The organism is Fontibacillus panacisegetis, assembly GCF_900102215.1.
Classification (GTDB): domain Bacteria; phylum Bacillota; class Bacilli; order Paenibacillales; family Paenibacillaceae; genus Fontibacillus; species Fontibacillus panacisegetis.
In genome coordinates, this window is the sequence record NZ_FNBG01000002.1 from 189,084 (window position 1) to 246,754 (window position 57,671).

The 57,671-nt window shown below is 44.2% G+C and carries 49 protein-coding genes and 1 other annotated feature (1 of these 50 only partly in view); of the genes, 8 read left to right on the top strand and 41 right to left on the bottom strand.

What is annotated here, in order from left to right; genetic code table 11:
• The 7 genes from BLS49_RS24705 to BLS49_RS03420 form a co-directional block, all read right to left on the bottom strand.
• A partial coding sequence (locus BLS49_RS24705) for a glycosyl hydrolase (RefSeq protein ID WP_091226726.1) occupies positions 1-4,832 on the bottom strand: 4,832 nt, incomplete at its 3' end.
• Between the two features lie 107 nt (positions 4,833-4,939).
• Positions 4,940-7,018 (bottom strand): methyl-accepting chemotaxis protein, encoded by a 2,079-nt coding sequence (locus BLS49_RS03395; RefSeq protein ID WP_245742264.1) that lies wholly within the window; start codon positions 7,016-7,018, stop codon positions 4,940-4,942.
• A 48-nt stretch (positions 7,019-7,066) separates the two neighbouring features.
• Positions 7,067-8,026 carry an acetylxylan esterase gene (locus BLS49_RS03400; protein WP_091226729.1) on the bottom strand — a complete coding sequence of 320 codons (960 nt, stop codon included), beginning with the start codon at positions 8,024-8,026 and terminating at the stop codon, positions 7,067-7,069.
• A gap of 86 nt (positions 8,027-8,112) precedes the next feature.
• A complete protein-coding gene (locus BLS49_RS03405; RefSeq protein WP_091226731.1) occupies positions 8,113-9,135 on the bottom strand; it encodes a glycoside hydrolase family 130 protein in 1,023 nt (340 codons plus the stop codon).
• Between the two features lie 33 nt (positions 9,136-9,168).
• The gene (locus BLS49_RS03410; RefSeq protein ID WP_091226732.1) at positions 9,169-10,002 is read right to left on the bottom strand and encodes a carbohydrate ABC transporter permease; all 834 of its coding nucleotides are present in this window, start codon (positions 10,000-10,002) and stop codon (positions 9,169-9,171) included.
• Positions 10,003-10,005: 3 nt separating this feature from the next.
• Positions 10,006-10,881, bottom strand: coding sequence for a carbohydrate ABC transporter permease (locus tag BLS49_RS03415; RefSeq protein ID WP_091226733.1), 876 nt, complete (start codon positions 10,879-10,881; stop codon positions 10,006-10,008).
• A 135-nt stretch (positions 10,882-11,016) separates the two neighbouring features.
• On the bottom strand, positions 11,017-12,363 hold the full coding sequence (locus BLS49_RS03420; RefSeq protein WP_091226735.1) for an ABC transporter substrate-binding protein: 1,347 nt from the start codon (positions 12,361-12,363) through the stop codon (positions 11,017-11,019).
• Between the two features lie 256 nt (positions 12,364-12,619).
• Between BLS49_RS03420 and BLS49_RS03425 the strand changes: the two genes are divergently transcribed.
• From BLS49_RS03425 to BLS49_RS03440, 4 genes are all read left to right on the top strand, one after another.
• Entirely contained in the window at positions 12,620-13,627 is a 1,008-nt protein-coding gene (locus BLS49_RS03425; protein ID WP_091226736.1) for a LacI family DNA-binding transcriptional regulator, read from the top strand.
• Positions 13,628-13,957: 330 nt separating this feature from the next.
• Positions 13,958-14,923: a glycoside hydrolase family 113 gene (locus BLS49_RS03430; RefSeq protein ID WP_091226737.1), complete on the top strand. Its 966-nt coding sequence runs from the start codon at positions 13,958-13,960 to the stop codon at positions 14,921-14,923.
• A gap of 17 nt (positions 14,924-14,940) precedes the next feature.
• On the top strand, positions 14,941-16,140 hold the full coding sequence (locus BLS49_RS03435; protein WP_091226738.1) for an AGE family epimerase/isomerase: 1,200 nt from the start codon (positions 14,941-14,943) through the stop codon (positions 16,138-16,140).
• Positions 16,141-16,165: 25 nt separating this feature from the next.
• Positions 16,166-17,344 (top strand): glycoside hydrolase family 130 protein, encoded by a 1,179-nt coding sequence (locus BLS49_RS03440; RefSeq protein WP_091226740.1) that lies wholly within the window; start codon positions 16,166-16,168, stop codon positions 17,342-17,344.
• A 96-nt stretch (positions 17,345-17,440) separates the two neighbouring features.
• Here the strand turns inward: BLS49_RS03440 and BLS49_RS03445 are convergent, their stop codons facing one another.
• The 4 genes from BLS49_RS03445 to gpr all read right to left on the bottom strand — a co-directional run bounded on the left by BLS49_RS03445 (position 17,441) and on the right by gpr (position 21,494).
• Entirely contained in the window at positions 17,441-18,505 is a 1,065-nt protein-coding gene (locus BLS49_RS03445) for a LacI family DNA-binding transcriptional regulator (RefSeq protein ID WP_245742252.1), read from the bottom strand.
• Between the two features lie 109 nt (positions 18,506-18,614).
• Positions 18,615-18,992 carry a hypothetical protein gene (locus BLS49_RS03450; RefSeq protein WP_091226742.1) on the bottom strand — a complete coding sequence of 126 codons (378 nt, stop codon included), beginning with the start codon at positions 18,990-18,992 and terminating at the stop codon, positions 18,615-18,617.
• A 22-nt stretch (positions 18,993-19,014) separates the two neighbouring features.
• Positions 19,015-20,334, bottom strand: a complete 1,320-nt coding sequence (locus BLS49_RS03455) for a stage II sporulation protein P (protein ID WP_091226743.1) — start codon at positions 20,332-20,334, stop codon at positions 19,015-19,017.
• 143 nt (positions 20,335-20,477) lie between these two features.
• A complete protein-coding gene (gpr, locus tag BLS49_RS03460; RefSeq protein WP_091226745.1) occupies positions 20,478-21,494 on the bottom strand; it encodes a GPR endopeptidase in 1,017 nt (338 codons plus the stop codon).
• Positions 21,495-21,665: 171 nt separating this feature from the next.
• On the opposite strand from gpr, the gene rpsT reads away from it, so the two are divergent.
• Entirely contained in the window at positions 21,666-21,938 is a 273-nt protein-coding gene (gene rpsT / locus BLS49_RS03465) for a 30S ribosomal protein S20 (protein WP_091226746.1), read from the top strand.
• A 179-nt stretch (positions 21,939-22,117) separates the two neighbouring features.
• Here the strand turns inward: rpsT and holA are convergent, their stop codons facing one another.
• From holA to BLS49_RS03495, 6 genes are all read right to left on the bottom strand, one after another.
• Positions 22,118-23,137, bottom strand: a complete 1,020-nt coding sequence (holA, locus tag BLS49_RS03470; RefSeq protein ID WP_091226748.1) for a DNA polymerase III subunit delta — start codon at positions 23,135-23,137, stop codon at positions 22,118-22,120.
• Positions 23,138-23,379: 242 nt separating this feature from the next.
• Positions 23,380-24,624, bottom strand: coding sequence for an anti-sigma factor family protein (locus tag BLS49_RS03475; protein ID WP_091226749.1), 1,245 nt, complete (start codon positions 24,622-24,624; stop codon positions 23,380-23,382).
• A complete protein-coding gene (locus BLS49_RS03480) occupies positions 24,621-25,169 on the bottom strand; it encodes an RNA polymerase sigma factor (protein ID WP_091226750.1) in 549 nt (182 codons plus the stop codon). Before BLS49_RS03480 ends, BLS49_RS03475 begins: the two co-directional genes overlap by 4 nt.
• Before the next feature lie 199 nt (positions 25,170-25,368).
• A complete protein-coding gene (locus BLS49_RS03485) occupies positions 25,369-27,897 on the bottom strand; it encodes a DNA internalization-related competence protein ComEC/Rec2 (RefSeq protein ID WP_091226751.1) in 2,529 nt (842 codons plus the stop codon).
• A 102-nt stretch (positions 27,898-27,999) separates the two neighbouring features.
• On the bottom strand, positions 28,000-28,518 hold the full coding sequence (locus BLS49_RS03490; protein ID WP_091226753.1) for a deoxycytidylate deaminase: 519 nt from the start codon (positions 28,516-28,518) through the stop codon (positions 28,000-28,002).
• A gap of 20 nt (positions 28,519-28,538) precedes the next feature.
• Positions 28,539-29,042 (bottom strand): ComEA family DNA-binding protein, encoded by a 504-nt coding sequence (locus BLS49_RS03495; RefSeq protein WP_245742253.1) that lies wholly within the window; start codon positions 29,040-29,042, stop codon positions 28,539-28,541.
• 560 nt (positions 29,043-29,602) lie between these two features.
• Here BLS49_RS03495 and comER point away from each other — a divergent pair.
• Positions 29,603-30,436, top strand: coding sequence for a late competence protein ComER (gene comER / locus BLS49_RS03500; RefSeq protein WP_091226755.1), 834 nt, complete (start codon positions 29,603-29,605; stop codon positions 30,434-30,436).
• On the opposite strand, the gene leuS is transcribed toward comER, so the two are convergent.
• From leuS to BLS49_RS03510, 3 genes are all read right to left on the bottom strand, one after another.
• Positions 30,433-32,877, bottom strand: a complete 2,445-nt coding sequence (gene leuS, locus BLS49_RS03505) for a leucine--tRNA ligase (protein WP_091226757.1) — start codon at positions 32,875-32,877, stop codon at positions 30,433-30,435. The genes comER and leuS overlap by 4 nt on opposite strands.
• A 77-nt stretch (positions 32,878-32,954) precedes the next feature.
• Positions 32,955-33,215: a binding site (T-box leader), on the bottom strand.
• Between the two features lie 264 nt (positions 33,216-33,479).
• Positions 33,480-33,563: a putative holin-like toxin gene (locus BLS49_RS25705; RefSeq protein ID WP_220482666.1), complete on the bottom strand. Its 84-nt coding sequence runs from the start codon at positions 33,561-33,563 to the stop codon at positions 33,480-33,482.
• Positions 33,564-33,693: 130 nt separating this feature from the next.
• Positions 33,694-34,608, bottom strand: a complete 915-nt coding sequence (locus tag BLS49_RS03510) for an aminoglycoside phosphotransferase family protein (protein ID WP_091226758.1) — start codon at positions 34,606-34,608, stop codon at positions 33,694-33,696.
• A gap of 125 nt (positions 34,609-34,733) precedes the next feature.
• On the opposite strand from BLS49_RS03510, the gene BLS49_RS03515 reads away from it, so the two are divergent.
• Positions 34,734-35,633, top strand: a complete 900-nt coding sequence (locus BLS49_RS03515; RefSeq protein WP_091226759.1) for an SDR family oxidoreductase — start codon at positions 34,734-34,736, stop codon at positions 35,631-35,633.
• Between the two features lie 44 nt (positions 35,634-35,677).
• Here the strand turns inward: BLS49_RS03515 and ahbB are convergent, their stop codons facing one another.
• From ahbB to spoVAC, 21 genes are all read right to left on the bottom strand, one after another.
• The gene (gene ahbB / locus BLS49_RS03520; RefSeq protein WP_139173093.1) at positions 35,678-36,139 is read right to left on the bottom strand and encodes a siroheme decarboxylase subunit beta; all 462 of its coding nucleotides are present in this window, start codon (positions 36,137-36,139) and stop codon (positions 35,678-35,680) included.
• Entirely contained in the window at positions 36,105-36,614 is a 510-nt protein-coding gene (ahbA, locus tag BLS49_RS03525; RefSeq protein ID WP_175471286.1) for a siroheme decarboxylase subunit alpha, read from the bottom strand. Before ahbA ends, ahbB begins: the two co-directional genes overlap by 35 nt.
• Positions 36,615-36,616: 2 nt before the next feature.
• Positions 36,617-37,636, bottom strand: a complete 1,020-nt coding sequence (locus BLS49_RS03530) for a radical SAM/SPASM domain-containing protein (RefSeq protein ID WP_217640025.1) — start codon at positions 37,634-37,636, stop codon at positions 36,617-36,619.
• 19 nt (positions 37,637-37,655) lie between these two features.
• Complete coding sequence (locus BLS49_RS03535; protein ID WP_091226765.1) at positions 37,656-38,831, bottom strand: radical SAM/SPASM domain-containing protein; 1,176 nt, start codon at positions 38,829-38,831, stop codon at positions 37,656-37,658.
• A 130-nt stretch (positions 38,832-38,961) separates the two neighbouring features.
• A complete protein-coding gene (locus tag BLS49_RS03540) occupies positions 38,962-40,314 on the bottom strand; it encodes a sodium-dependent transporter (RefSeq protein ID WP_245742254.1) in 1,353 nt (450 codons plus the stop codon).
• 224 nt (positions 40,315-40,538) lie between these two features.
• A complete protein-coding gene (locus BLS49_RS03545) occupies positions 40,539-41,939 on the bottom strand; it encodes a helix-turn-helix domain-containing protein (protein ID WP_245742255.1) in 1,401 nt (466 codons plus the stop codon).
• 134 nt (positions 41,940-42,073) lie between these two features.
• On the bottom strand, positions 42,074-43,780 hold the full coding sequence (locus BLS49_RS03550) for a ribonuclease J (protein WP_175471287.1): 1,707 nt from the start codon (positions 43,778-43,780) through the stop codon (positions 42,074-42,076).
• Positions 43,781-43,967: 187 nt separating this feature from the next.
• Positions 43,968-44,741 carry a class I SAM-dependent DNA methyltransferase gene (locus BLS49_RS03555; RefSeq protein WP_091226767.1) on the bottom strand — a complete coding sequence of 258 codons (774 nt, stop codon included), beginning with the start codon at positions 44,739-44,741 and terminating at the stop codon, positions 43,968-43,970.
• Between the two features lie 16 nt (positions 44,742-44,757).
• Complete coding sequence (locus BLS49_RS03560; protein ID WP_091226768.1) at positions 44,758-45,657, bottom strand: CvfB family protein; 900 nt, start codon at positions 45,655-45,657, stop codon at positions 44,758-44,760.
• Complete coding sequence (rsfS, locus tag BLS49_RS03565) at positions 45,654-46,001, bottom strand: ribosome silencing factor (protein ID WP_091226770.1); 348 nt, start codon at positions 45,999-46,001, stop codon at positions 45,654-45,656. Before rsfS ends, BLS49_RS03560 begins: the two co-directional genes overlap by 4 nt.
• A 15-nt stretch (positions 46,002-46,016) precedes the next feature.
• On the bottom strand, positions 46,017-46,616 hold the full coding sequence (gene yqeK / locus BLS49_RS03570; protein ID WP_091226771.1) for a bis(5'-nucleosyl)-tetraphosphatase (symmetrical) YqeK: 600 nt from the start codon (positions 46,614-46,616) through the stop codon (positions 46,017-46,019).
• Complete coding sequence (locus BLS49_RS03575; RefSeq protein WP_091226773.1) at positions 46,600-47,193, bottom strand: nicotinate-nucleotide adenylyltransferase; 594 nt, start codon at positions 47,191-47,193, stop codon at positions 46,600-46,602. Before BLS49_RS03575 ends, yqeK begins: the two co-directional genes overlap by 17 nt.
• Positions 47,194-47,213: 20 nt before the next feature.
• Complete coding sequence (gene yhbY / locus BLS49_RS03580) at positions 47,214-47,504, bottom strand: ribosome assembly RNA-binding protein YhbY (RefSeq protein WP_091226774.1); 291 nt, start codon at positions 47,502-47,504, stop codon at positions 47,214-47,216.
• Positions 47,505-47,540: 36 nt separating this feature from the next.
• On the bottom strand, positions 47,541-48,392 hold the full coding sequence (aroE, locus tag BLS49_RS03585; RefSeq protein ID WP_091226923.1) for a shikimate dehydrogenase: 852 nt from the start codon (positions 48,390-48,392) through the stop codon (positions 47,541-47,543).
• Positions 48,393-48,432: 40 nt separating this feature from the next.
• Complete coding sequence (gene yqeH / locus BLS49_RS03590) at positions 48,433-49,566, bottom strand: ribosome biogenesis GTPase YqeH (RefSeq protein ID WP_091226776.1); 1,134 nt, start codon at positions 49,564-49,566, stop codon at positions 48,433-48,435.
• Positions 49,563-50,090, bottom strand: coding sequence for a YqeG family HAD IIIA-type phosphatase (locus BLS49_RS03595; RefSeq protein ID WP_091226778.1), 528 nt, complete (start codon positions 50,088-50,090; stop codon positions 49,563-49,565). The genes yqeH and BLS49_RS03595 overlap by 4 nt, the downstream gene beginning before the upstream one ends.
• A 110-nt stretch (positions 50,091-50,200) precedes the next feature.
• Complete coding sequence (locus BLS49_RS03600) at positions 50,201-52,459, bottom strand: transglutaminase TgpA family protein (protein WP_091226779.1); 2,259 nt, start codon at positions 52,457-52,459, stop codon at positions 50,201-50,203.
• Positions 52,459-53,718, bottom strand: coding sequence for a DUF58 domain-containing protein (locus BLS49_RS03605; protein WP_091226781.1), 1,260 nt, complete (start codon positions 53,716-53,718; stop codon positions 52,459-52,461). Before BLS49_RS03605 ends, BLS49_RS03600 begins: the two co-directional genes overlap by 1 nt.
• Positions 53,719-53,720: 2 nt before the next feature.
• Complete coding sequence (locus BLS49_RS03610; protein ID WP_091226782.1) at positions 53,721-54,677, bottom strand: AAA family ATPase; 957 nt, start codon at positions 54,675-54,677, stop codon at positions 53,721-53,723.
• Positions 54,678-54,867: 190 nt separating this feature from the next.
• On the bottom strand, positions 54,868-55,218 hold the full coding sequence (gene spoVAE / locus BLS49_RS03615; protein WP_091226783.1) for a stage V sporulation protein AE: 351 nt from the start codon (positions 55,216-55,218) through the stop codon (positions 54,868-54,870).
• 63 nt (positions 55,219-55,281) lie between these two features.
• A complete protein-coding gene (gene spoVAC, locus BLS49_RS03620; protein WP_091226785.1) occupies positions 55,282-55,782 on the bottom strand; it encodes a stage V sporulation protein AC in 501 nt (166 codons plus the stop codon).
• Positions 55,783-57,078: 1,296 nt separating this feature from the next.
• On the opposite strand from spoVAC, the gene BLS49_RS03625 reads away from it, so the two are divergent.
• Positions 57,079-57,671 carry the 5' portion of a M42 family metallopeptidase gene (locus BLS49_RS03625; protein WP_091226786.1) on the top strand. Its footprint extends 481 nt past the window's final position, so only the first 593 of its 1,074 coding nucleotides appear in the window; its start codon is at positions 57,079-57,081; its stop codon lies beyond the right edge, outside the window.

Consider the following 57,671-nt stretch of genomic DNA (forward strand, 5'->3'; position numbering starts at 1 on the left):
TAACCCACTGCTGTAAGCCCAGGTACTGTTTCCGGCGAAGCCACCTGCCATTGCTTCTGGCTTGTAACCATGGAAACCGGGTACCTGCTGGTCAACTGCGGAACCGTAAAGAAACGGATGTTCGGGTTATTCGCATTGCTGATTTCCGTTGCCGCGTTGGTAACCTGGGACATCGGAAATGCCATATTCGACTGCCCGGATGTCAGATACACATCGCCGAAGAGAATATCAGTGAATGTAACGGTCTGCCCCGCACCCTTCACAGTTATCGTATGAGATTCACCTGTTTGATTGACTCCTATCGGTACTTTCCAATTCCCGTTAGAATCGGTAGTTCCTGTGAAGGTAGTTTCATCAAGCTTGACACTTATCTCGGTTCCAGGCTCCGCCCATCCCCAGATCGCCACTTCCTTGTCCCGCTGCAAAACCATGTGGCTGCTGAACATAGGATTCACTAGTGGCTTGCCAGTATAATCAGGCAGTGCGGTGTAATTCAGAATCGCACTCTCGGCATCGAATTCAGCGTTGGAGCCAATTTGCCGCGCATATGCTTTCAATTCGTATTCGCCTGAACCAGGGGCCGTCCATACATAGGAATAGGTTTTGCTGTAGTTGTTCACATACTCCCATTCGCCGCCTGCCTTTCTTGCCAGGAAGCGATATTCCGCCGAATTGTCTGCGAGCGCATAAAGCGTTACCGGGATGTCAACCGCACCCGAAGCTCCTGATGACTTCAGATTCACGGAGGTCACTGGTCCTTCCCCGCCAGTCAGTTGAATATAGTCGATATCCATCCAGCCCCAGCTAGTCGCAATCTCGATCGTATTGGCGCCCGCCTTAAAGTCATATTGCCCCAGTACAGCATCTTTCCAGACACCCGCTTCCGCGAAGGTGTAATTGGCAAGGGTTGTACCGTTCAGTTTGACCGTATTTACTTTACTTCCACCTATTGTTTTATAACGGATGGCAAGCATATACGTCCCGGCACGCTCCAGATTCACCGGAATCTGCAAAGTGTCCCCGGAAGTCTTAAAGCCTGTTACATAGCCTGAACCGGAAAACCCGCCACTTTCTGTGGACACAGCTACTCCACCGTTTAAAGTGCCGCTCTCCGCCTCAAATTTGATCGTATTCGGATTCTCGGGAATGACGCTATCACTCGAAATTCGCACCTCATCGAGATAAGCCGCAGCATTGCCCGATCCGCTAAAGCTGTCAAACTTCACGCCTATGACCCTAACCTGACTTAAATCGGAAATTCCAGCAAGAGGCAGCGACAAGGTCGTAAATGCAGTGGAATCCACATCGAACGGCCCGCTGTCTGTCCATGTCCAATTGGAAGTCTTGATATACAGACGAGCCTTCCCTGTTCCATTCGAGAGCTTTACCTTCGCGCTTAGCGTATCAACGGCGCTCAAATCCAAAGACACATTCTTCATCAATTCGAACTCAGTTCCAGCAAGAGAAAAGGCAACGCGAAGCGCCTGAGAGCCTTCTGTGGAGGCCTCGGAGGTTACAGTTACCGCCTCTGCACTTGCAGTGTTCGAATCAATGGTCCATCCCTGAGTATCCGTTTCAAATCCGTACAGAAGCTGAGGTCCGGCAGCCGTACTGCCACCTGGAACTCCGCCTGTTCCGTCATTGAACGCCTGAATGTCATCGAAGTACAGGGTGCCAGTTGTAGCATCCACCGATGAATTCTTGTTCACAAATATGGAGAACGTTTGGATATCCTTCAGGTACTGCTTTGTAATCACCTGACCCGCATTGGCGGTATCCCAAGGAGCAGGCTTGAACTCACTGAACGGAATCGCAATCTCACCTGCCGTCTTTCCGGCCAAGGATGGATAGGCTTCAAAGGAAATGCCGCTCATCTTGATTTGAATAACCATCTTTTGGTTACTTCCGTCCGGCTCATACCAGAATTTCAGCTGGTTTGCTTCGGACCAATCGACATTGTCCATATTTTTCGTTTGCCCGGTATATCCTTGAACTCCCACATTGTAAGCGAACTTCAGGCCGTACTGACCGCTGTTCTTGTGTTCCGAGTCGAGAGAAATTGTGCTCAAGTCACCTCCTGGACTGTATGCATTGTCAAGCAGTTCATTGTTGCCATTGTAATCCTCAAACGTATCCACTACCAAGGTATTTGAATTTGGCAGCGTATCATTAACATATACTTGAATCGTTTGCTTAATGACGCTGCCGTCCTTTGCATACGATTTGACTGTAATGGTCGTGCTCAGCCCTGAAAGTGCAGCTCCTGGCGTCCAGGAAGCCGTATAATAGAATCCACTGTTGTCAATCGTCATCGGATGTTCAACAGAATCACTGCCGATCAGGTAGACCACTTTCTCAGTATTCTGATGCAACACGCGAGTCCGAATGAGTGAAGCGCTTTCAGTAAGTACCGTTTCATTATTGGTTGGCGTTGCGATATGCAGGTAAGGCCTCTTATTGGATGCCTCCACATCCTTCGTGTAAATGTTGTCAGTCTTCACTTCTTTGTTAAAGGAAGTATACGGATCATTGTAGTAATCCACCAAATCCGGCAGCAGCTCATGATCCCCGAGTCCGTTCAGCCCGTTCTTGTAAGGAACGAAGAAGTTATTTGTACTGAAATTGGCCCAGGTCATCATATAAGCCATTTTCTTGGCATCCGGATCGGACTTTAAAGCATCCAGCAGTTTGGTAAAAAAGTGAAGATCGTTAGTACCGGACGGCCGCAGATTGGAGTAACCGAATTCCGTCAAGGCCGCTACCTTGCCTTTGGAATCAGCCAGTCTGGAGACCAGCTTGGCATCCTGTAAAGCGCCTTCGAACCAGCCTTCCGAACTACCGTTATAGTAAGAGTCAAAGCCCAGAACATCCACATATTCATCTCCTGGATAAGTCTCCATATAGGTGGCTTCTGAATTGTTGAACGAACTGTTCGGCGAGAAGGCGTACAGGAAGTTGTTGACGCCCTTGACATCACGCAGATACTCTACGGTGTATCGATATAGCTCAATGTACTGCTCCTTGGTTCTGTATGGGGCTCCCCACCAAAACCAGCCTCCGTTTTGCTCGTGGAACGGGCGGAAGATGACTGGAATCGGTTTGTTGTCATCATCCTTCAGGTTGTTGGCAAAATCAGCTATCATATCTAAAAACTGGTTATACTCCTCATTCTTTTCTCCACCTGGGAGAATGCTGGATACAACCTTGCCCTTAGTGTCATTGAAGTCGCCTCCGGTGACGAAATTCGGCATATGTGCGCTTAAGGTCAGCACGCCGCCTTCCTCATACGCCTTCTTCATCACAGCAATTAAATTATCCCTATTCTGCTGCTTGTTGTTCAGCCCTACACCCGGCTTTTCTTTCCCCTCCAGGCTCAGCGTGTCCCAGCCGAATACTCCTGGTAAATCGCCGACCGCATTCAGCACATCGGACTGGGTGCCGTCCTTCGCCGTAATAGATAGTCCCTCTGTCGTATCATGCTGATGACCAAACAATACCTGTGTTCCCCGAGCTTCATTCAGGTATTGGAACAACGATCTGGTCTCCGCTGTAGCATTCATATCTACCAGATCAATCGTTTTATCTACTGGATCTACTGGATCGACTGGGCTGCCAGAACCACCTGAACTGCCAGAACCACTTGAGCCGCTTGTTCCGGTTCCCGTCGTTCCTGTCGTATTTGTTGTAGTGCCTACAACCTCAAGTTTGCCTTGTTTAAGAACATAGCTGGTGTTTTTGGCGAGCAATTGTCCGTTAACCGTCACACCATCAGCTAAAACGGTAATTTCAGAAATCGTGCTTGTTCCCTCAATGATCGTTCCAGCGCCATCGCTGTTAATCGTCAAATGATTCAACACGGAATCACCATCGAAGACTAGAATCGCCGGAGAATTCACTGTAATATTCCCAGCGTTCGATTTCTTTGAGAACACGATACGTACCTTGCCGTCAGGACGCTGAACCACAAGATCCCCTACAGTGGTCTGATTTACATGAATGGAGTTCTCACCACCGCCAGCTACATAAGTCGTGCCCTTGATTTGCGAATTCTCCAGTGTTGCATCACCGTTTCCGATCCCGGCAGACAGATACAGATTGCCTGAGATATCTGAATCCTTAAGCGTTACTCCATCTGCATTGATAACGGCATGATTATTGATTTTCCCACCAATATAAGTACCTGCAGAAGTGTATAACTCGGAAACTAAAGAGTCAAAAACCTTAACTACCTCTGCTCTGGAAATGGATTTATCCGGTTTAAATGAACCGTCGGGATACCCCTTCACAACATCGCTAAGAGCAGCGATGGCTTCACGTGCATATGGGCGAATAGCATCATAGTCAGAATAAGCTTTGGATGCTCCGTCTCCCTGGGACTTCAGATAAAACGCTTTCACAATTAGCGTTACTGCATCCTGTCTGGACACAGATGTAGTTGCCTTGGCCAGATTGCCAGGGTAACCTTCATAGTATCCAGCTTCTTTGGCTATGGATAGCGCGTTGCTGTACCAGGCATCCTTGGGCACATCGGCAAATGATTGCCCGGAAGCCTGAGTATACCCGAAAATCCGATTGATCATCGTAGCGAGCTCTGCTCTTGTTACCTGCTGATTGGGATGAAAGGAGCCGTCCTCGTACCCCTTCACCACGCCAAGACGAGTCCACTTGTCGATGCTGGACTGTGCCCAATGCTGTGATTGCGACGTCTGATTAACAGAAACCGCGGAAGAAGTTCCCGTCAAGGAATCAGCACTCACTGTGCCTTGAACGATTGTTGTGAATAACAGAATCATGATCAAAAAAATAATTATACCCTTTCTTGCCGATCTCATTTTACCCCTCCGTAATCAAGATGTAAGTCATCCGGTTACCATCATGATGTATAATAATGACTGCCTGAACATCACCTCCCTTCAAGTGAAAAGCGGAACTCCTCACATTAGGTCGTGAACATACCTAGCTTCTCTTGCAATTTGGATGACGCGTTTTCCAGTTCGATAGACAGCTCAACAAGCTTGTTCGCGACTTCCTTCTGGTACTCACACACGGAGGCCACTTCCTGTGAGGTTGCGGATGACTGTTCAGCCACCGCACTGACTTGCCCCATCGCATCCGACATCGTAAATTGCGATTTGTTCAAGTTCTCGATCGAAGTTGTAACAGAAATCAACTGATCATTAAAATCACCCATCTGATCCTGCACAGACTGGAAAATTTGATTCGTGTCCTGCACAACCTTAATCTGATGCGCATACAAGGGACTCACTTCAGATAATGTATTGACCGTGTCGTTCATTTCATTTGTAATGCTATCTACGATTTGACCAACGACATCAATCGATTGTCTGGTTTCCTCGGCTAATCTGCGAATCTCTTCGGCTATTACCATAAAGCCTTTACCGGCTGAACCAGCTCTGGCCGCCTCTACCGATGCATTGAGAGACAAAATATTCGTCTGTCTCGTTACGTTCTGCATCACGTCCAACACCTTAATTACCGAAAAGGCTGTCTGCTGAAGACGGATCACCATATCTGTCAGCATATTCGTTTTCTGTTCAGTTAACAGCGTTGTATCCTTAAGCTCCTGTAAAGAAAGTATTCCTTTATGGCTGGATTCACTTACCTTAATGGATGACTCCCCCAGCGCCTGATTGGTGCCTACAACGTGCTCCATTTCCACAATAATGTCTTCCATAAGTGAATTTCCACGTTCAGCTTCCTGGGCCAGATCAACTGCACCCGAAGCAATTTGTTCTGTTGCATCAACAATCTCTGTAGCCGAATCAGCTGTTAGTCGAGAAGCGCGCCCAAGCTCTCCTGCTGTCTCAAGCACTGCACGTGCCGTATCGGTCGTCTGTTCAACCAATGAAGTAATTTGAGTCATCATTTCATTAAATGATGACGAGAGCTCTCCGATTTCATCCCGGCCCTTTTCCTTCATTCTTACTTGCAAATTACCTTGTGCCGCCTGTCGCATTAGATGCTTCATCAATTTCAAAGGAGAAGCTATGGTTTTGGCCATCCACAAACCGATGACAAGTGCCAGCACTGCCACAATGATACTGATGATAAAGGTAGATAACAGGATCACACGAGTATCCTTCACAAGATACGAAACTGGAACAGTGCTCATCAAAGTCCATCCGGAATCACCAAATGCACTATATGTATTTAGTACAGATTCACCATTTGCTCTCCGTCCGTTCTGACTTCCAGATTCGGCTCGATCCTCTTCACTCAGCACAGAAACGTCAAATTCAACAACTTTTCCGTCGCTGGATACTGCAACAGGAGTAAGCTGCTTGGAAATAATTCCGACTACTGCATTCTCACCAAGATCAATTTCTTTTAGTTGATCACCCAAAACAGAGGTTTTGATATCCGCTGCTACGACATAGGCTCTGCCTCCAGTAGAATGAAAACCCTTGGCGATACGAAATACGTAAGGGATTTCATCCTTATGATCCGTCGGCACGGACATCCACATCGTACCGCCGGATTTAACAAGGCTCGTGTACCATTCCTGCTCCTTGGCAGTCTCCAATAAACCGTAGGAGTCCATACCAGAAATCATATTCGGCATGACATCACTTTCAGGTATCAGGTACACAGCAACCACGCCTGAATTGGCATTAGCCCAATTCCCCAATGCAGCTACTACCTTTTGTTTGATAATGATTTGCTGCCTGCTGTCTGTATTTTTAAGCGATGCCTGCCTAACCATGTCCTGAATATCGCGATTGAACAATGACTGCTGGAGTGAATCCTCATAACGCTTCAGAACTAATTCAAGTTTGTCAGCTGTTTGATTGATAGTCTGTTGATTCGTGAGTCTAGCATTATTCTGAATAGTTGTTTTTGATATTTGATAGGAAAACAACCCTAGCGACAGCGTAAATAATAGAGTCCCTGCAAAAAAAACAATAAATAGACGCGCCCCTACAGAAGTTGCAGGATTCAGGTTCATGCTGCGAATCCAGTTCCTTTTCCCCTCAGTATCGTATTGCTCCCGATTCATAAATCTCACGTGTATCAACTCCTTTCCGACCCCTTAGCATTGTTGCTGCTATAGCTTCATAAACTCCTGAAGCGTTCTGTCGCTTAAATAAGGCAAATATTCATGCCCGTACTCGTGGTACACGAGAAGATCCTTCTCCGAGGTTATTTTGTTGTATACTGCAAACTGTGTTGAAGGTGGACATACGACATCACTCAGCCCTGTTACAAATACAACTCTCGCACGAATTCTATCCGCCAAATTCTGAACATCGATATAGCCCAGCCTGTTAAAAATCTCGTCCTCCCGCTGATGATGCGGATCAAAGAAACGGAAATAATACACCAGTTCCTCGTAAGCGGAGGAATTGATATCCAGCTCCCATGCACGCTTGTAATCACTCAGGAACGGATACACGGGTACAGCCAATTTCACTCTCGGCTCTAGTCCTGCACATGCGACAGCTAGTGCTCCACCTTGAGATAAGCCATGCACACCGACTCGCTCCGGATCGATATGGTCTAAAGACATCAAGATTCTAACCGTTTGAACGGTATCCAAAAAAACGTTGCGATAATAAAGCTTATCTTCATTGGGATCATCAATACCGCGGATAATATGTCCGCGGATCGTTGTTCCTTGAACAGTTAAATTATCCTCCGACCAACCGCCTTGTCCCCGGCAGTCGAGAGCGAGCACGGTAATACCATGCGCCGCATAGTTCACTTTATCCATCCAGTCTCCGCTATCACATGAATAGCCATGGAAATAAGCCATTCCTGCTCCCTTGCCGTTGAGTGCTTTTGGTTTCACATACTTGGCATGTATTTTCGCTCCGCCAACTCCGGTAAAATACATGTGGTAGCACTCTGCATGAGGACTTTGAAATGAAGCCGGAACTAATTCATATTCGAGCGACTGCTTATCCAGCTCCTTAAGCGCTCTACCCCAGTAGTCATTAAACTTCTCCGGTCTGGGACTTTTACCGTTATATGCTTTTAACTGATCCAATGTCATATCATTTCCCATGTTGATCTCCTCCTAAGCAATGAAAACGGATTACATCATATTTGATCTAATCCGTTCTCGTCCTCGTTCTTTTTTATATTGAAGAATTACATTCTTCCAATCTCGGCGTCATCCGCTACTTCTTCATGGGTCGCTTTCACGTAATCCACAATTTCCTGAACTGTGGTGTAGGCTACTCCAACATAAGTGTCAGCCGCTCCATAATAGATAGCGATTTTTCCGCTTTCGGCATCCTGCAATGTAGCGCAAGGGAATACTACATTCGCAACAAATCCACGTTCTTCGTACCATTCTTCCGGTGTCAGCACATAGGTGCTTGAACGGTATTTCACTTTGGAAGGCTCATCCCGATCCAGGATAACAGCTCCCATGCTGTACACAAGACCATTACAAGTACCTGTTACACCATGATAGAACATGAGCCAGCCTTCAGTTGTTTCAATCGGAGCAGGACCTCCGCCAATTTTGACTGCCTGCCACCAGCCTTGTCCGCCTTTGCTCATCACATGACGGTGTTTGCCCCAATACACGAGGTCCGGGCTTTCACTCAGAAACACATCACCAAATGGAGTGTGTCCACTATCACTTGGACGCGATAACATGACATAATTGCCGTTAATTTTTTTCGGGAACAACACGCCATTACGGTTAAATGGAAGGAACGGATTTTCAAGACGAACAAATGTCTTAAAGTCCGTCGTCTTCGCCATACCGATCGATGCGCCATAAAAATCAGTACACCAAATGATATAATAAGCATCCTCAACCTTTAGCAATCTTGGGTCATATGCATAATTAGGCTGGAATGGCTTTCCTTCTTCGTCAATAAACTCAATACGTTCTTCTTCAATGTTCCAATTGTATCCATCTTCACTTTTACCTAGATGCAAATGTGGGCGTCCATTGATTGTTTCAGCACGAAACACACCAATATAAGAACCTTCATAAGGTACAACAGCGCTATTAAAAATTCTTGCAATCCCTTTAGCCGGGTTTCTTTTAACAACCGGGTTTTCACTATGTCTCCAGACAGGACCTACAGCGCCCTCTGGTTTGTCTTGCCATGGAATATTTTTCAGGTTTTCTCCAATAATTTTGACTGTATTCATGAAGTCGACTCCTTCCAACTATCAAATGTTTTTTTATTTAACTGAACCTTGTGCAAAACCGTTGTAAATGTATTTTTGCAGTGAAAGAAACGCGATTAAAATCGGAACGATGGTGATCATAATTCCGGCGCAAATGACTTCCCATTGTGAGCCGTATGGACCTTTAAACTTGAACAGGGCAGTGGAGATGACCTGCAGATCCTCACTTGGCATATACAAGAATGGAGTATAGAAGTCGTTGTAGACGCCAACACCCTTAACGATAATAACCGTAACGATCGCCGGAGCCAGCAGCGGAAGAATGATCCTCCAGAAAATAGTGAAATAGGATGCTCCGTCCAGCATTGCCGATTCGTCCAGAGACTCTGATATGGAATTCAAAAATTGAATGAAAATGTAAACGGCAATAATATCCGTTCCCAAATAGAGCAAAATTGGTGCAAATCTGGTATCCACTAAATGGAAGAAGTTGATGATACGGAACGTAGCTACTTGCGTCGTAACACTTGGAATCAGGGTAGCCAGCAAAAATGCCCCCATTAAAAGCTTGTTGCCGCGAAATTTAAAGCGGTTCAGAACATAAGCGATCATCGAGCCGATCAAGGTAGCGCCAACAATTGAGACAACAAGGATGATGATGGTGTTCCCGAAGCCAAGCAGCATTTTGCCGTTAATAAATGCTTTGGAATAGTTGGCGAAATTCAGCCAATTTTCCGGTGGGGTCAAAGGGCTTGTGCCACTGTATTCCTTATTCGTTTTAAATGAAGCAAAAAACACGACCACGATAGGCACAAGAGCTACAAACGCTCCGAAAAGCAGGGATACATATTTAACCAGGCCGCCTGCGGCATACTTTAGTCTATACATGAATTATTTATCCTCCTTGATCAACAAGCGTTGCAGCATGGTGGCGATAATAACGATAAAGAGGAGAACGACTGCCATGGCAGAAGCCAGACCCAATTTGTTATACTTGAACGCTGTTGTTACAGTCTGGATAACGAATGTATTACTACCGTTAGAACCACCGGTCATAATATATGGAATGTCAAAGGCACTGATCGCACCACTTATCGCAAGAATCAGGTTCAATTGAACAATTTGCTTGATGCTCGGAAGAATAATATGTCTGAATTGATGCCATCGATTAGCACCGTCTATTTCTGCAGCTTCATAAATATCCTTGCCGATCGAGGAAATTGCCCCCAGGAAAATAATAAAGTTAAAGCCCATGTATCTCCATATAGCGGCACCTGCTAAAGAAACGTTGATGATTTTAGGATTAAGCAGCCATCCTTGAATAAAGTCTCCCAACCCTACAGCGCGCAAGATGGTATCAAGCGTTCCGTCAGGTCTGAAGAAGAACAGGAAGATAAAGCCGATGGCTACACCATTTAATAGGTAAGGAAAAAACAAAACACCCTTAAAGAAGTTTTTGAATTTCACATTAAAGCTGAGAATGGTTGCAAAATACAGGGCGATCGCCATCTGCACAAATGATGCAGCAAAGTAATACAAGCTGACTTTAAAAACGGAAAAATACTTAGGATCCGTAAATATAGTTTTATAATTATCAAAGCCCACATAATCAAAGCTTTTGCTATAGCCATTCCAGTTGGTAAAGCTGTACTTGAACATATTGAATACGGGCAAATAAGCAAGGGTGAACAATAAAACGACCGGAATCAGGGAAAAGGAAATAATAATAATTTTCCGCTGTGCTTTATAGCTTAAATTTTTAAACACCACTCATACCTCCAATAAATCTAGCTGTATACATTTTCACGTCAACGCGAATGAACAGTGTAAGGGAAACGCACTATGTCGTACGTTTCCCTATCCATATTCATCTAACCTCAACTAGATATAAACGGTCATCTATTATTGAGCTACTTTTGCACGCGCCTTCACCCATGCATCGTTCAAATCCTTCATAATATCATCATAGGATTCGTTTGTGTTACCAATTGCCGCTTCGATAATGCGTTTCTTGAACTCAGGCTGATTGAGACCAATTTCACCCTCTTTGTCGATCTTGTCAACCAGACCCTCTTGTCCTTCCTTGGCAGGACTTTTCAATTCAAACTTAATGTCAGTGCCTTCAAATTGCTTCAGAGAGCTAGGAAGCTCCGCACCGATAACCGGACTCATACCGCCAACTTGTTCGGTCGGGTAACCGGATTCCTTAACGAACCAATCGAGCCATGCTCTAGCCGCTTCTTTATTTTTACTTTGCTTGCTAATTGAAAGATTATAGTCACCAGACAAAGGCATAATGACTTCAGATGCGTTTGTAGGGAACGGCATATAGGCAATATCATCAGGATTTTCAGCTAGCCCTTGAATTTGCACGATTGCCCAGGAACCAAGCACCATAGCTCCGATTTTCCCATTAGCCAAATCAGCCTTGGAAGCTTCCCAGTTCGTTGTTGTCGGGTCAGCTTCGATCAAGCCTTCTTTGGCAGCGTCATACATTACTTTGTACAAATCATAATGCGGTTTGCCCGGAACAAAGTTTTCATCCGAATTTGGCTGCTCCACATTGACATAATCCACATTGCCTGCAACCGTCGTAAGCGACCCCTCCCACTGAGTCAAAGGCCAGGAATCAGCATAGTTGGTGTACAAAGGAACAATCGAGCTGTCTTTTGCTTTAATCGCTTTCAATGCGTTCAAGAATTCATCCGGTGTTCTAGGGGCAGTAGTCACACCTGCATTTTCAAACACTTTTTTGTTATACAAAATACCGGAGAAGTTAACAGCGGTAGGAATACCGTACGCCTTTCCATCTACCGTTTTTTCCTCAAGAGCGATGTATTCCTTGCTCAGATCGGAAAACTCGCCAAGCGGCTCAAAAAAGTCTGCAGCATCTTTAAGAGGAATGCTTGAAGGGAACAGCAAAACGTCACCATAGTCATTTGAGTTCATACGAACTGTGATTTGTCCTTCAAAGTCGGACAGAGCCTGGAAGTTTACCTTCACATCAGGATAAATCTTGTTGAATTCAGCAGCGTATTCTTTGAACACTGTATCCACAATATCTGTTCTTTGCGTGATTACAGTGATCTCCCCGCTAGGCTTTCCGGTTTGTTCTGTTGCTTCTCCATTGCTTCCGGTATTAGCACCCGTATTCGTGCTGCCCGTATTCTTGTTCGAAGAACAACCAGCCATCATTGCTACTACGAGAATTAACGCCATAAACCCAAAAAACACTTTGTTCTTTCTCATTTCTTAACCCCTCTCAACGTTGTGAATTAAGTTATCGATAAACTACAAACTTATTCTATATTGAATACGCTTTCTAGTCAATCCTTTAACAACAATTTTTTTAGTTTTTAATTTATATGTTAACTAATTATTACTTTATAATAACTTATGATTAATTTATCTTTTTATTTGGCAAGTATAATTGTATACTAAGTTTAGTAAACGCTCTTATAAGCTGATTCCGGAACAAAGTAAATCAGGATGGTGAATAAAGTAAATGAGAAGCAACATTACAATGAAAGATATCGCGGACAAATTGGGAGTCAGTAGTGTCACGGTATCTAAGGCGCTTAACGATAAAGAAGGAGTTAGCGACAACTTAAAAATCAAAATCAAAAAAGTCGCTGGTGAAATGGGTTATCGATTTAATTCTGCCGCCAAGTCAATTAAAGACGGGCTATCTTATAATATAGGCGTAATGATCCCCCACCGATTCACCGGAGTAAATGAGTCTTTCTATCTTCGTGTATATCAGGAAATTGCAATTCATCTGGATCACTATGGATACTTCGGTATTTTGAATATTTTAAGCAACGAAGATGAGGAGCAGCTAAATTTTCCCCGAGTCTACAGTGAGAACAAAGTCGATGGCATTATCATTCTTGGACAGGTTGGCAAAAAGTATATAGAGACAGTTCAAAACATGGAGCTTCCTAAACTTTTCCTGGATTTTTACGACGAACATGCTGATATAGACTCGATCATTACGGACAATTTCTATGGAGCCTATGAAATTACTAACTATCTGATACAATGCGGTCACAGGGAAATCGCTTACGTTGGCAACATTTATTCCACAAGCAGCATACAAGACCGGTTTCTGGGGTATTACAAATCCTTGCTTGAGCATGGACTTTCCTATGATGAGCAATTACTGCTGAACGATCGTGATGAACGAGGAACATACATCGATATTCAGCTGCCTGAGAAAATGCCTACTGCATTTGTCTGCAACTGTGATCAGGTTGCCTACAATTTATGTGAAAGACTGACCAGCTTGGGTTACAGTATTCCACAGGATTTCTCTGTCGTAGGGTTTGACAACGATATCTATGCAACCCTTGCCAATCCTCAGCTAACCACCGTAGAGGTTGATATTCAGGAGATGGCTCGTACAGCAGTGAAATCGATTATGGATAAAGTAGCAAACCCGAATCGCCGCAACGGACGTGTTCTCGTTCAAGGAAATATCATTTATCGAGACTCTGTTCGCAAAACAAACTAATACAGTGCTGATTCACCTCCATTTTAAAAACGTTTTATATAAAACGCTTAAGACAGAGCTTTTCCCCTTCTGTCTCAAGCGTTTTTTTATCTCTTGAATCTAACTGATCAATAACAGACACACTAACAGTATTGCCCTTATTATTCATTCCACTTCGCCTTTTTATACCTGTTTCGCCATTATATTTTTACTTTTAAGTATTGATATTCTGATTCATTCCGTTATATAGTATGCTTGTGATTTAAATTTTGTTATATTTTATGCTAACAAATACTAACAAAAGGAGATTGGATGATCATTTAACTCAATTTAACAACCGGGGTGAACACAATGAAACAAACAGAACACTACGTTGCCGGAATGACATGGGGCTTTATGGGCATTCGAGGAACTTGGGGCATCGAGGCAGCATCCTCTTCCATGGAGGTTATGGCAAAAACAACCGGAATCAATTGGACAACAATCGCCTTTTCAGCTCTTCAAGCAACCGCTTTTTCTACAGATATTCCCTACTGGGAAGAGCCGACTGTAACTGACGATGAGGTTAAATGGAGTATTTCAAAAGCTAAATCTCTTGGCTTAAAGGTTTGCCTGAAACCAATTGTCAATTGTGCTGACGGAACATGGCGGGCACACATTAATTTTTTCGACAAGGACGTACCTTGTGAGCCGAAATGGAGTGATTGGTTCACTTCATATAGCAATTACATTTTGCATTTTGCGCAAATCGCTGAGGACACCGGGTGTGAAATGCTCTGCATTGGCTGTGAAATGGTTCAAACCGATCGCCGTGAGAATGAGTGGCGGCAGTTGATATCACAAGTAAGAGAAGTCTATAGCGGAATTCTTACGTATAACTGTGATAAATATCAGGAGGATAACGTAACCTGGTGGGACGATCTTGATCTGATCAGTTCAAGCGGCTATTACCCCATTCATGATTGGGATACACAGCTTGATCGCATTGAAGCGGTAGTAAAGAAATTCAATAAGCCTTTCATCTTCATGGAAGCCGGGTGTCCGAGCAGAATCGGTTCAGCAGCTATTCCGAATGATTGGAACCTTCAAGGTGAAGCAAATGAAACCGAGCAGGCAAATTATTATCGTCAAATGCTAAGCAAGTGCAGTACAAGGGATTGGGTAGGCGGCTTTATGTTATGGGATTGGCCAGCTCAACTTTATGATCGAAGTCAGAGTTCTTCTGATGACGGTTACTGTGTTTACGGTAAAGAGGCTGAGAAAGTCATTAGAGAGTACTATGCTGCCAAACTACAGAGTGCAGACGCTCTCTCATAGAGGAGGATATTTTGATTATGGATGCAATTAAATGGAGCCAGCAGCTGGATCAGGAGCTAAAAGATAACATTCTCCAGTTTTGGATGGACAAAAGCGTGGATACAACACGCGGAGGCTTTTATGGCGAGATCGACCAGAAGCTCCAAGTAAATGAAAATGCTGAAAAAAGTTTAGTGCTGAATGCACGTATTTTATGGACTTTCTCAGCTGCTTACCGTCATTACAAAGACGCTAAGTATTTAGAAATCGCTAACGCGGCTTATGACTATCTGATTCAGCATTTTACGGATCAAACCTACGGGGGCTTCTACTGGATGGTGGACGCAGATGGAAATCCATCACAGGATAAGAAGCAAATTTATGGTCAAGCGTTTGTTATCTACGCACTTGTAGAGTATTACCTTGCCGATCAGTGTCAGGCGGCTCTTGATTTATCCATTGAACTATACCATCTCATTGAAAAACACAGCTACGACAAGCTCCATAAAGGCTATATCGAGGCCGTAGGATGCAACTGGAAGCAAACAGGGAACTTAAGTCTAAGCAGCAAAGATCTCAATGAGAAAAAATCAATGAATACCCATCTTCATGTACTGGAAGCGTACACCAACTTGTACCGTGTATGGAAATCGCCAGAGTTGACTCAAAGTCTTGCGGAGTTGATTGAGGTGACAATTGAACGGATCGTAGACCCTGCCACCGGACATTTCCTCCTCTTCTTCGATGAAGAATGGAATGTAAAGAGTTCTCATATTTCCTACGGCCATGATATTGAAGGCAGCTGGCTACTTTTCGAGGCAGCAGAGGTGCTTCAGGATGAGCAGATTTTAGAACACGTTAAGTCTGTTGCAATTACTATGGCAGAAGCAGTCTATACCAAAGGCATCGATCAAGATGGAGGCATATGGAACGAGGCCGGCCCAGGAGGACTTATCGATACGAATAAGGACTGGTGGCCACAAGCCGAGGCAATGGTCGGCTTCTATAATGCTTACGAATTAACTGGAGATGTCAAATTCAGAGACGCTGCCATCCGCTCCTGGGAATTCATTCAGCAATTTATTGTAGATCATGAATATGGAGAATGGCATTGGGGGGTTACGCAAAACGGTGTACCACTGCCTAACGAACCAAAAATCAGTGCTTGGAAATGCCCATATCATAACAGCAGAGCTTGTTTTGAGATGCTGACTCGTGTTCAAAGAGAAACACACTAATAATATTTATTTGGAGGGTAACAATATGAGTTTATTCGAACAAAGAAAACAACAACTAACAGAAAGTTATGAATCATTGACCAGTCGTAAAAATGAAAAAATGCCTTTGGGTAATGGAGTTTATGATCGTTATCGCTACCCTGTATTAACTGCAGATCATGCGCCGTTGATCTGGAAATATGATTTTAACCCTGCAACCAACCCTTACTTCTCAGAGAGACTTGGAGTTAACGGAGTATTTAACCCTGGAGCCATACAATTGAATGGTAAATTCTATTTGGTTGCCCGTGTCGAAGGAGTTGATCGCAAATCATTTTTTGCTGTAGCAGAAAGTGATAATGGTGTCGACGGATTCCGCTTCTGGGATCACCCTGTTGTATTGCCAGAAACGGATGTACCAGATACTAACGTATATGATATGCGTGTTGTCCAACATGAAGATGGATGGATCTATGGCCTGTTCTGTACAGAAAGAAAAGACCCTGACGCGCCTCGTGGAGATCTATCTAGTGCAGTCGCTCAATGTGGTATTGCTCGTACCAAGGACCTTATCACTTGGGAAAGACTTGATGATCTGAAAACAGGTTCAGCACAACAACGCAATGTAGTTCTCCACCCCGAATTTGTTGACGGCAAATACGCCTTCTACACTCGTCCACAGGATGGATTTATCGACACTGGATCAGGCGGCGGCATCGGCTGGGGACTATCTGATTCCATCGAGCATGCAGTAATTGATAAAGAAATTATTATTGATGAGCGCCATTACCACACCATTAAAGAAGTGAAAAACGGTCAAGGACCTGCACCGATCAAAACAGACCGCGGCTGGCTTCATATCGCGCACGGTGTGCGTAACACAGCAGCTGGACTCAGATACGTTCTGTATGCATTCCTTTCTGATCTTGACAAGCCGTATGAAGTGACTCACCGTCCAGGTGGACACTTTATTGCTCCAGATGGCGAAGAGCGTGTTGGTGATGTATCTAACGTAGTATTCTGTAATGGGGTTATTGCAACCGAAGATGGTAATGTGTACATCTACTATGCTTCTTCCGATACTCGTGTGCATGTTGCTGCCACTACTGTAGACAAATTGCTGGATTACGTCACCAATACACCGGAAGATGCTATGCGCTCCTACGCTTCTGTTGAACAAAGAATTAGCTTGGTTGATCGTAATCTTGCGTTTAACAAAGCATAATTGATATCTTTTTCACCTAGATCTATGTAATACAAAAGAGACGGCTGATCAGGAATTATCCTTGTCCAACCGTCTCTTTATTGTTTATATGTACATCTAGGCACTTGGCGCAGACGTAGATTCTCTATGCACAAGTTCTGCAGATACAAGTATCTTCTCTATCGCTAGCTCAGATGATTGAATTCTTTCCAGAAGCTTCTTCACCGCCCGCTGACCCATTGCTTCCTTTGGTACGTGTACTGTAGTCAAGGCAGGCTGACTTCGGTAGGAGTCGTCAATATTATCAAAGCCAGTCACCGAAATTCCCTCCGGAACACAAATTCCATGTTTGGAAAGAACAGCTGTAACACTTATCGCAATAAAATCATTTGCACATATCAAAGCTGTAGGGATATCTTCTTTATTCCGTTGTTCCACAATCCATGACTCAAACTCTTCTGTCAAAAATTCACCACTGTCTACCCCGTTTATGGCAAGCATTGGATTACGCGGCGGCGGCACTTGCAGACCGTTCTGCTCAAGTGCTTCACGAAACCCGCCCCATCTGTCGCGAAAGCTTCGGGAAAAATGAACATCTCCAATAAAATGAAGACGAGTATGACCCAGACCGATGAGATGATTACATAACCTTGCAGTTGTATCCATATTGTTAGCAAAAACCGTATCCGTCGGAATAAGATCATCCTCATGATCGACCAACACCATCGGTATACCAAGGCGATGAACTTCAAGCAGCAGCTGAGATTCAATCTGACCGACACCGATCATTCCAAGTATTCCTTCAGGATTTAACACATGTATAAAATGATCCGCTCGAGACTCCGATACTATGACCATCCCCAGCCCATTTTGCTCCAATTCTTGTGAGATGCCCTCCATAATTTTGCCCCAGTATAGAGAATCTTTTGTCTGAAAACGAATGTTAGGCATCAACACAATAACGGATTGCTTGCCTGCTGGAGAGAGAGTCATCTGCTGCTCTGCGGTTTTATTTTTGATATATGCATTTTTCTGGGTAAAATACCCCAGCTGGGAAGCCGCCTGAATAACTCTGGACTTCGTATGTTCATTTACTCCGCCTTTTCCTGATAGCGCTTTGGACACCACGAATTTCGACACGCCTAGATGATCAGCAATCTGCTGCATCGTTACCTTCTTCAACGTTATACTACCCCCGCTAACAATAACTGTTTGGATTACATTTATATTATTATAACAAAGACGCTTGCGGGGTTAAACCAATATTATCAATTGCCATGGTTTATTTGATTCATTCTGCTGAAGGTGTTGAAGGACCAAACAAGGAGGCAAACCAATGAATACCTTTGCGGGAAGCCTCCTGGAGCAAATGGGCCGTTTTATCAGCAAAGCGGTCTACTGCCGGCTCTACAGGAGCAGGCAGCAACAATTCAGCCGGAGTCGGGTTGGGTTGAGTGGCCTGCTGAATTCCTGTATTTTTCCCTCCGATCGGTGTGTTGTATGTCCCGCCAGGAAGATGGTTTGCATCATTTTCAATCACTGTATTGCTTTGGTTCCAGGCAGGCCCATATACAGTACCTATCCCTGTCTCTGCCAGCTGCATACCCAATGTCACTCCAACAACGAGCAGCACAACGTACCCTACACCTCGTTTAATCGATTTTGCCATTAGCAGTTCCCCCTACTCCCTCTTAAGACTTTTTATTGTCACTTCCTGCCTCTACGTTCGCTTTGACACCCGATTTCTGATTCACATCAGTATCGGTCTCATCATTTTTCGTTAGCGATCCTGCCTTCTGTGCATCCTGACCCTCCCAATAAATATCTGCAAGAATTCCGGCTAACACTTTAGCGGTGCGCCCTAATTCTTCCTCAGTGTTATCGATTCCACCAATTTCTATCAAAATACTGCCAGGCGAAAGCGACTGATTATATTCACCGTTACCTTGTGAAGAAGTTTTACCCCATATTCCACGGGATATTCCAGGATACGTTTTTTCCATACGTTCATGAATAGAACTTGCAAATTCCTCATTTTGACGCCAATTTTTGTTTGCATGTCCGATGATAAAATACACTTGTGCATAGGACATACCGTCAATCTCTGTCGTCGTTTTTTCATGTCGCTGTGAATCTCTATGAATGTCGATAAAATATTGCAGTTTCCCGTTCTCCGCCATCGCTTGCTTCAATGTCTCTCTCGTATATTTATATGAATAGTTATAGTTGTAATTACTAACTGTTGAAGCATAATTCTCATAGGAGTGCAATGTTGCTACCCCTTTCCGGACTAGCTCATTAGACAAAACATCCCCTACCAGACCGACGTTTTTGTTCTTATCGGTTGTGCTTGGATTATCTGAGCTGGTACCCAGAACAGGATTGAACGACTCCTGCGGATGAGAATGATAGATCATGACGATATTTTTATTACCTGGCTTAATAGCATCTTCATCATCATTCTCTTGGCCAGAGGGGTCACGATCTATCTCGTCCGGAGCCTGATCAGAATCTTCTGTATCATCTCCGATTGGCTCTGGATGATCCGGTGCCGTACCATCAGCACCTGTACCTGGACGATAATCCTCAGGAGCTTGTACCGTCGTGTTACCAGATCCTGTACGTAGCAAAATCGGACTGTTGGCTCCAAGTCCTGGAACCTCCCTGGCAACAAGACTTTTCGGATCTGACGGATTCACATCAGTCAACCATTGAAATACGAACTTGCCCATCTGTTTGCCTGAGATAGCGAATTGATCCTCTCCACTCGTTGAATGCGGTAGCTCCATGCCAACCATATCAATAAAAAACCGACTGGAGAGCGACGATGCCAGACCTTTCATTGAGGAGACCGGAGAAGTATTCAGGTTCTTCTCCGCCATTCCAAAGGTTCCTAGCAAAATAAAAAATACTCCCGACAACACCGACAGCAGCACAAAGGTTTGCCCCATCGCCAGCACATGCATCAAATTACGTTTCACTTTCCCAATGTTCAAAGCTCTAAATTTCATTTCTTCTAGTCCTCCTCCACCCGGTATACTACTTCAAATCTATGAACCTATCGTCCGGGATAGAACCTTTCATTCTCACAAAAAAAAGAAGTCCGCTAGATTGCGAACCTCATAGTGTTGTATTAGTGGTCTTAATTGGAGAATTAATGGGTATAGGAAGCTACATTGTCGGGATCAACTGCATCGTGAAGCGCCAGATTCAGACCGCTGGCAATGACGTTCGCGATATCTTCAATGAACTCGTCGATTTCCTTGGGCGTAACGATCAAATCATGGCCGAGAGGTTCCAGCACCTCTTTTACAAGTCCAAGCCGCTCACCTTCGCTAAGATCGTTGAGAAGACCCATGATCTGCTTGGTCTGGACATTCTCTTCACTACCGATCTCCTCATTAAAATGAGATTTCATTAAATCGAACACATTGTTTACGATCGTTGAGGCATAGCATACAGTCGGAACGCCGATGGCAATGCACGGAATACCCAAAATTTCCTTCGTGAGCCCGCGTCGCTTGTTCCCTATCCCAGAACCGGGATGAATGCCTATATCAGCAATTTGAATCGTCGTATTCACCCGCTCCAGCGAACGTGACGCCAGAGCATCTATAGCGATGATAAGATCCGGTTTCGTCCGTTCCACGATACCTTGAACGACTTCACTGGATTCAATGCCAGTAATGCCGAGTACGCCCGGAGCTATGGCACTCACTTCACGATATCCTGGGGACACCTGATCTGGCGCCAATTCAAAATAATGTCGGGTAACCAGTACATTTTCAACCACTAGAGGGCCAAGTGCATCCGGTGTTACATTCCAGTTGCCAAGTCCGACAATAAGCACCTTTGCTGCTGACTGGATGCCGATTTTTTGCAAAAACAAACCAAATTCCTTGGAGAACGCTGCAGACACTCTCTCTTGAAGGTCACTATCCTGTGTGCGAAGGCCTGGAACTTCAATTGTTATATAGTGTCCCATTATTTTGCCGATTTGCTCTGACACTGCGGGGGTCGTTACATCAAGACGAGTTATTTTAATGCCATCCTGTTCTTCAATTTGTTCATTTAAACCTGACAGCGGCTTACCGTGAACGTTCTCTGCGATTTCCTTGGATTCCACTGCCAAATCGGTTCGAACAGAATACTCGCGCAAATCCAAATTCATATTAAAATGACCTCCTATTTCTCAGTTGACTATATTGTGCGAGAGTGAGATTATGATTATGCAAAAAAATCTAGTTTCAAGGAATACATTGCATTTTGGGCTGTCACATGATAAACTATTTTAAGTTGTGAACCATCTGGGTTGATATATGCTTTACAGGAGGTGAATGCAATGCCTAACATTAAATCCGCTATCAAACGTGTGAAAACAAACGACAAACGTCGCGCTCTTAACGCTTCGCAAAAGTCTGCTCTCCGTACTGTAGTTAAAGCTGCTGACGCTGCTTTGGCTAACAACGAAGTGGAAACAGCTAAAACTGCTTTCGCCGCTGCAACACAAAAATTGGACAAAGCTGTAACTAAAGGTTTGATCCATAAGAATGCAGCTGCTCGTAAGAAATCCCGCTTGGCTAAAAAATTGAACGCCCTTACGTCCCAAGCGTAAGCGTCGCTTTTTATAAACTTAAGCTCAAAAAGACCTGAACGATATTCGTTCAGGTCTTTTTGAAGCTATCAGAAAGTATAAACTTCGAAGCCATTGCTCCCTGATATCGCAAGAAAACTTCCGTTAAACGCGGTCTGTCTTCTTTGAGTGTACGTCGATAGACGTTTTTCTTATATTCATTACGCTCCTAGCTTCAACAAGAACAGCTCCAACCCCAGTACTTTATCAATTCCTCCGGTCTTCATTTTGTAGTCAAGTTGAGCAAGATCATTAAGGATTGCCTTTAATTGGGCAGCTTCAAATTTACGAGCCTGTTCCCCAGCTACTTTAACAGCGTAAGGATGTAAGCCCAGCTGTGATGCAATCTGCTGCTGTGAATAGCTCTGACGAGCTAAATCCTTAACTTGAAGCATGATACGGAACTGACGCGCTATCAACGCAGCAATCTTGATCGGTTCCTCTCTCTGCTTAAGCAGCTCGTAAAAAATAGATAATGCCTTATCCAGCTTCAAGCCTGCAATATGTTCCACCATTACGAACACATTTTGTTCCGTGCTGCGAGCAACTAATTGCTCTACAACCGCAGAATCAATCAAGCCTCCCTCACCAGCGTACAAACAGAGCTTGTCCACTTCAACTGCCAGTGAAGTCATCTGTACCCCATTAGCTGCAATTAAAGTCTCAGCTGCCTCACGATCCATTCGACAGCCTCTTTTCTCTACCCCACGTATCACCCATTCAACCAGTTCATTTTGACCCAGCGGCATGAATGACAGCACCGTCCCTGCTGCCTTCATAGCTTTAACGATTTTCTTTCGTTCATCCAGCTTCTCACCATTAACGAGAAATAGCAGGACGCTATGATCAGCCGGATTGTTCAAATAAGATGCTAAAGCGTCAATCTTATGCTCAAGCTTGCCGCCTTCTTTGCCTGCCATGAACAGAGACGAATCTCGTACGATGATCAGCTTGCGTGGCACAAGAAACGGCAACGTCTCCGCTTCTTCAACGACAACCTCTACCGGCGTCTCTGTCAAATCATATGTCGCAACTGCAAAATCACGTTGGTCACGATCCACCAATTGATCCTGAAGCAGTTTAACAAATTCCTGAATCTGATGTTTCTCTGTGCCATAGCACAAATACAATGGTGATACTTTTCCTGCCTTAATATCTTTAATTGCTGATTTAATATCCATTAAGCCACCCCGGTTATTGTTGCTACTGTATTCCACCTTCTATATTCTACTACAAAGGCTAATACGCAACAAAGGGACCTCTGCCTCTTAGCGAAAGGTCCCTTTGTCCCAGAACATCTATATAAACGCGGGCTGAAAAGCTCTAGAAACTTTCCCGCCGGCGGTCATACGACGATCAGGGTTCTGTTCTCTGTCTGACTGTATTTATATAACCTATTCCATATCCCTTAAAAAGGTGACTATTATTCTCTGTAGATTCTCTTTTTTTCAGTAAAAATGCTTTTGGGCCTATCCTCATATGGCGTGATCGTATGGATAGTTGGAACTCCGTCCTTCACAATCTCATACAAAAATTCTTTTCCATCCTCTGACCACCCGCCGATAACCCATTCTCCATCAATAGGCACCTCGGAGATCAACATGCGCTCTGTTGATTCAGTGTTTTCATTGATTTGATACAGCGATAACAATTCCTTCTGCTTATCTACAATATATTTCCCGTCCGGAGAAGTCCATTCATGAATATCTGTAAATCTGGCAAATCCCATCATTAAAGTATCCTCAACAGGTCCTTCCAGCGGGTTATCAGAAGGAACGGCACCTGATTCAGTCGACTTATCTTGATTGTTCCCGGCATCTGCGTTAGTTCCCGTTCCTTTATTATTTACAGGAGGTAATTGCTGAGCATTGCTATCAGGGCCAGAATTCACATCAGGCGCAGCATCATATTGTTTAGCTGATTTATCGCCTGAGTTTACTGGAGACAATGAAGGCTCTGATGTTGCCGGTATTTTTTTGTCTCCGCCGTCAGTAGCTTTATCATTGTCAAACATGCTACCCCCACCACTATCACTCAATTCCTGATTAGTACCCTCTTGAGCTTCTTGAAGCTCCTGCGATCCAGCTTCTTCGGCTTTGTTGTTATCACCGACATTAGAACTATCAGTACTAGGTGTAGACGTATCTTGAGCTGCGGTTGTTGATTCTGCCTTATCAGCAGCTGCCGAGCCAGTATCATTGGAAGTACTTTCCTCGTTAGACGATATTGCTATTTCCGCATCTGACATTGTAAAAGGTTCATACTGATATATAAATACACCCAGAATCAATGCTGCAGCTAAACCTAACGCTCCACCGACATAAGTGCGTTTGCGCCGTGACGTCTGTGGACGACGAGATTTACGACTTAATTCATTATCGTTTGATGCAGCGGGTATCATTCCAGGTATCATTTCAACTGTGCTACCTTCTTCCCGACGGGCCCGGTCGATTGCATCCAACTGAGGAAGAATTGAGTCAACTAGGCTATAACTCGGAGTAACCTTAGGAAGATCTTCCAGCCTTGCAGAAAGCATCTTCAACATTTCGAATTCTTCAGCACAATCGCTGCAAGTACGAACATGTTGAAACAAAACGTTGCTTTCCTCCTCGTTAAGATCACCGTCTATATACCGATGCATCCATTCTATCACCTCCGGGCACTTCATCCTGATACACCACCTTTCTGATAATCTTGTAGTAAATGCTGAAGCTGCTGCCTAGCCCTGAATAAATAGGATTTCACCGTATTCAAAGGTAAATTCAAGCTGTCCGCAATTTCGTTATAGGAAAAATCCTGTAAATATCTGAGAACAACGACAGAACGATGATGATCCGGCAGCTGCTCAATCGCTTCGCGGATATCTTGCGCCATATAGCCTGACATCACTTCACGCTCAACGCTCTCTTTTCCCTGGAACACAAGCTCATGCTCTTCAATCGAAACCGTCGGTTTATTTCTCCGAAATTTATCGATACAGATGTTCGTGACAATCCGCTGAACCCAAGTCTTGAATTGCGCCTTTTCCTCATAGGAGTCAATTTTGGTATAAATGCGGATAAGTGCTTCCTGTGCAGCATCATGGGCATCCTGCTCATTGTTCAAAATATAAAAAGCTGTCCGATATACATGAGTCTCTATTTCTCGCAATAGGGTGATTAGAGCGTCGCGATCGCCCGTCTGAGCGGCTCTTATGAGTCCCGGCTCTACCACAAAGGCTCCCCCTTCCTTGCAACCTTACAGACGATATTGTCCTTCAATATGTTGCAATGTTGTTACTATTATTTTTTGAATTTTTAGGTAAAAAGTCTTGGTTAATTTTTCCGGTGTAATCTTCAACCTCAACTAAGAATACTAAATAAGAATACCAAATAAAAGAGAATGCGTCATCTGGTGAATTTAGTAGATTACTCTAAGGAATTTTGCACCTTACTAGAATCTTTCCTTCCTTAATATGCATTTGAACTTCTCCATGAAGATCACTTCGATACACTGAACTGCCTGCTTGCTCAAGACGTTCCAGTACTGTTGGATTCGGATGTCCGTAGGTGTTAGATGTTCCAACAGAAATGACGGAAACATTCGGTTTCCAGCGATTTATCCATTCGTAGGATGTCGAAGTCTTACTGCCATGATGTGCGACCTTCATTACATCAACACTACTTATATACTTTGAGAGCTCCGTGTTAGTCAACACGCTTTGCTCAGCCGATTCATCCATATCTCCAGTGAACAAAAATGTCGCCCCACTCAATTTTAGAAGAAATACGACTGACAAGTGGTTCTGTTCCTTGATCAAAGGTACTCCATCCTCACTTTCATTGGATTGTGGAGATATAAATTGCAGAAGAGTATCAGCATCTGGCTGAAGCTCCATGCCTTTGTATGGAGCATAGATAGGAATATTTTTCGTTATTGCGGTGTTCATTAGTTTCATCATTGTGTCAGAATCCGCCAAGCTCCCATTGATCAATAGCGAATCTACTGGAAATTGTTCCAATACGGCCTGCAAGCCGCCAATATGATCCTGATCGCCGTGAGTTGCGATCACGACATGTATCCTGTGAATGCCTCTTTGCTTAAGCAAAGGAACAAGACTTTTTGTACCTACCTCATAGGGTGATTTACGGTTACGCCACTCTTCTCCTTTTTTGCGGAATGTTACGGTTCCTCCCCCATCAATTAATATATTTTTTCCAGACGGTGTCGTAATGAGCGCACAATCTCCTTGACCTACATCAATAAACTGCACATGTCCAATGCCGGTTTCATTTGCAGGTTGATATCCCGTTATAAGTAAGCCAATTAACAATGTAATTAACAAAATAGTAACAAGATTTTTTTTCCATGCACCCGCTATATAGATCTGAGATAGATGACCCTGATAATCAAGCGGAGCCGTCTCATCATCAATCAAAGTGTTAGCCCCCTGTAGCCTTACTTCCTTATCCCTTTGCGATTCAAATGTTAATAGAACATACAAAACAGCAAAATAGAGAATTATCCAGATCAAGCCCGGAGATTTCCAATAGGTCATAAACCCGCTGCGATGATCCAGCCATTCAGTTATAAGAAACGTAGCAGCATTTAGCAATCGCACAGGGTATGCCATCCATTGACCCAGTGTGATCCATATACCACCAAGCAATAACGCAGCAGTGCCTAACGGAAGTACTATTAAACCGATAATGGGTACAAGGATCATATTAGCGGCGAGTGACAAAAGAGAGAATTGATTGAAGTAATAAATGGTGAGCGGAAAAGAAACAAGCTGCGCTGCAATGGTTATTGCTATGCCGCTGCGCAGCCTTTGGGGAAGCCAATTCAGGTAAGGCATTATCAAGGGCACAAACAAAATCAGACCAGCAGTAACGGAAAATGAGAGCTGAAAGCTAACATTTAGGAGCAAGTAGGGTTCCCATAACAGCATAAATAACGCTGCTGCAGACAGCACATTTAGCCCGTCCTTGAGAAGTCCACGCCGCATCAAATAAAGGCCGAGCATCGTCATGATTCCCGAGCGTATGACCGAAGGGGAGAAACCCGTTATCAATACATACACTGGAACACAGCATAATACGATTAAAAGCGAGGTCTGTTTGTTCACTCGGCACAGCCTCAACAATCCGAAAAGCAAACCTACATTGATCGCAACATGGCTTCCCGATATCGCCAGTATATGAGTCAGCCCAAGCCTCGTAAACTGATCGTATTTGTCAGGCTCCAAATCATCATCAAGGCCGATTAGAAGCCCTTTCATGTATCCACCCTGCCAGTTCGGGAATAACTGCTCGATCATTTTTCCGAGATGATTTCGCATTCCATCAATTTTTCCAAAAAAAGAATCCACGCTTATATACCCCTGCGCAGTCTGCAATCTATGTAATTTCCCGGCTCCAGACACTTTCATCAACCAGTGAATACGCTGGTTTCTCAAATAATTACGATAATCGAAGGCTCCGAAATTTCTCGGTGTTCCAGGCCTCTCCAAGCTGCCCTGCATCTCCATAACATCGCCTCGCCGCCAAGTGGCCGCGATTTCCTTCTCTTCGAAAGTAGCCAGCTTGACCTGTACGGATATCTTCTCCCCTTCATCCTTTAACCGGAGTATAAAATTTACTCGATCACCATCCATTTGAACCGGAGATTCCACTGTCCCTGTTACATACATGCTGGTTACATCATTTTGCAAATGAATGCTTTCTGATATGCTGCTGATATTTCTACTTTCGTTATAAGACCAATACGCCGCCCCGATCACAAAAACAAGCCATAGCAGAGCCATCCTTCTCCACGAAATACGTGCCAAAACGACTGCCAACGGGCAAAAAAGCGTCAACCCACACATGAATAGCCAAAAGGGGGTTCCATCGAATAGCACTGAAAACCCGCTTCCCGCTATCCAGCTAATAGCTGCCAACGTCAATGGTCTTTGCCTCATTTAAAACCTCCTACTTTTCATAATCGTATTTACAGCAAAAAAAGAACCCCACCTGCTTCAAGCAGATGAGGTTCTTCCCCATTCAATTTGCATATTTCATGATCAATTTTCAACTTTCATTACAGCTTCTTGCGGAGGTTGATAATGCTCCAGACGACGGAAAACTATGCCCTTCTGTCCCATCATCGCTGATACTTTGTCAGTATCCTTCGGATAGGGTCTATGGAATACCACTTCCGTTATTCCGCTGTTTGCGAGCATGTTGGAGCAAGTCCAACACGGCTCATCTGTAACATATACACTGGAGCCTTCGCGATCGATTCGATCTGTAAACAGCAATAAATTTTGTTCAGCATGGATAGTACGAATGCAGCGCTGTTTCTTTATCATCGTCTCTTTACCGTCTACACTCTTCATTTCATATTCCTCAGCAATCATACAGCCGGCTTCCGAACAGTCCGGTACTCCTGATGGAGCCCCATTGTACGCTGTCCCCAGCAGCTTTTTGCCTTGGACAAGCACAGCGCCCACATGACGGCGATTACACCGGGAGCGTGTGGACACCATATAAGCGATATCCATAAAATACGTATCCCAATCCTTACGTTCATCCGGATTCATCTCTAATATGTCTCCTATTCTTACAGCCCGATATGAGGCTTCATTTTTTGGAGCATTTTATCTCCGATTCCTTTGACCTTCGTCAGATCATTTATATTAGAGAATGCTCCATGTTGGTTACGATAATCCAAAATAGCCTGCGCTTTCTTCTCTCCGATTCCGGGGATATTTTGAAGCTCTTTGAGCCCCGCAGAATTAATGTGAATTAACCCATCGGAAGCATTAGCTCCTGCTGATGCTTTTTCGTTCGCACTGCCCTCGATGTCAGGAATGACAGCCGCGTCAGTAGCAATAGATTTATTTGCTTCATTACTAACCTCATTGTCTGCCCGGGCAGCTTTCTTGTCTGTCTTTGTTTCTTCACTTACACTCTCTGCCACGTTTTGAATAGATGCAGCTACTTTTTCAGTAATTGGTGTCCATCCCTCAATACCGGAAGAGCGAGCGCCTCCGATAGCAAACAACATCAATCCTGCCCCGATCATAGCTGAAACTACGGAAGTAATAACAAACTCCTTTTTCACCCTGTTCTCCCCTATCTCAAAAGAATCTATCCACAATAGGTCATGAAGATCCTGCCAAGATGCATACACTGATAAAGATAAAAATTTATTAGAGTTATTCAAGATTCGATGCCGATGCATTTCCAGTATCTCTTCGTGATCAAAAGATGACTTTTAAAAAAACCTTTTCTTCCATACAAGTTTAAAAAGTCAGGTTTTCAGCACCGAGAAGATTGAATGAAGCCAGGGACTGAGGAGCGGAGCGTACGTTGTTGGTACGTGAGCACCGGAAGGCCCGGCTGAATTCAAGATTCGATGCCGAATTTGCTTTCAGTATCTCTTCGTGATCAAAAGATGACTTTTTAAACAACCTTTTTTCTTCCATACAAGTTTAAAAAGTCAGGTTTTCAGCACCGAGAAGATTGAATGAAGCCAGGGGCTGAGGAGCGGAGCGTACGTTGTTGGTACGTGAGCACCGGAAGCCCGGCTGAATTCAAGATTCGATGCCGAATTTGCTTTCAGTATCTCTTCGTGATCAAAAGATGACTTTTTAAACAACCTTTAAGGAAGGGGAGAACGGGATGAAAGTTGCCTTTATTGGAACAGGATCAATGGGTAGCTTGCTCATTGAGGCTTTCCTGCGTTCCGGTGCTCTGCACCCGCATAACATCCATGTCAGCAACCGATCATCACATAAATCAGAGCTCCTGGCCCGGCGTCATCCCGGTATTAGTGTCTCTGGCAGTAATGCCGATGTCGCTCGTGGGAGCCATATTGTATTTCTGTGTGTTAAGCCGCTGGACTATCCGGTTGTCCTCTCTGAAATTCGAGAAGCAGTAAGTGAAAAAACTATCATAGTATCTATTACGAGTCCCGTCCAAATTGAAGTTCTGGAACAGCAATTACCCGCCAAAATTGCAAAAATAATTCCAAGCGTTACTCACTCGGTTCATAGCGGTGCCTCACTCTGTATTTACGGTGATCGAATTCAATCGGAAGACCGTCTTCTACTAGAGCAATTGATGTCCTCCATCAGCATTCCTACGATCATTTGGGAAACCCAGGTAAGGATTGCATCCGATATTTCGAGCTGTGGGCCGGCTTTCATATCTTTCATTCTCCAGCAATGGGCGAAATCCGCAGCAGAGCTTACCGATATTAGCGAGCAAAATGCCCTCCGCCTCGGAGCTGAAATGCTCCTTGGTACAGGAAAGCTCTTAACCGAAGGCGGATTTACGCCTGAAGAACTGCAGAGACGGGTTGCTGTCCCCGGTGGCGTTACAGCCGAAGGGATCACCGTATTGAGCAGCAGTCTTCAGGGCGTATTCTCCAGTCTAATTCGAGCAACACACGATAAATATGATGAGGATCTTAACAAACTGAGTCACTTATTTCCCGTAGACAGCTCCAATTAACCTACTACGATATTCACAAGTTTGCCAGGTACTGCAACGACTTTACGAATAGTTTTACCTTCAACAGCTTGCTTCACGTTTGGCAGATTCATGCTATGCTCCTGCATCGCTGCCTGATCAAGATCCTTAGAGATTTTCGTCCGATCAACAATCTTACCGTTGACTTGTACGACGATCTCTACTTCAGAATCAATTGTCCAAGCCTCTTCATAAGCTGGCCATGGCTCATAAGTCACACTGTCCTTGTGACCGAGACGCTCCCACAATTCTTCAGCAATATGAGGAGCAAGCGGGGACAGCATTTGAACAAAGTTTTCTGCAGCAGCTTTTGGTAAAACATCTGTTTTATAAGCTTCGTTAATGAAGATCATCAGCTGGCTAATCGCAGTGTTAAAGCGCAGTGCCTCAAAATCCTCGGTCACTTTCTTAATCGTCTTGTGCCATGTGCGTTTGAAATCATCACTGCCGCCTTGATCAGCGATTTTATCATTCAGCTTGCCATTTTCACCTACGAACAGACGCCATACACGGGACAAGAAACGGTGAGTTCCTTCTACACCGTTAGCATTCCAAGGTTTGGTTGCTTCAAGCGGCCCCATGAACATTTCGTATACACGAAGTGTATCGGCGCCATATTCATTAACAATTTCATCCGGATTAATGACATTGCCACGAGATTTACTCATTTTCTCGTTATTAGTACCGAGGATCATGCCTTGGTTAACCAGCTTATGGAACGGTTCCTTAGTTGACACAACACCAAGATCATACAGAACCTTATGCCAAAAACGTGCGTACAGCAAGTGCAATACCGCATGCTCTGCTCCACCAATATAGAGATCAACCGGAAGCCACTCCTGCTGCTTTTCTTTGGAGCACAGCTCTTGATCATTGTGTGGATCAATGTAACGTAGATAGTACCAGCAGCTTCCTGCCCATTGCGGCATGGTGTTTGTCTCACGACGTGCTGGAAGTCCGGTTTCCGGATCGGTCGTATTTACCCATTCAGTTACGTTTGCAAGTGGAGATTCACCCGTACCCGATGGCTTAATATGATCGACTTCTGGCAGCAAAAGTGGAAGCTGATCCTCAGGAACTGGCTTCATTGAGCCATCTTCCAGATGCAAAATCGGAATTGGCTCGCCCCAGTAGCGTTGACGACTGAACAGCCAGTCGCGCAGACGATAAGTGATTTTTCCTTGGCCTTTCCCGTTTTCTTCAAGCCATGCAATCATTTTCTTGATCGCTTCTTCATTACGAAGACCATTCAAAAACTCGGAATTTACGTGAGGGCCGTCTCCGGAATAGACTTCTTTGGAAAGATCGCCGCCTGCAACTACTTCAATAATCGGCAAATTAAATTGTTTGGCAAATTCATAGTCGCGCTCATCATGACCAGGAACCGCCATAATCGCCCCAGTACCATATCCAGCAAGTACATAATCAGCGATCCAGATTGGCACTTTAGCGCCGTTCACCGGGTTAATCGCGTATGCACCTGTAAAAACTCCTGTTTTTTCTTTTGCAAGATCCGTACGCTCCAAATCACTTTTGCGGGCAGCTTGATCCTGATATCCCTTCACAGCTTCACGTTGGGCTTCAGTTGTAATTTTCGCAACAAGTTCATGCTCAGGTGCAAGTACGGCATAGCTAGCGCCAAACAATGTGTCTGGACGCGTTGTAAACACCTTAAGGCTATCTTCATGTCCTTCAATAGCAAAGACAACTTCAGCACCCTCAGACTTGCCAATCCAGTTGCGCTGCATATCTTTAATGCTCTCGGACCAGTCAAGCTCCTCCAAATCATCGAGCAAACGGTCAGCATATTCCGTTATTTTCAGAATCCATTGACGCATCGGCTTGCGAATAACCGGATGTCCTCCGCGTTCACTCAAGCCGTCAATAACTTCTTCATTGGCAAGCACTGTTCCCAGTGCAGGACACCAGTTAACAGGAACTTCAGCTACATAAGCCAGCCCCTTCTTATAGAGCTGAATGAAAATCCATTGTGTCCATTTATAATATTCCGGATCAGTCGTGCTGACTTCACGATCCCAATCATAGGAGAAGCCCAGTGATTTAATCTGACGGCGGAAATTGTTAATGTTCTTAACAGTGATGTCGCGTGGATGCTCCCCAGTATCAAGAGCGTGCTGTTCCGCAGGCAAACCAAAGGCATCCCAACCCATTGGATGGAGTACATTGTATCCGCGCATCCGTTTGTAGCGTGACACAATATCTGTCGCTGTGTACCCCTCCGGATGTCCTACGTGAAGACCTGCTCCTGATGGATATGGAAACATATCGAGGGCATAAAATTTTGGTGTTCCTGGTACTTCGCGAGTTTTAAAAGTTTGGTGTTCATCCCAATAAGCCTGCCATTTTGGTTCAATAGCTCCGGCTTGATAAAAATCATGATGCGCATTGTTTTTATCCGCCATAATGTTAAATCCTCCTCTTAACAACCTGTTATACTTTCTGATAATAAAAAAAACCTCTCGATCCATAGCGTATCATCGCTAGGGACGAGAGGAAGTTTCCCGTGGTACCACCCTAGTTAGCGTCAGACATGCTTTGCCTTCCGCTCCCTTTACACCTTTAACGCAGGTAAGACGATGATGTTACACATTCAGTCCGGTATGATCCGGTGCTGCGGCCAAAGGCCGGTTTGCATCATAACTCCGAGGCGAGTTCATTTGTCATCTCCAACCGGCTTGCAGCAACCGCCGGCTCTCTGAATGGTTGATTCCAAACTAATAATCCTCATCAAAGTTCAATATATTCATTTTAAATCACCAACCATTATATAAAACTGTGACTATAAAAGTCAATGGCGAGACCTAACCTAAACCATTGCAAATGAACCCGAGCACATGTTTGGATATGCTTAACTATCCTAAATGTGTTATAATTGCCGTAAATAAGAAGAAGAAGGAGCCATGCGCTAACATGACTCCCCAGTAATAGCCGCTCTTAAGGGCGGTGGCTGCAACAAAAGGATAATGGACAAAAAGTAGACCGAATACCTTAGTGAGAGGGCGGTCTACTTTTTATTATGGAAAGAAAGTATAAGAACAACTAAAGACGCAAATGAGATCATAAGCGTTAGTGTTTGAAATACTTCCATCAGGCATCACCTCCCTTCCGGGAGACTAGCCGACCGCCCTTGCAAGCCTATTCTATTACTCGATTAATTATATCATAATTTGAAATATATGGTAGTTAATTGAATTCCAATGCTCACATTATTTTACTGTTCAAAGATTAGCCTTTGCTAGATACCAACTCGGTATATGGGATCGAAAACCATTATATTCGTTGAAAATATCCTTTGCCTGATCCAGCATGATATCGATCTGCTCCTCTCCGAAAGGAATTGCCCAATGCACGGAGCTGATCTGGTTACTCGCGATATATAAGGCCATTAATCTGAAAAAAGCGTCAGGAACATCATCGTTAAAATAACCGTTAATCCGTCCCGATGCAAAATAACCGCTGATCTCGGAGCACCAAGTAATACGGTTAAACTCCTCCCACGGATCGCCAAAGTCCAGCCTGTTAAAATCAATGATTCCAAGCTCTTTTGTACCTGTTATGATCATATTACCGACATGATAGTCCCCATGCTGCAGCGACATTGGACGTCCCTCAAGCAAGTAGCGGTTCTCTTCAATATAACGGAGTATCGCTTCAGCTCCTTCTATATGAATTCCGCAAGCTTGATAGTTTTGTATGTATCTATCTATTTTTGAATTATAGTATTCTGCCCAAGAGGCATGAGAGCTGCCCCCGACGATTTCATGAATTGATCTCAGTGCTTTTCCAGCTTCAATTCCAAGAAGATATTGATCCTGTGAGCTTAACCTGGGAATTGCGTCTCTGGCATCCTCACCTTCTACCCAAGTAAACAAGGAATATACTGATCGGCCTTGATTGCAAACTCCAAAATCGATAGGGCGTGACATTAAAATGTCCATGTTATCAAGCTTTTTTACCGATTCAAATTCTAATTTACTGCGATCATAACGGGAAATGTCGGACATTCGCAGCAGCATCGCTCTACCATCAGCAGCTTCAATATAGTATTTTTTATCTCTTGACCAGCCCTGTCGAATCTCTTCCATCGTTCTCCACGTGCCGGCTCCCGGTATCTCGCTAACAAAGTGAATCACTAAAACAGCACCTTCCCTCTCTTATTGTTACATTGACTTAATTCCAATTTCTCTCTGGTCCATGTTTCATTTCTGGAACTAGGTGAATATCCTGCATAAGATAAAAGTACATGGAGGATTATTTAATGATTCCGAAATATCCTTATTACAGTGAAGAAGTACAATGCAAGCGGGTTCCTATTACTTTTCCGCCACAGCATCAGGATTTGCAGCCAGGACTTGAATATAAAATGAACCCTGTCCCGATCTCTGATAATCCGGAGTATAAGGGAAGCGGCAAGCTTGCCGGAAAAGTAGCTATTATTACTGGCGGCGACAGCGGTATCGGTCGTGCAGTTGCTATCGGATTCGCTAAAGAAGGGGCAGACGTAGCCATAGTATATTTGTACGAGCGAAAAGATGCAACTGATACCAAACGAATGGTAGAGTGCTACGGAGGACGTTGTCTTTTGATTGAAGGGGACCTTCGTCGGCCTGAATTTTCCACTGAAATTGTTAACAGAACACTGCAATGCTACGGCAAAATAAATGTTCTAGTCCTTAATCAAGGAGTTCAATTCCCTCAGCCAAGCATCATGGACATCAGCAATGAGCAGTTGGAGGATACTTACCGTACGAACATTTTCCCTCACTTCTACTTAACTAAAGCCGCGCTCCCTCATCTTTGTCCTGGCAGTACGATTATAAGCACAGCTTCCGTTACAGCCTATGCTGGGGCTCCTCTGCTAGTTGATTATTCATCAACTAAAGGGGCTGTTGTATCCTTTACCCGCTCCTTGGCATTACAGCTGGTAAGTAAGGAGATAAGAGTAAATGCCGTAGCTCCCGGTCCAATTTGGACACCGTTAACTGTATCCAGCTATCCAGCCGAATACGTAAAAACCTTTGGATCCGATACACCAATGAAAAGAGCGGGTCAGCCATTTGAGCTAGCCCCAACGTACATTTATTTGGCGTCCGACGATTCCTCCTTCGTGACAGGGCAGGTGCTTCATGTTAATGGTGGAATTCAGACGGAAACCTGATCAGACACGAAAGCAGCCCCGTCATGGTGAGCTGCTTTCATAGTTTAAAGTGAGAAGCTACTCTTTTTAAGCTCCTCTGTACTAAAAAGCGTATCGTAGATCTCAACAGCTTGCTCACGGACAAACCGATTCACGATTTGAAGCACTTCTGATTCCGAATGTCCATGAATCATAGCGTATAAATTATACGGCCAATCTCGATAAGCTAGTCGACGATAACAATGGCTGACTTCAGGATAACCAGCTAATGTAAGCCCAGCTTCCTCGATCTTCTCCTCTGCAAGTACGCAAACTAACAGACCATTCGCATTAAAACCGCTGTTTCTGTGCCTCAGAATAGCTCCAATTCTTTTGAGTGATCCGTCCGTCCGCATTCTTGTTAGCCGAAGCAGCAGTTCTTCAACCGTACAGCCTGCTTTACATGCCAGTTCCCCATAAGGATCGGGAGACAACGGCATTTCCCCCTGCAATTCACGAATAATCCTCAGGTCCGTATCGTCTGTCATTCCGTTCTGTCCCTCGTTCCTTTTCCATATTCATAAACACTTTGAGCTTAAATAATTTCTCGGCCGGAAATTCATAAATATGTATCCCGCCGGCTGCTTCCTGAATCGAGCTCAGAATTCCAATTCGTTCCTCTTCAGTCCTCGTTGATAACGTAAACCACATATTTAATCTGCATCGACGACGGTAATTATGTGTTACACCTTTATTACTATTCACTACTTCAGCAGTGGCATAAAATAGCTCCTCCTTCACTTCAAGGGCATATAATCTACCTGAGTATCCAAGACGAGATGGATTAAAAACTCCTCCAAGACGCCTGATCATCCCTTCCTGCTTGAGTCGTCCCAGTCTTAGCAGTACTTCCTCTGGCATCATCCCAAGTTCATTCGCAATCTCTTGCCAAGGCTGCTCCACAAAAGGAAGACCCTCCTGTAGACGGTTAATCAATGTCCGATCCTTCGCATCCAGTTCCACCCTTAACCCTCCCTCACATTTTGTTTCAGTGGTCTTTTGTGACACCACGGTTCTTCCGCTAAATAGTTGCCACCACTATAATAAAAAGATCGAGCCCTGCAGCCACCGCAAGTCTTAATATCGGAGCAAGAACCACAAGCCCCTTCGTATTTCTTGAAATTTCGCAAATCCTGAAAGACAGAACTATCTCGCCATATTTCATCAAAAGGCATATCTCGGACATTGCCGACTTTAACGGGCAAATACGGACAAATATGCACATCTCCATCCGGCAGCACCGAGCAATATGCAACGCCGGCCAGACATCCTCGTGTATAGCGCATTTCGATATTCATGCTTTTGGCAAGCGGCATAAACTGGGGAGCACAAGTGGGCTTGATCTCGATTTCTGTATCCCGCTGTTTCTTAAGCACACTTCGGAGCACCGAGAAATAATGCTCATGCTTCAAAGCATCTTCTTCAATATGAACTGCTCGACCTGTCGGAACGAGAAAAAACGGGTGCAGGGATGATACACTTAATTCCTCTGCAAGCTGCGCGACCTGTTCAAAATCGTCTACATTATCCTCTTTCAGTGTCATGTTGATTTGTACCTTCAGGCCCGCCTGCTGTGCATAACGGATACCCTCTACTGCTTTTTCCCATCCATCAGCCGCATTTCTGAACCTGTTGTGTGATGATGGATCTGCGCTGTCAATACTAATGGCAACACCGGACAGACCAGCATCCTTCAACTCACGGGCTTTATCGGCTGTAAGCAGCGTACCATTGCTTCCCATTGCCGAGCGTAGCCCTCTGTCAGAGGCATAGCGAATCAAATCGCTCAGATCATCTCGAATAAGCGGTTCTCCACCGCTAAAAATGAGAAGCCGAAATCCGGCGGTATGAATCTGGTCTATCAGACGGTAGCCCTCTTCTGTATTCAATTGCCCTTCAACCGAAGCATCGGGCCCGGAATCGCGGTAGCAGTGTTCACAATACAAGTTGCATCTTTTGGTCACATTCCAGGAAATAAGCATCATTTAGACCTCCCAAGATGATTTACAGGATACCGATCTCCTTATCGCTCAAATAACAAGAGGGATCTGATGCCCAGAAGTCACCAGAAGCTGCTGCTGCCCGCGCTCGAAAATTTCCGTTGCAAATATCGAGCCATCCACACTGCTGACACCGCCCCTTCAATAAGTCCCTCCTGTCACGTAGTCCAGCCATAACAGGATGAGCTGCCTCCCTCCAGATGTCGCTGAACTTTCGATCACGAATATTTCCAATTTCGATATCTCTAGTGAATTGGTCAGGATAGACGCGCCCATGCCAATCGACACATCCGATAGCTAATCCTGAGCGATTGCCACCGTTGCGCTGAAGTAAATCCAGCATGAGAGCCGCTCGTTCAGGATCGCGCTCCTTCATCCACTGATACAAATACACGCCATCTGCATGATTATCAACGGTCAGCAGTTCTACACGTTTTCCCCCATTATGAAGCTCCAAAGTTTTAGTAATGATTTTGTCAATCGCCCTTCGCGACTGTTCACGTGTTACATCCTCCTGCTGCAGGATGCTGCCACGCCCTGAATAGACCAGATGATAAAAACAAGCCCGTGTAATATTTTCGCGCTCTATCAAATCCAGAATCTCGTCAAGATCATCGTATGTATTCTTGCTTATTGTGAACCGCAGGCCTACCTTCAGGCCGACACTCTGACAATTGCGTATTCCTTTCAACGCCCGTTCATAAGCCCCGCTTCGTCCGCGAAAAAGATCATGTCGTGTTCCAAGTCCATCTAAGCTAACCCCTGCGTATTTCACCCCGGCCTGCTTCAGTTGCTTTGCCTTATCTAATGTAATCAAAGTGCCGTTAGTCGAAAGTACTGGTCGCAATCCTTTGCTGGCGGCGAAAGAGATTAGCTCAATAATATCGTCCCGCATAAGAGGCTCACCACCAGACAACAGCAATACAGGTACGTGAAAGCCTGCCAGATCTTCTATAAAACTCATAGCTTCCCGAGTCGATAACTCCCCAGAATCCTTTGAAGGACAAGCATCAGCATAGCAATGGCGACAGTTCAAATTGCAGGCCCTTGTCGCATTCCAGACGACGACAGGTCCTTGACCTACCGACACTCCGTGATGTTTCTCCCCGGCAGCCATACTATAACGCAGGTGATCTCCCTCACCTTCTATTCCTGTGAGCAACTTCGTGACGTTTATCATTCCATTTCCTCTTTTCACAGTTAATGTATACTATTCTTTTCATTATTTGTGAAAAAATACACAAAATAAAATACAGTCAGCTATTATGCTAACTGTATTTTTGTGTGTCAACCAAGGCTTAACTAATCCATCATAATTTTAATAATCCGGATGAATACAAGAAGATCAAAGCAATCAAAATTGGAGCTACATATCGCAGCATGAACAACCAAATCCGGAACCAGGCTGATTTCAAGCCCACCTCTTCTGCAACGTTTTTCCAGAAATACCCTACAAAGATCGTAACAATTAACCCTCCAAGTGGAAGCAGTATATTTGAAGCTACAAAATCCATAAAGTCGAAAAAGCCTTTGTTTGCAATCTTCAGCTCAGGTACTAAACCGAGTGACAGCAAGGACGGTATGCTAAGCACAAAAATCAGTGCAGCAAGTATGCAAGCAGCTTTTTTTCTCGACCATCCCCAACGTTCCATCGTAAAGGCTACCGGAACCTCAAGTAAGGATACAGTAGATGTTAGGGCAGCAATGGCCAGCAGCACAAAAAATAGTCCCCCGAACAAGGAACCAAACGGCATGGCAGAGAACGCAGCAGGTAGCGCCACAAATACGAGACCTGGCCCTTGTCCCGCATCAATCCCGAAGGAGAAGGTTGTCGGGAAAATAATGAGACCCGCTATAAATGCGTAGAGGAGATCTCCACCACCAATGGCAAAAGTGGCTGCCCCGAGAGACTGCTTACGTTCAACATACGAGCCATATGTAATCATTGTTCCCATACCTAGTGATAACGAGAAAAAAGCGTGACCCAGAGCAACAAGCGCAGCTTCAGCACTAAGCTTGGAAAAATCCGGACGCAAAAAGAAGGATGCACCTTCACCCGCACCAGGAAGAGTTAGCGCACGGATCATTAATACGATAAGCAGAATCAGCATGCCAGGAATTAATATTTTATTAAATTTCTCAATTCCTGATGATACCCCTTTAATGATAACTGCACACGTACAAACCATTACAACAAAGGTCCAAACAATGGACATATAGCCTGAGGTAAAGTCGTTGAACTGTTCACTAAAATCCCCTCCAGTAAACAGCTTTCCACTAAAAGTTTGCACTGCATAATGCAATGTCCAGCCGGCTACGATCGAATAGAAGGACAAAATCAAAGTCGGTGCAATGACAGATAATAGTCCAAGCCGTCCAAAGGTACGATTTCCACCTATTTTGAAAAAGGAAGTAGAAGCATTCCCTCGTCCCCCGCGACCAATGGCTAACTCTGCCATTAACACGGGCAGCCCTACTATAATTAAACAAATAATAAAAAGAAGAAAAAAGGCAGCACCTCCATTTTGTCCTGTAATATACGGGAACTTCCACATATTACCAAGACCTACAGCACTCCCTATTGCAGCTAGTATAAAGCCGGATGAAGAGAAACGCTCTCCTTTCCCTGAACCAGGATTTGCATTTTCTTTATTTTGTTTCAAAATAACCCCTCCACAGTTCACATAAATACGTATATTCCATATTATCTCTTTATATTATTTGTACTATGCATTTTGCTATAGAAAGCAAAAGCCGACCTATGCCAAGGAATTTCCCTTGCATAAATCGGCTTCCACGTGACTTAAAATATTATCCTCCAACTCCATTTGTGTAAGGAGTTATCACCTGCGCTCCTCCGGAGTAGCCTGCTAAGCCTGACCCCAAACTAACAATGAGCACAAATGCCAAGATCCACTTCTTCACCCTCCAACACCTCCTTCATCAAAAAATCGTACTCAAGCAACTGATCACTTGAAGCTAGGTACCTATGATGTTCGAACAAAGCAACATTTTTCATGAAATAGTCTTTGTTGTTTAGAGAAACAGCGAATCTAAGACTGGATAATATGTTCGATAAAGCTTTGGCATAATCCTTCTTTTTCATACAATAAATCCCTAAATAATAACATAATTCTAAATAGTGATTCTTATTAACTAGAGAAACGTAATAGTTATTGATTTGGTTAAATAATTGATGATCAATCTGAAATTCCTGCAAACAATCATCGACTGAAAAAGAATGAATATTCGCAGCCTTTACAATAGTTGTCATGCTGGGCAAAATTTCAAAGGGATAGTTTTTGAGAAACTCTATGTACTCAGGGAGCACATGCTTGTTTCCGCATAATAGTTCAATATTGTACCAGTTCGCCTTTGCCCATATATTAAATTTTCGCACCTCTTTATAACCGATTTCATCCAGTCCCTCAAACCAGCTCAAGTCGGAGTATCCCTTAATACATTGTTGGGCTTCAATATATTTTCCTTGAAACTCCAATGCTGCCCCTTTTAATAAGTAGCCTTGGCCATAATACACAACGAGATGTCTTTCCAGCGATAGCAGCTGGTCCTCATTAGTAACCTTCATATTGTTTTGAGAACGATACACCATCTGCGACAGACTTAGCAATTCATCTGCAAATACTTCAACTACATTCCATTTTTCATGTGTGTAATATACATTAGCCAAATTCAGCAAACCATCAAGATGGTAGCCTTCAGGCAGCCGATTTCTATATGGTTCAAAGCGTATAGCAGCTTGTATGTTCTTCTCTGTGTCTTCCCCAAGCGAAAGGCGGAACAGACGATATTGACTAATCGCCAGCCGTTCGGAATGCTGGTACTTCTCGCTTTCAATTACAGCCTTGTAAAAAGCAAGAGATGCCTCCCTGTATCCTTCCTCATAGAGCTGCTCCCCGATAGCAAAAATCGTTGGTACATAGTTCAGATCTTCCAGCATTTTTTCCAGTACTCTATTAATGCAATCCATTTCTCCGAGTTCTGCACAACGTAGTAAAAAGGACTTTAACCGTCGCCGATTCAGCTGATCCTTCTCTATACATTCATCCACAAACAACGGATACAAGGCTCCTGTATGTAATTCCAGTGCTTCTGTCATGAGATCCAGCTGGCCAATTGAAATCGGCTTGGGAGGATTGCCATTAAGAATCGAACTAAGCGTTCCACGATTTATTCCAGTCAAGTTAGACAGGCTATGTAAAGTGTATCCTCTTGCTTCAATCTCATGATGTAAAACTGAACGGATCGAAGATCGCTGATTGATCATATGCGGCTCCCCCTATCGATCTCCTATATTTTTACACATTATACGAAATTATGAACAAGTGGTCAATTAATTATTATACCTTTAATAATCACAATAAATAGGAACCTTCCCCTAAGGTAAGGTCCCTATTTAAATCAGACTTCCAGAATCGATGGCATAATATGAGGTGTGCGGCCAACTTCTTTAAGGAAATATCTACGCATCACTCTATGTGTAGCTCTGATCCAGGCAGCGTTGCTATACTCCTCTTTCTCTCCGAGCTTGGTCAGACTACGACGCAATACCATCTCTGCTCTTCTAAGGAGAGGTCTGGCATCCTGCATGTAAACAAAACCCCTCGTCACAATATCCGGTCCTGACAAAATTTGCCGCGTCTTCACATTAACCGTCATTACAACGATAACAATTCCTTCCTGTGCAAGCTCCACTCTTTCTTCCATTAACTGATCCTCGTTACTGCGCATTTCGCCGTTGCTGACGAGTACCTCTCCTGCAGGAATCGCTCTTCCTTTTTTTGCACGGCTGCGATAAACCGAGAGTGTATCCCCGATATTCATCATGAAAACATTTTCTTCACTAAGACCCGTCTGAACCGCAAGCTTCTTGTGACTTAGCAGCATACGGTATTCCCCGTGAATCGGAATAAAATATTTAGGCCGGATAAAGCTCAGCATCAGCTTTAAATCTTCACGACAGCCATGTCCAGATGCATGGATACCTACTGCAGGACCATAAAGCACATTAGCTCCTGCTCTCATTAGTGTATCGATGCTGCGATTCACATTCGGGCCATTTCCCGGAATAGGAGAGGATGAGAAAACAACGGTATCCCCGGGATAGATCTGTACAGAGCGATGGGCTCCTGAAGCAATGCGGCTAAGCGCTGCATTAGGCTCCCCTTGGCTGCCTGTGCACAGAATCAGTATCTGATGATCCTCGTATCGATCAATATGTTTTACGTCAATCAACATACCCTCAGGGATACGGATATAACCAAGCTCTTGACCAATTGTAAACACTCGCTCCATACTGCGGCCGATTACGACGATTTTGCGGCTACAGAGAATAGCTGCCTCTACCACCTGTTGGAGACGGTTAACGTTAGATGCAAATGTAGCAAATAAAATTCTTCCTTCACAATGCCGGAAGGTTTCATAAATAGAGTAGCCAACACGACTATCCGAAGGAGTGAATCCCTCTTTTTCACTATTAGTACTATCCGCCAGAAGGGCCAAAACTCCGTTGCCTCCAACTGCTGCCATTTTAAACAGATCAGCCGGTTTGTCTTCTGGTGTAAAATCGAACTTAAAATCCCCCGTATGCACTACAGCCCCGTATGGCGTGTCTACAACAATTCCAAATGCATCAGGAATGCTATGAGTTGTTCTAAAGAAATGGACAGCCAGATGATTAAAAGCATACCGATCATTCTCCTGGAATACATGAAGCTGAACTTCTCCAAGCATTCGGTACTCTTCCAGCTTAGCCCGAACTAAACCGATCGTTAGCGGACCTCCATATACAGGCACAGATAACTGGCGAAGTACAAATGGAAGAGCTCCGATATGATCCTCATGACCATGAGTCAGAAAAAGACCTTTAATTTTATGCTGATTTTGTATCAAATAGCTAATATCCGGAATAATGTAATCAATTCCCGACAATTTTGAATCAGGAAATTTAAGCCCTGCATCGATGATAACGATCTCATTTTTAAATTCAATACCATACATATTTTTGCCGATCTCTCCGATACCCCCGAGCGAAAAAATACGAACTGGCGGCTGAGATGATCTTGGACGGCGATAAGGTCTTGCTTGTTTAGTAACTACTTCATTCATTATGTGATATAATCCTCTCTCGAATAATACGGACTCCTCTATTTTCAATTATACTTAATATTAATCACAATAACTATTTTAATTTTTACGAGAATAGGACAAGAATACATTAAACATATTACACAAAAAAACGGCCACCTCAGGGCAACCGAATTCGCAGCCATATCGTAACAATTATTGAACTGTATTACTTCAAGGCAACGTAAAATAATCTAGTCGCACCCTCATCCGGCTCTTCCCATTTAAAATCAGCGTAACAGAATACTTCTTTAAATCCACTCTTCAGAAGTGCCTCTCTCATCCAAGCTGGATCGTAAGCCCGTTGAACATGGCTCTCCTCGAAACGCCGATATATATCAGGACCGTTCTCTTCCTCACGTGCAAAAATAGTTAAATCATGTTGTATTTCCGTTCTGTTTGGATCAAACTCACAGGTCCATATGTAAGATACCGAGTCATCATCCCAAATGAAAGGCTGTTCCTCTTCATAACGCTGCAGAGTTTTCGGATGATGAACATCAAACAAGAAAGTGCCTCCATCATTAAGCCCTTCATAGGTTCGTTTGAACGTACGAAGAATATCCTCTTCTTCCAGCAAATAGTTCAGACAATCGCAGAAGGAAATGACCGCATCAACTGGCTCCGGCATTCCCCATGCAGTCATATCCTGCTGAACCCAGCGAATGCCACCTTCTCTAAGCAGCCTTGTACCACTTGCGGTCATTTCCATTTTACGGTGAGCCACTGACAGCATATCCCCGGACAGGTCGATTCCGGTCACTTGAAATCCTTCATTCGCAAGCGGAATCGAGAGACTGCCTGTTCCACAGCCCAAGTCCACAACTGTATTCGGCATACCGTATTTCTCCCATGCTGTATGAGCGAATGTAAGCCATTCCGAATATGGCATTTCTTGCATCAGTTCATCGTATACATAGGCAAATTTACGATAGGAAGCCATGTTGTCACCGCTCTTTCTATTTGTCAGACTCCTCAGCCTTCGAGTTTGCCAAATACGTCCAGTTTTCTTTTTGCATAATCTTGCCTTCCTTCATAAGCTTGCCAAGAGCACGCTTGAAGGCTGCCTTGCTAATTCCAAAACGCTGCTTGATCAAATCAGGAGCCGTATGATCTGAATAAGGCATCCCGCCTCCAGGTCGGCTCTCAAGATAGGCGTAAATTTTGTCAGAATCTTCATTGCGACCGATTTCTTTACGCTGAGCCATAGACAGGTTGACTCTGCCATCCTCACGAATATGCGATACTCTAACCTTAACTCTCTCCCCCAATCGCAACAGATGGCTACGTTCCGAGGAATGAATTAGACCGATAGCGCCAAAGCCGAGTACTCCGCCTTCTACCACAACAAATGTACCCATTTGCAGCGGTTTATACACGATAGCTTCCAGCCATTCATTTTTCCATGTCGAAGGAGCATGGAATGCTAACGTAGCAAGCTCCTGCTCTCCAGCAAGCTTCGCTTTCAGCCGACCTTGCTTATCGTGCTCCATAATAACGAATACTTGATCTCCTACTTGCGGGTGAAGCTCTCTTAATTCAGGAAGCTCACGAATCGGAAGGAGCAACTGACGCCCAAGCCCCATCTCCAGAAAGCAGCCAAGACGCGGATGAACATCAGCAACTTCCAGAAGAGCGAGCTGACCCAGAGTCAAATACGGCTTCTTCATCGTTGCCGCAAGCCGGTCATCTGTATCAAAAAAAAGGAATACTTCAACCATATCACCAGGCTTCACCTCAGAAGTCAGCTCAGAGTAGTGAAGCAATATATCCTGTGTACCCCCGCTTAGAAAATATCCAAAGGGCGACACTTCTCTATCAATTGGAAGGGTTACGATCGTACCTGCTACAAGACTCATACGTTCTCCACAACTTTAGCGTCAGACCATAACCGCTCGATATTGTAATATTCACGCTCATCGCGATGGAATATATGAACAACAACATCTCCAAGATCCATAAGCACCCAGCGTGCAGAATTCATTCCTTCAATCCCGCGGATTTCGGTTCCTGCTTCCTGGGCACGCTTGCGAACTTCTGTTGCAATGGCCTGAACTTGGGTGTCGGAATTCCCGTGGCAAATGACGAAATAATCTGCTATTAATGATACTTCCTTAAGATCAAGAGCTACAATGTTCATTGCCTTTTTATCTTCCGCAGCGCTTACCGCAAGGTTCATCAATTCATTAGGTGATACTGGCATTCAATCAACCTCCGTTTAGTTAATCATTTTTATGTGTTTCACGTCCCGCCCAAGCTGTCTGATCAAATCATTACGAGAAAGTACCGTAGTCGGAAAAATTTGCTTTCGTTTCTCCAGCAAGAAGGTGATCGTCGAATCAAATCCGGCTATCAAAGCTTCTTCCAGATGATGTTCAGCCAGCTCACGAATTGTATCGACTCCAGGAAATGATCTCCCCGGTTCAATATAATCTGCCAAGCATACGATTTTGTCCAGCTTGGTCATACCCACACGCCCTGATGTATGATATCGCACAGCATCAAGAATCTCTTCATCCGCTACACCGTAATCTCGTTTGGCGATAAAAGCACCAACCTCAGCATGCAATAGCTGTTTATCATATTCCAGCAGTTCGGGATTCAATCCATTATCTATCATGACTGCTTCCTGCTTCTCAATCGGCCAGAACTTGGCCAAATCATGCAAAAGGGCGGCGAGATCTGCTTTTACCGGATCTCCCCCGAATCTTGTCGCTAAAATAACGGAAGTCTCCATAACACCTTTTACATGCTCCCAGCGTTTGGCTGGCATTTGGGCCGCAACAATGTCAAGCAGTTCCTCACGGCTGTATACCATACAATCCGCTCCTTATCATATATTCATACACTACTTCTGGCACCATATATCGAACAGACAATCCTCCTGAAATACGTCTGCGAATCAGACTGGACGATATATCAACCAGCGGCATCTCGGCGAGATTAACCGCTTCCTGAATAGATGTTGGCAGCAGATCAAGCTCCATAAAACTGCCAGGCCGTTGTAGACCGATGAACTTAAGCAGCGTAGTCAATTCCTCGATACCTTCCCATTTGGGCAAATAATTTACCATATCGGCCCCAATGATAAAGTATAAATCTACGTCAGGATACTGTTTACGCAGTTCCTTTACAGTATTGATCGTATATGAAACTCCGCCTCTTTGAAGCTCGATATCAATCGCTTTGAAAGCAGGGTGCTGATCAGTTGCAGCAGCTACCATTTCCAGTCTCTGCTGTCCACTTACTCCTGCCTGATGCTTGTGCGGAGGGATATGAGAAGGCATGAACCATACCTCTTCGAGCTGATATTGCTCCCGGGCAGCTTCAGCTGCAAGCAAATGACCAAGGTGGATCGGATCAAAAGCGCCTCCCATAATTCCGACTTTCTTCATTATATATTCCCTCCATCAAGCTAAGGAAGCTCAATCTCCTTATACTCGCGGGATTCTTTGTACAAAATAATCGTTCTTCCGATCAATTGAACAAGCTCAGCACGTGCACCCTTGGCGAGCTCTTCCGCGATTTCCTTCAGATCATCGAGATTGTTGTTAAGTACGGACACTTTGATCAGCTCTCTCCGCTCCAATGCTTCCGAAATCTGAGTAATCATATGCTCGTTAGTACCGCCTTTACCTACTTGAAAAATAGGTTGAAGGCTGTGAGCCATACTCCGTAAATATCTTTTCTGTTTACCGGTCAACATGTAAATTCATTACCCCTTATCATTTTTTCAGTCACTTCAATTTAAGCTTCCAGACACAGCTTCTCTCATCGCATCAATCGGCGCTGTAAGGCCTGTCCAATATTCAAATGCATATCCGCCTTGGTATACGAACATGCCCAGACCATTATGGATGACACAGCCCTTCATTTCCGCCTGCCGCAATAATTCTGTCTTAAGCGGATTATAGATTAGATCACTCACTACAATGCCATCAGGAATAAGGTCAGCCTTTATCGGAGAAGCCTCGATATCCGGATACATGCCAACAGATGTCGTATTGATCAACAAATCGACCCCTGCTACATAATCAGGCACTTTATCTATACTGCAGCCCTTAATATTTCCTAGCTGGCTCCATTCCTGAGCCAGCTTCTCAGCTTTACTTGAGGTACGATTTGCGACGATCACATTACCAGGTCCTTCTTTGAGGAGTGCGTATATAACGCCACGTGCGGCTCCTCCAGAGCCGAGTACGAGCACGTTTTTACCTCTTAGGTCAGAAATGGCTTCTTCCTTTAATGAACGGATATAACCGATACCATCCGTATTATATCCTGTCAAAACTCCTTCGTCATTGACAATCGTGTTAACGGCTCCTATATAACGAGCTCCTTCATCAATGACATCCACATATTTCATAACTTCCACCTTATGGGGAACCGTTACGTTAACCCCTCGAAATCCGAGCGCCCGAACGCCTTGAATGGCATCCTTTAGATTATTCCTGGTTACGTGCAGTGGGACATACGTTCCCGGAACTCCCGTCGCCTTAAGCGCCGCCATATGCATTGCCGGTGATTTTGAATGCAGAATAGGGTCTCCCATTACACCAAGCAGCAGATGAGTATCCTTCAGCTCTTTTTTCATAACATCCATAGTTTCTCCCCCTCAGACACTACGTAAACCATTAAATAATCGAAGGACGAACCATCACTTTAATCCCTTTAGGAACATGAACCGCTACGATTGCTCCCTGATCATTGTTAATTTTTATCCAGCCAAGGCCTGAAATGAACAAGTCGCATTTATTTCCCTTCGTAATTCTGAATTCATGCCTTGTCCATTCCGGAAGCTTGGCAATGTTCTCTTTGCTAGGTGGATTCAGCAGCTCACCAGCGTGGTTTGCGAATAGCTCATCAGCTTTTTCGAGCTTGGTCCGGTGAAGAGGAACTCGTCCGCTAACAAAACAAGTGAAGGATTGACGATTGCCCTGAATAAAATCAAACCTGCCAAATCCACCGAAAAAAATAGTCTGGCCTTCGTTTAATTGATAAACAGCCGGCTTCATTGGCTTGTCCGGCAGAATAACTCCCAGATCCTGAGGACTAACTAATTCGGAATAGCGGGATGGATACACGATTCCCGGAGTATCAATGATGTATTTGCCATCATCCAGCGGGATATGCACCATATCAAGCGTAGTTCCAGGATAACGCGACACCGTCAACTCTTGATCAAGATCGCTATAATCACGAATCAAACGATTAATAAGCGTAGATTTACCGACATTAGTCGCTCCAACTACATAAACATCACGATCCCCGCGATATTCATCGACCGCTTCAAGAAGGCGATCAAATCCACTGTTCTGTTTTGCACTGCAAAGTACAACATCCTCTACCTTGAGGCCAGCATCTTTCGCTTCCTTCTGCACCCAGTTACGGACTTTGTTCCAATTTGTTACTTTTGGAAGCAGATCAATTTTGTTTACAGCCAGCAGAACCGGATTGTTGCCGATAAATCTCTGCAAGCCAGAAATCACGCTGCCTTGAAAATCAAAAATATCAACGATATGAATTACGAGTGCCTGTTTCCCGCCAATTTGTCCAAGCAGGCGCAGAAATTCATCCTGCTCTACAGTAACACTCGATGATTCATTGTAGTTTTTGATCCGGAAGCAACGCTGGCAAATGATCGGTTCTCTTTCAAACGCCTGCTTCGGGGTATATCCCGGTTTGCCCTGATCCTCGCTTTGCAAGCTGATCCCGCAGCCACTGCAGCGAAGTGCTTCTTGCTCCATCTGACCTCGTACTTCTGTCATCGCTTCTTTTCCTCCTCAAGCCATAATCCTGATTTACCGAGACGCCGCTTGACGATTCTTTCCATAAGGCGATTGATACGAGTCCCGACCCCTTCGTCTCCCACAGAGATCGGTAAAACCAATACCGTAAACAATCCCTGACGATTGCCACCGAGTACGTCTGTCATGAGCTGGTCGCCGATCACAATCGTCTCCTGTGGCCTGATATCCATCAATTGCATAGCTTTATGAAATGCTGATCCTGACGGTTTTCTGGCCTTATGCACGAATTCAATATTTAAAGGAGCAGCGAAAATGGATACCCTGTCCAAATTATTGTTCGACACAATCACAAGTTTAAATCCGGCTTTTTTCACTTTCTCAAACCAAAGAATCAACTCTGGAGTCGCTAATGGAGCTTTGGCTCCAACAAGAGTGTTGTCCAGATCAGTAATAATTCCCCGATACCCTTTGGCATAGAGATCTTCCAAATCAATATCAAATACGCTGTCTACTCGCAGCTTTGGCAAAAATCTTTCAAACAAATACGTTCACCTCAGTTTCATACGACAAACTATACCATAATCTTTATCCAACTTCCTTATATTTTAAAAAAGAAAACACCCCCGTTGCAAGCAGCGGGGAATTAGAAAGGTTATTTTTTTTCGACTCTTTTTCGGGTGACTTTAAATATTTGCCTTGACAGTGTCTGAACATCTCTCCACTGTTGAGTGGTGAATGAGTAATGGCTGTAGCTCGCACGCTCAAACTGAGCAAGCAGAGAATCCAGCATAGCAGAAAGCTCCGGCTTTTCTATTCGCCAGCGATTAAAGGATTCTCGCAGAGTCTCACTGTCATTACGACTAAGTCCTCTACGCTTAAGACGATGAACAACTCGCATCGTCTCATAAACCGCTTTTTCCCCCGGAGTTAAAGAGCGTCCCTTTCGAAGCCTGAATATCCCAAAGTATATCGCGGATCGAAGCCAATAGGCTGCTGCCAGTACAACAATAATAATAGATATGATTGTAATAGTTCTCAGAACTGTGGAGTTGAGCCAGGCAAATTCCTGAAATTCCCCTGTCTCCAACTCATCAAGCTGTTGATCCGCACCTGAGGAGACTACACTTCCATCTTCATCCCAATAAAGCAGCGGTGCATCAAATCCTGGGGTCGCCTCAAAAGTTATCCATCCGTATTCGCCAAAATATAGCTCTGCCCACGAGTGTGAATCAGCATTGTTCACCCTATAAGACCCGGATTCACTAGTTGTCATTCTTTGCTGCATAAAATCAGAAGCCGGCAAAGTGCCTGGTGCATATCCTTTAACCCATCTAGCGGGTATTCCTAGCGACCTGGCCATCATAACCATAGCCGTGGAGTAATAATCGCAATACCCCTGCTTGATTTCAAATAAAAAGCCATCTACAAAATCTTCGCTTTGCTTTCTCGACAAATCCGGCTTATTAGTATATTCATAATTTTGCCTTAGATAAGACTGCAGCAATTCCATCTTTTTGTATGGCGTAGCGCCTGATGCTGTAACCTCTTCTGCCAAATCTTTAACCCGCTGTGGAAAGGTGTTTGGTATTTGTAAATAATCTGAATTTTGCGTATTTGAATAAAGATCCTCGTAGCTCGCCTTTTGTACTTCTTCCAAAGGAATAAGCGGGACATCTGAAACGACCTTGTAACGCTTCGGATAAATATTAGCCTCTGACGAGTCAAGAAGAGCTAAATCGCTATCACCAAAGTGAAGTTCTGCCTCCCTACTTGCCCAGCGCAGCTGTGGAGCCGGAATATCTTCATCCTCTTTCTTAATTATTTCTACACTTCTAATAGTATATGCCCCGAACAAAACCGGATACGGACGGTCAGTCTCCATCGTAACAATCTGTTCAACACGCTGGGTCTTGATTTTAGGAAACTCCTCTGTCACCATTTCTCCAGTTGAAGCTCCTGAATGCAGCATATATCCCCGCTTTTCCTGTTCCAGGCTGTCCCAGCCAGCTCCGGTATAAATACGACGTGTCTCGCCCCTCCAATATGATCGGATCGGCGTTTGAATAGACATCACTGGGCTATACAGAAATTCAAACCCTTCGCCCAATGTGGAATCATCGCGACTATAGCCTGACACTACATTTTCAGGGGCTATATATTGAATCCCCTCAGTATTTGATGCCGTTACCTTTGCGCTGGAACCGCCCTCCCCACCTCCTCTGTTCTTCCAGGCAGTATAAGGATCGGTTAACAGTGGAGTTACTGACGGAACACTTATGCCAATCAGAATGACGCATGCTACAATTACGCTCACATTCAATAAAACTTTAATAGGTTGCCGTCTCAAGGACTTCCAGCCAAGAGGATATTTAAGCTGATATTTTCGAAAATGGTGACTGCTGAGCCAACCCAATCCAGCAAATACAGTCCATGCTACATTGTGCCAGCACTTATATGGTGTAAAAGAGTCCAAGATTGTAAACGCAATCATAATCACGCCTAGAAGCATCAAAATATGAAGCCGCTCCCTCACAAGCCTCCAAATAAGCTCAAACAGCCCCCAGGTTACCAAAGAAAACCAAATATAGGGCGACAAATAAGCAGCCATTCCTATCAGTTGATCCGGAAAAAAATTCCCGGTGGGTACATACACTTCATAAGCAATCAGAACAATCCACCAGCTGATTACAACTGCCAAAAATTTAAGAGTCCAGCTCCAAACATTAGGAAGTGGCAGCGCTGAAATCGCAGCAATCGATATTAAGGTTACAGCTACCAGTGTCGTTGTCTGCATGAACCACATCGATTCTGTAAAGTTAACCCATTGAAGAGCGATAATGACAATCCATAATATTGAAATTACCCGATACCACGAATAAGTTTTATTTATTTCCTGTCCTCCCCATTTCATCACTTTTCACCTCCAAGAGCAGAAGGCAGATTAGTTAATGAAGATACCCTGATTCCAAATATATTCCGATCTTTTAAAAGACTACTCCAATGAGTATACTTACCGCCAATCGATGTTTCATCTTCAATCAGAATATGATAAGGGAGCATTCGCCTTGAGCCTGCCCATCGGAGCATGCCCATTGCTTGTTCATCGGCAAGCGGTGTAATCAGTATAAAAAATGCACCCTTTGGAAAATACTCGCGGTTGGCCTCAAGTTTCTCCTTATAGCCACCATAACCATCTGCAGTGATATCCACTAAGTGATGAAGCATCTGCTGGCGCTCCAGATAACTTTCGGCAGGAGCAAAGCCGCGGAATTTTTGTCCTAGTGTGCACAGTCCTATATTCATTTTTTGCCTGGCACCATACTCCAATAAAGAAGCTGCTGTTGATACAGCCAGTTCAAATTGGGATGTGGATTTATAGCTGATCGAATGTGTATCAAGCACAAGTACAGTCTTTTGCAGTGATTCATGCTCAAACTCTTTTGATTTCCACGCCCCCGTTTTAGCTGTAGCATTCCAGTGAATCCGCGAAAATCGATCACCGTATACATAATCGCGTACTCCGTTGATTTGAGTAGTCTCACGGCGTGATAAGGATAAGGTAGCTTCCGGTCCGGCCACCCGTGAGTTTTTGCTATGCAAATACCAATGCTGAATAAATACCGTACGCGGTAAAATGCTAAATTCGCCGGAGGTATGAAATACCCCCTTATGTTTCATTAGTCCGAAAATATCTTCCGCTGAACACACTGTTCCAGCAAAAGAGTATCTCCCCCGCTCCAGTGGCGGTGTCTGAAATATAAGCTCAGACTGATTGTGCTGATGTGGTACAATACTATCCTCAAATATCCATGACTCTCCGTTGTGTTTCTCAAGTCGCTCCTGCACAATGATGTAAGGGAGCGGCATAAATGCTGGAAGCTCAAGCGTCAGTTTAACGATAATCTGCTCGCCTGCTTTTAATAATCCCGTGCGCTCGCCTTCTAGTCCCAGTTGACGTTTTCCTTTGATTCGCCTGATTCCGCTGAAGCCCCCAATAGCCCAATATAGTGCAAGAATCGAAACCATGGTGAACAGCATAAAAGATGTTTTACCGCCTTGAAACAACACATAGAGCAAGCAAATGATCCACAAAATTGCTACTTTCCAGGTATTAATAGAATTTAGTCCCGATACTATTGTACCGAGCGTCTCCCGAATTTGAACTCGCATAATTATACACCCGCAGATACCGGCACATTAATCTGCCTTAAAATTTGCTGGAGCACCTGATTCGTTTTTACACTGTCCAGCCTGAATTCCGGTTTCAAAAGCACGCGATGTCCCAAAATAAACGGAGCCAGGGTCTTAATATCATCCGGAAGAACGTAGTCTCTTGACTGAACGTATGCATAAGCTTTGACAGCCATCATGAACGCCAACGACGCTCTCGGAGATGCTCCCAGAAGCACAGCCTCATGCTCCCTTGTACGACGCACAATATCTAGCAAATAATCGGTTAGTGCATCACTTATATGTACATCCCGGACTTCTCGCTGCATCGAAGCGATCTCTTCCATCGATGTAACAGGCTGCAAATCATCGACAGGTTGACCTAAATGATGACTGTGCAAAATCGCCTTCTCTGTTTTTGCATCGGGATATCCCATAGCAATCTTCATCATGAATCGATCAAGCTGAGCTTCAGGCAGCATATAAGTGCCTTCAAAATCAATAGGATTTTGCGTCGCACACAGCATAAAAGGATGGGGAAGGTCGTAGGTAAACCCGTCGGCTGTTACGCTTCTTTCCTCCATTACTTCCAGCAGTGCTGACTGAGTTTTGGTCGTAGCCCGATTAATTTCATCTGTCAATAAAATATTTGTTATGACTGGACCTGGTCTGAATACAAAACGTTCTTCATGCGGATGAAATACCGATACTCCGGTAATATCACTAGGAAGGATATCCGGGTTGCATTGAATGCGCCGATAATCTCCGCTCATAGATTTAGCCATCGCCTTGATCAGCTGAGTTTTTCCTGTACCGGGAACATCTTCAATTAACACATGTCCACTGGCCAGCAATGCAGTGAGCAATAAGTCAATTTCAAAATCTTTTCCTAAAATACATGATTTCAGATTGTTTTTTACTAGATTCAAAATCGAGATAGATTGCTCTTTTACGGGCATGTCATTTCCCTCCCAAGTATTTGATCCATGAAGTAATTTCAAATCTTTGGATGTATATATCTTCCTAATTGTACATGAAAGATGTATATAGGGAAACATGTTCATCATACCCAGTTTTTATAGGACAAAAAACTGCCGGAGAAAAAACTCCCCGGCAGCATTAACAGCTGTTGCATAAGCTTTATTGAAATCATCCTTTGGGTCTGACCACAAGTGCAGCCAGAAAAGAGAATATGATGGCTGCCGAAATACCGGCGCTTGTCACATCAAATATTCCCGTTATGACCCCGATCCACCCATCCCTCTGCAGTTCAGTGAGAGCCCCGTGTACCAATGAATTGCCAAAGCTTGTAATTGGAACCGAAGCTCCAGCACCCGCGAATTTCACAAGTGGGTCATACCATCCAACCGCATCCATTACGGCACCAATGACCACCAACGTACTCATCGTATGAGCGGGGGATAACTTGAATACGTCAAACATAATTTGTCCAACAACGCAAAACAATCCTCCGATAACAAACGCCCACAGAAAGATCATTTTTCAACCTTCCTCCCTTTCCAGAGTCATCGCTCTTGTTCTTCATATAAAATGAAATTCCGACTAATGTACGCCACCAAGGCCAAAAATCACGTGAATCATACCGACGATAAACGCCGCTACGACACCAAACACGATGACAGATCCCGCCAGCCTAAACATATTGGCACCTACGCCTAACACTAACCCCTCTGCCTGAGATTCCAACGCCGATGAACACATGGAATTTGCAAATCCGGTAACCGGGACTGCGGAGCCAGCACCTGCCCATTGAGATATTTTATCGTATATGCCTAGCGAGGTCAGAATGATCGACGCAATGATGAGCAATGCGACCGTTGGACTGCTCGCTTCTTTTGCCGTCATTCCGAAGGACGTCATCAATATCTGCTGAATACACTGACCTAGAAAGCAGATAAAGCCTCCTACAAGAAATGCCTTCACACAGTTACCCAGTACATTTGTTTTGGGCTCATGCTTCTTGGCGATCCCCTTGTAGTCCTGCTTGGTCAATGACAGTCCTTTCTGCTTACCTCCGTTCCCGGACTTCGTCTTCGTTGACAAATGTCATCCCTCCTTCCAAGATGCTTCAAGCTAATCCTGATGCTGTACATTCATTATTTACCATCCTGCTTCTAGTTATGTTTGGTAAATCATCCATAGTGTGAACCAAGCTTTTGCCCTATGTAAACAAAAGGCTCTTTTCGTAAATATTGTGCTTAGTCAACGATATTGAAGCACGATTTGAAGCGTGGGCTAACACCGACAAAGGCGGGATATCAAGATGGGTCAATGTTGGTACTTATCTTGAAATGGATAGTTTTCGGTTGATTAAAGATGAAATGATACATTTTGCTAAATCATTAAAATGACAGATAATTTTTAAAGAATACCAAACAAGAGGCTGTCCCAAAAGTTATCTAAAAGATAACTTTGAGGGGCACCTCTTAATAGATCAGGAAGTATAACTTTCACTGGAGAGTAGAAATGCAGAATGCCTTGCCATTAGCAGTGGATAGGCATGATATCTGGGAAAGCCTGCAAAAATGCATCTTTATTAAAAGTAGCCATGAAAGGATGAGCCAAAGCCTGCAAAAACAACTATGACGCTCAGGCGTCACCACCTAGAATGAAAATAAGATACTCCAAATTTCCAAAAATGCGCTTTAGCGAAATAGTACAGCTGGCTTATTTGTGAGAAGTCAGAGGATTGCAGATCGAACACAGTAGAGGAAAAAATATCCTTTATTTTCGAAAATGAGATGATTTTAAAGAAAATAAAGGAAGTATTTTCCTTTATCCTTACTTAAATTTCCCTAAAATGCCAAAAACAAGCGTTTATCACCAAAATAGAGGAATGAAGTTCCTTTATTTTATGATCTTGAGCGAATCCTGATGGAATAGGGGAACTTTTTTCCTTTATTGCTACCGAAGTGCTGAGATAAGCTGAAAACGCCCAATGGTAGCTCATGATGCTTCTGTTTAACACGACACGAGCCTAATCACGATTACTTGTGGTAAACTCTTTATTTTTGTATAAAATGCAGGAATATTTTCAGAATAGTCTGGTTATGGAATTAACATAATTTATTCTATCCCCTACGAGTATGTTACAAATACTGCAAAATAATAACCAGCAGAATAAAAAGAACACATATCAAAAGCCAATCTTTGGAGTAACGTTCCATGATGCTTTGCCTCCCTCGTCTCCCCAAGCAATCATTTTGATGCAGTATATGCGCAGCATAACTTATCGGTGCTGTTCATAATTACTTCTCTTGTCATGGACAATCTTTAAAAGGAGGTTCATACTAAATTAAGGTATTCAATTAAAGACGAAATTGAAGGAGAACAAGACAAATGGACAATAAAACTTTAGAGCTCTTTAAACATCTGACTGAGTTTCCCTCTGCTTCCGGGTTTGAAAGGGAGCTTCGGGTTTGGGTGAAAGATAAGCTATCTCAATATACAGAAGAATTTGTTCAAGACCGGATGGGCAGCCTGTTTGGCGTATTGCGCGGAGATGACCAAGGACCCCGGGTTATGGTAGCTGGTCATTTTGATGAAGTCGGGTTCATCACTACACGAATTAGCGACAACGGAATGGTCTACTTTCAGCCTCTCGGGGGCTGGTGGAGTCAGGCTGTTCTGGCACAGCGGCTGCAAATTGTTACGCCTCAGGGTAAAATTGTTGGCGTCGTCGGCTCTGTTCCTACGCATTTGCTTGATGAAGCACAGCGCAGCAAACCTGTAGATATTAAAACCATGTATCTGGACATCGGCGCGGACAGCCGTGCAGAGGCCGAAGCTGCTGGAGTTCGTCCAGGACAACAAATCGTACCGATCTGTGAATTTACGCCTATGGTCAATCCTAAAAAAATTATGGCTAAGGCTTGGGATAACCGTTATGGGGTAGGTCTCGCTATCGAGCTTATGGAGGCGCTCCATAAGGA

Excerpts from the sequence above, each read along its gene's own strand:
- rsfS (WP_091226770.1), bottom strand. The coding sequence starts at position 46,001 with ATGCCAGTATCACCTAATGAATTGATGAACCTTGCGGTAAGCGCTGCG.
- yqeH (WP_091226776.1), bottom strand. The coding sequence starts at position 49,566 with ATGACAGAAGTACGAGGTCAGATGGAGCAAGAAGCACTTCGCTGCAGT.
- BLS49_RS03450 (WP_091226742.1), bottom strand. The coding sequence starts at position 18,992 with ATGGCAAAATCGATTAAACGAGGTGTAGGGTACGTTGTGCTGCTCGTT.
- BLS49_RS25705 (WP_220482666.1), bottom strand. The coding sequence starts at position 33,563 with ATGGAAGTATTTCAAACACTAACGCTTATGATCTCATTTGCGTCTTTA.
- BLS49_RS03475 (WP_091226749.1), bottom strand. The coding sequence starts at position 24,624 with ATGAAGTGCCCGGAGGTGATAGAATGGATGCATCGGTATATAGACGGT.
- rpsT (WP_091226746.1), top strand. The coding sequence starts at position 21,666 with ATGCCTAACATTAAATCCGCTATCAAACGTGTGAAAACAAACGACAAA.
- BLS49_RS03575 (WP_091226773.1), bottom strand. The coding sequence starts at position 47,193 with ATGAAGAAAGTCGGAATTATGGGAGGCGCTTTTGATCCGATCCACCTT.
- holA (WP_091226748.1), bottom strand. The coding sequence starts at position 23,137 with ATGGATATTAAATCAGCAATTAAAGATATTAAGGCAGGAAAAGTATCA.
- yhbY (WP_091226774.1), bottom strand. The coding sequence starts at position 47,504 with ATGTTGACCGGTAAACAGAAAAGATATTTACGGAGTATGGCTCACAGC.
- BLS49_RS03535 (WP_091226765.1), bottom strand. The coding sequence starts at position 38,831 with ATGATAAACGTCACGAAGTTGCTCACAGGAATAGAAGGTGAGGGAGAT.
- BLS49_RS03485 (WP_091226751.1), bottom strand. The coding sequence starts at position 27,897 with ATGAGGCAAAGACCATTGACGTTGGCAGCTATTAGCTGGATAGCGGGA.
- BLS49_RS03410 (WP_091226732.1), bottom strand. The coding sequence starts at position 10,002 with ATGTATAGACTAAAGTATGCCGCAGGCGGCCTGGTTAAATATGTATCC.
- BLS49_RS03435 (WP_091226738.1), top strand. The coding sequence starts at position 14,941 with ATGGATGCAATTAAATGGAGCCAGCAGCTGGATCAGGAGCTAAAAGAT.
- BLS49_RS03425 (WP_091226736.1), top strand. The coding sequence starts at position 12,620 with ATGAGAAGCAACATTACAATGAAAGATATCGCGGACAAATTGGGAGTC.
- BLS49_RS03405 (WP_091226731.1), bottom strand. The coding sequence starts at position 9,135 with ATGAATACAGTCAAAATTATTGGAGAAAACCTGAAAAATATTCCATGG.
- BLS49_RS03545 (WP_245742255.1), bottom strand. The coding sequence starts at position 41,939 with ATGATCAATCAGCGATCTTCGATCCGTTCAGTTTTACATCATGAGATT.
- BLS49_RS03530 (WP_217640025.1), bottom strand. The coding sequence starts at position 37,636 with ATGATGCTTATTTCCTGGAATGTGACCAAAAGATGCAACTTGTATTGT.
- aroE (WP_091226923.1), bottom strand. The coding sequence starts at position 48,392 with ATGAAAAAAGAGCTGAAGGATACTCATCTGCTGCTTGGTGTAATGGGA.
- BLS49_RS03420 (WP_091226735.1), bottom strand. The coding sequence starts at position 12,363 with ATGAGAAAGAACAAAGTGTTTTTTGGGTTTATGGCGTTAATTCTCGTA.
- BLS49_RS03490 (WP_091226753.1), bottom strand. The coding sequence starts at position 28,518 with ATGAATCCGGATGAACGTAAGGATTGGGATACGTATTTTATGGATATC.
- gpr (WP_091226745.1), bottom strand. The coding sequence starts at position 21,494 with ATGAATTTGGATTTGCGCGAGTATTCTGTTCGAACCGATTTGGCAGTG.
- BLS49_RS03515 (WP_091226759.1), top strand. The coding sequence starts at position 34,734 with ATGATTCCGAAATATCCTTATTACAGTGAAGAAGTACAATGCAAGCGG.
- leuS (WP_091226757.1), bottom strand. The coding sequence starts at position 32,877 with ATGGCGGATAAAAACAATGCGCATCATGATTTTTATCAAGCCGGAGCT.
- comER (WP_091226755.1), top strand. The coding sequence starts at position 29,603 with ATGAAAGTTGCCTTTATTGGAACAGGATCAATGGGTAGCTTGCTCATT.
- ahbB (WP_139173093.1), bottom strand. The coding sequence starts at position 36,139 with ATGACAGACGATACGGACCTGAGGATTATTCGTGAATTGCAGGGGGAA.
- BLS49_RS03550 (WP_175471287.1), bottom strand. The coding sequence starts at position 43,780 with ATGAATGAAGTAGTTACTAAACAAGCAAGACCTTATCGCCGTCCAAGA.
- yqeK (WP_091226771.1), bottom strand. The coding sequence starts at position 46,616 with ATGGTATACAGCCGTGAGGAACTGCTTGACATTGTTGCGGCCCAAATG.
- BLS49_RS03560 (WP_091226768.1), bottom strand. The coding sequence starts at position 45,657 with ATGAGTCTTGTAGCAGGTACGATCGTAACCCTTCCAATTGATAGAGAA.
- spoVAE (WP_091226783.1), bottom strand. The coding sequence starts at position 55,218 with ATGATCTTTCTGTGGGCGTTTGTTATCGGAGGATTGTTTTGCGTTGTT.
- BLS49_RS03610 (WP_091226782.1), bottom strand. The coding sequence starts at position 54,677 with ATGCCCGTAAAAGAGCAATCTATCTCGATTTTGAATCTAGTAAAAAAC.
- BLS49_RS03400 (WP_091226729.1), bottom strand. The coding sequence starts at position 8,026 with ATGGGAAATGATATGACATTGGATCAGTTAAAAGCATATAACGGTAAA.
- BLS49_RS03555 (WP_091226767.1), bottom strand. The coding sequence starts at position 44,741 with ATGGCTTCCTATCGTAAATTTGCCTATGTATACGATGAACTGATGCAA.
- BLS49_RS03605 (WP_091226781.1), bottom strand. The coding sequence starts at position 53,718 with ATGCGAGTTCAAATTCGGGAGACGCTCGGTACAATAGTATCGGGACTA.
- BLS49_RS03455 (WP_091226743.1), bottom strand. The coding sequence starts at position 20,334 with ATGAAATTTAGAGCTTTGAACATTGGGAAAGTGAAACGTAATTTGATG.
- BLS49_RS03430 (WP_091226737.1), top strand. The coding sequence starts at position 13,958 with ATGAAACAAACAGAACACTACGTTGCCGGAATGACATGGGGCTTTATG.
- BLS49_RS03600 (WP_091226779.1), bottom strand. The coding sequence starts at position 52,459 with ATGAAATGGGGAGGACAGGAAATAAATAAAACTTATTCGTGGTATCGG.
- BLS49_RS03440 (WP_091226740.1), top strand. The coding sequence starts at position 16,166 with ATGAGTTTATTCGAACAAAGAAAACAACAACTAACAGAAAGTTATGAA.
- BLS49_RS03395 (WP_245742264.1), bottom strand. The coding sequence starts at position 7,018 with ATGAATCGGGAGCAATACGATACTGAGGGGAAAAGGAACTGGATTCGC.